At 46.6% G+C, this 56,940-nt stretch carries 62 protein-coding genes (1 of these 62 only partly in view); 41 read left to right on the top strand and 21 right to left on the bottom strand.

What is annotated here, in order from left to right; translation table 11 throughout:
* The 3 genes from AC1DYT_RS23120 to AC1DYT_RS23110 form a co-directional block, all read left to right on the top strand.
* Positions 1 to 241 carry the 3' portion of a Txe/YoeB family addiction module toxin gene (locus tag AC1DYT_RS23120; RefSeq protein ID WP_477471871.1) on the top strand. The gene continues 17 nt to the left of window position 1, outside the view, so only the last 241 of its 258 coding nucleotides appear in the window; its start codon lies beyond the left edge, outside the window; the stop codon is at positions 239 to 241.
* An 83-nt stretch (positions 242 to 324) separates the two neighbouring features.
* Complete coding sequence (locus tag AC1DYT_RS23115; RefSeq protein ID WP_477471870.1) at positions 325 to 447, top strand: hypothetical protein; 123 nt, start codon at positions 325 to 327, stop codon at positions 445 to 447.
* 109 nt (positions 448 to 556) lie between these two features.
* A complete protein-coding gene (locus AC1DYT_RS23110; RefSeq protein ID WP_477471869.1) occupies positions 557 to 1,513 on the top strand; it encodes a phosphotransferase in 957 nt (318 codons plus the stop codon).
* Here AC1DYT_RS23110 and AC1DYT_RS23105 read toward each other — a convergent pair.
* Entirely contained in the window at positions 1,499 to 2,320 is an 822-nt protein-coding gene (locus AC1DYT_RS23105) for a hypothetical protein (protein WP_477471868.1), read from the bottom strand. The two genes, AC1DYT_RS23110 and AC1DYT_RS23105, sit on opposite strands and share 15 nt — an antisense overlap.
* Positions 2,321 to 2,356: 36 nt before the next feature.
* Between AC1DYT_RS23105 and AC1DYT_RS23100 the strand changes: the two genes are divergently transcribed.
* From AC1DYT_RS23100 to AC1DYT_RS23090, 3 genes are all read left to right on the top strand, one after another.
* Positions 2,357 to 2,956 carry a Crp/Fnr family transcriptional regulator gene (locus tag AC1DYT_RS23100; RefSeq protein ID WP_477471867.1) on the top strand — a complete coding sequence of 200 codons (600 nt, stop codon included), beginning with the start codon at positions 2,357 to 2,359 and terminating at the stop codon, positions 2,954 to 2,956.
* 21 nt (positions 2,957 to 2,977) lie between these two features.
* Positions 2,978 to 3,892, top strand: a complete 915-nt coding sequence (locus tag AC1DYT_RS23095; RefSeq protein ID WP_477471866.1) for an NAD(P)-dependent oxidoreductase — start codon at positions 2,978 to 2,980, stop codon at positions 3,890 to 3,892.
* Between the two features lie 86 nt (positions 3,893 to 3,978).
* Entirely contained in the window at positions 3,979 to 4,713 is a 735-nt protein-coding gene (locus AC1DYT_RS23090; protein ID WP_477471865.1) for an SDR family oxidoreductase, read from the top strand.
* A 33-nt stretch (positions 4,714 to 4,746) separates the two neighbouring features.
* Here AC1DYT_RS23090 and AC1DYT_RS23085 read toward each other — a convergent pair whose 3' ends face one another.
* The 4 genes from AC1DYT_RS23085 to AC1DYT_RS23070 form a co-directional block, all read right to left on the bottom strand.
* Positions 4,747 to 5,379, bottom strand: a complete 633-nt coding sequence (locus AC1DYT_RS23085; protein WP_477471864.1) for a zeta toxin family protein — start codon at positions 5,377 to 5,379, stop codon at positions 4,747 to 4,749.
* Position 5,380: 1 nt separating this feature from the next.
* Complete coding sequence (locus tag AC1DYT_RS23080; RefSeq protein WP_477471863.1) at positions 5,381 to 5,632, bottom strand: hypothetical protein; 252 nt, start codon at positions 5,630 to 5,632, stop codon at positions 5,381 to 5,383.
* Positions 5,633 to 5,688: 56 nt separating this feature from the next.
* The gene (locus tag AC1DYT_RS23075) at positions 5,689 to 6,558 is read right to left on the bottom strand and encodes a hypothetical protein (protein WP_477471862.1); all 870 of its coding nucleotides are present in this window, start codon (positions 6,556 to 6,558) and stop codon (positions 5,689 to 5,691) included.
* Between the two features lie 76 nt (positions 6,559 to 6,634).
* The gene (locus AC1DYT_RS23070) at positions 6,635 to 7,414 is read right to left on the bottom strand and encodes an NUDIX hydrolase (protein ID WP_477457224.1); all 780 of its coding nucleotides are present in this window, start codon (positions 7,412 to 7,414) and stop codon (positions 6,635 to 6,637) included.
* Between the two features lie 173 nt (positions 7,415 to 7,587).
* Here AC1DYT_RS23070 and AC1DYT_RS23065 point away from each other — a divergent pair, with 173 nt between their 5' ends.
* From AC1DYT_RS23065 to AC1DYT_RS23040, 6 genes are all read left to right on the top strand, one after another.
* A complete protein-coding gene (locus AC1DYT_RS23065) occupies positions 7,588 to 8,445 on the top strand; it encodes a ThuA domain-containing protein (protein WP_477471861.1) in 858 nt (285 codons plus the stop codon).
* Positions 8,446 to 8,482: 37 nt separating this feature from the next.
* The gene (locus AC1DYT_RS23060) at positions 8,483 to 8,860 is read left to right on the top strand and encodes a hypothetical protein (RefSeq protein ID WP_477471860.1); all 378 of its coding nucleotides are present in this window, start codon (positions 8,483 to 8,485) and stop codon (positions 8,858 to 8,860) included.
* A 148-nt stretch (positions 8,861 to 9,008) separates the two neighbouring features.
* Positions 9,009 to 9,569: an elongation factor P gene (efp, locus tag AC1DYT_RS23055; RefSeq protein WP_133229083.1), complete on the top strand. Its 561-nt coding sequence runs from the start codon at positions 9,009 to 9,011 to the stop codon at positions 9,567 to 9,569.
* Positions 9,570 to 9,809: 240 nt separating this feature from the next.
* Complete coding sequence (locus AC1DYT_RS23050) at positions 9,810 to 10,292, top strand: hypothetical protein (protein WP_477457227.1); 483 nt, start codon at positions 9,810 to 9,812, stop codon at positions 10,290 to 10,292.
* 222 nt (positions 10,293 to 10,514) lie between these two features.
* Entirely contained in the window at positions 10,515 to 10,997 is a 483-nt protein-coding gene (locus tag AC1DYT_RS23045; protein WP_477471859.1) for a hypothetical protein, read from the top strand.
* Between the two features lie 427 nt (positions 10,998 to 11,424).
* Positions 11,425 to 12,639, top strand: coding sequence for a sensor histidine kinase (locus AC1DYT_RS23040; RefSeq protein WP_477471858.1), 1,215 nt, complete (start codon positions 11,425 to 11,427; stop codon positions 12,637 to 12,639).
* A gap of 147 nt (positions 12,640 to 12,786) precedes the next feature.
* Here AC1DYT_RS23040 and AC1DYT_RS23035 read toward each other — a convergent pair whose 3' ends face one another.
* The 9 genes from AC1DYT_RS23035 to AC1DYT_RS22995 form a co-directional block, all read right to left on the bottom strand.
* Positions 12,787 to 13,926 carry a hypothetical protein gene (locus tag AC1DYT_RS23035; protein WP_477471857.1) on the bottom strand — a complete coding sequence of 380 codons (1,140 nt, stop codon included), beginning with the start codon at positions 13,924 to 13,926 and terminating at the stop codon, positions 12,787 to 12,789.
* Between the two features lie 272 nt (positions 13,927 to 14,198).
* Complete coding sequence (locus AC1DYT_RS23030) at positions 14,199 to 15,014, bottom strand: SMP-30/gluconolactonase/LRE family protein (protein WP_477471856.1); 816 nt, start codon at positions 15,012 to 15,014, stop codon at positions 14,199 to 14,201.
* An 81-nt stretch (positions 15,015 to 15,095) separates the two neighbouring features.
* On the bottom strand, positions 15,096 to 15,974 hold the full coding sequence (locus tag AC1DYT_RS23025) for an alpha/beta hydrolase (protein ID WP_477471855.1): 879 nt from the start codon (positions 15,972 to 15,974) through the stop codon (positions 15,096 to 15,098).
* Positions 15,975 to 16,206: 232 nt separating this feature from the next.
* Entirely contained in the window at positions 16,207 to 17,202 is a 996-nt protein-coding gene (locus AC1DYT_RS23020; protein ID WP_477471854.1) for an MBL fold metallo-hydrolase, read from the bottom strand.
* A 60-nt stretch (positions 17,203 to 17,262) separates the two neighbouring features.
* A complete protein-coding gene (locus AC1DYT_RS23015; RefSeq protein ID WP_477471853.1) occupies positions 17,263 to 18,093 on the bottom strand; it encodes an alpha/beta hydrolase in 831 nt (276 codons plus the stop codon).
* Between the two features lie 9 nt (positions 18,094 to 18,102).
* Positions 18,103 to 18,360 (bottom strand): Txe/YoeB family addiction module toxin, encoded by a 258-nt coding sequence (locus tag AC1DYT_RS23010; protein ID WP_477457236.1) that lies wholly within the window; start codon positions 18,358 to 18,360, stop codon positions 18,103 to 18,105.
* The gene (locus AC1DYT_RS23005; RefSeq protein WP_477457237.1) at positions 18,351 to 18,569 is read right to left on the bottom strand and encodes a hypothetical protein; all 219 of its coding nucleotides are present in this window, start codon (positions 18,567 to 18,569) and stop codon (positions 18,351 to 18,353) included. Before AC1DYT_RS23005 ends, AC1DYT_RS23010 begins: the two co-directional genes overlap by 10 nt.
* A 170-nt stretch (positions 18,570 to 18,739) precedes the next feature.
* Entirely contained in the window at positions 18,740 to 20,266 is a 1,527-nt protein-coding gene (locus tag AC1DYT_RS23000) for a GNAT family N-acetyltransferase (RefSeq protein ID WP_477457238.1), read from the bottom strand.
* Positions 20,267 to 20,469: 203 nt separating this feature from the next.
* On the bottom strand, positions 20,470 to 20,850 hold the full coding sequence (locus AC1DYT_RS22995; RefSeq protein WP_477471852.1) for a DoxX family protein: 381 nt from the start codon (positions 20,848 to 20,850) through the stop codon (positions 20,470 to 20,472).
* A gap of 160 nt (positions 20,851 to 21,010) precedes the next feature.
* Between AC1DYT_RS22995 and hemA the strand changes: the two genes are divergently transcribed.
* Positions 21,011 to 22,237 (top strand): glutamyl-tRNA reductase, encoded by a 1,227-nt coding sequence (gene hemA, locus AC1DYT_RS22990; RefSeq protein WP_477471851.1) that lies wholly within the window; start codon positions 21,011 to 21,013, stop codon positions 22,235 to 22,237.
* A 119-nt stretch (positions 22,238 to 22,356) separates the two neighbouring features.
* Here the strand turns inward: hemA and AC1DYT_RS22985 are convergent, their stop codons facing one another.
* Positions 22,357 to 22,905, bottom strand: coding sequence for an REP-associated tyrosine transposase (locus AC1DYT_RS22985; RefSeq protein WP_477471850.1), 549 nt, complete (start codon positions 22,903 to 22,905; stop codon positions 22,357 to 22,359).
* A gap of 318 nt (positions 22,906 to 23,223) precedes the next feature.
* On the opposite strand from AC1DYT_RS22985, the gene AC1DYT_RS22980 reads away from it, so the two are divergent.
* The 11 genes from AC1DYT_RS22980 (at position 23,224) to AC1DYT_RS22930 (ending at position 33,216) form a co-directional block, all read left to right on the top strand.
* Entirely contained in the window at positions 23,224 to 24,054 is an 831-nt protein-coding gene (locus AC1DYT_RS22980) for a hypothetical protein (protein ID WP_477471849.1), read from the top strand.
* 156 nt (positions 24,055 to 24,210) lie between these two features.
* Positions 24,211 to 25,785: a hydroxymethylbilane synthase gene (hemC, locus tag AC1DYT_RS22975; protein WP_477471848.1), complete on the top strand. Its 1,575-nt coding sequence runs from the start codon at positions 24,211 to 24,213 to the stop codon at positions 25,783 to 25,785.
* A gap of 88 nt (positions 25,786 to 25,873) precedes the next feature.
* The gene (gene hemB, locus AC1DYT_RS22970) at positions 25,874 to 26,845 is read left to right on the top strand and encodes a porphobilinogen synthase (protein WP_477471847.1); all 972 of its coding nucleotides are present in this window, start codon (positions 25,874 to 25,876) and stop codon (positions 26,843 to 26,845) included.
* Between the two features lie 143 nt (positions 26,846 to 26,988).
* Positions 26,989 to 28,299, top strand: coding sequence for a glutamate-1-semialdehyde 2,1-aminomutase (hemL, locus tag AC1DYT_RS22965; RefSeq protein WP_477471846.1), 1,311 nt, complete (start codon positions 26,989 to 26,991; stop codon positions 28,297 to 28,299).
* Positions 28,300 to 28,368: 69 nt separating this feature from the next.
* Positions 28,369 to 29,238 (top strand): sensor histidine kinase, encoded by an 870-nt coding sequence (locus AC1DYT_RS22960; protein ID WP_477457247.1) that lies wholly within the window; start codon positions 28,369 to 28,371, stop codon positions 29,236 to 29,238.
* Positions 29,239 to 29,256: 18 nt separating this feature from the next.
* Positions 29,257 to 29,961 (top strand): response regulator transcription factor, encoded by a 705-nt coding sequence (locus AC1DYT_RS22955; protein WP_477457628.1) that lies wholly within the window; start codon positions 29,257 to 29,259, stop codon positions 29,959 to 29,961.
* A 3-nt stretch (positions 29,962 to 29,964) separates the two neighbouring features.
* On the top strand, positions 29,965 to 30,486 hold the full coding sequence (locus tag AC1DYT_RS22950) for a tetratricopeptide repeat protein (RefSeq protein WP_477471845.1): 522 nt from the start codon (positions 29,965 to 29,967) through the stop codon (positions 30,484 to 30,486).
* Positions 30,487 to 30,570: 84 nt separating this feature from the next.
* Positions 30,571 to 31,596, top strand: coding sequence for a uroporphyrinogen decarboxylase (hemE, locus tag AC1DYT_RS22945; RefSeq protein ID WP_477471844.1), 1,026 nt, complete (start codon positions 30,571 to 30,573; stop codon positions 31,594 to 31,596).
* Positions 31,597 to 31,672: 76 nt separating this feature from the next.
* Entirely contained in the window at positions 31,673 to 32,206 is a 534-nt protein-coding gene (hemJ, locus tag AC1DYT_RS22940) for a protoporphyrinogen oxidase HemJ (RefSeq protein ID WP_477471843.1), read from the top strand.
* Between the two features lie 91 nt (positions 32,207 to 32,297).
* Positions 32,298 to 32,609: an antibiotic biosynthesis monooxygenase family protein gene (locus tag AC1DYT_RS22935; protein ID WP_477471842.1), complete on the top strand. Its 312-nt coding sequence runs from the start codon at positions 32,298 to 32,300 to the stop codon at positions 32,607 to 32,609.
* A 184-nt stretch (positions 32,610 to 32,793) separates the two neighbouring features.
* Positions 32,794 to 33,216, top strand: a complete 423-nt coding sequence (locus AC1DYT_RS22930; RefSeq protein ID WP_477457252.1) for a response regulator — start codon at positions 32,794 to 32,796, stop codon at positions 33,214 to 33,216.
* Here AC1DYT_RS22930 and AC1DYT_RS22925 read toward each other — a convergent pair.
* Positions 33,200 to 33,973 carry an MBL fold metallo-hydrolase gene (locus AC1DYT_RS22925; protein WP_477471841.1) on the bottom strand — a complete coding sequence of 258 codons (774 nt, stop codon included), beginning with the start codon at positions 33,971 to 33,973 and terminating at the stop codon, positions 33,200 to 33,202. The two genes, AC1DYT_RS22930 and AC1DYT_RS22925, sit on opposite strands and share 17 nt — an antisense overlap.
* A gap of 304 nt (positions 33,974 to 34,277) precedes the next feature.
* On the opposite strand from AC1DYT_RS22925, the gene AC1DYT_RS22920 reads away from it, so the two are divergent.
* The 5 genes from AC1DYT_RS22920 to AC1DYT_RS22900 all read left to right on the top strand — a co-directional run bounded on the left by AC1DYT_RS22920 (position 34,278) and on the right by AC1DYT_RS22900 (position 39,788).
* A complete protein-coding gene (locus AC1DYT_RS22920) occupies positions 34,278 to 34,652 on the top strand; it encodes a BlaI/MecI/CopY family transcriptional regulator (RefSeq protein ID WP_477471840.1) in 375 nt (124 codons plus the stop codon).
* A 123-nt stretch (positions 34,653 to 34,775) separates the two neighbouring features.
* Entirely contained in the window at positions 34,776 to 36,809 is a 2,034-nt protein-coding gene (locus AC1DYT_RS22915; protein ID WP_477471839.1) for a M56 family metallopeptidase, read from the top strand.
* 629 nt (positions 36,810 to 37,438) lie between these two features.
* Complete coding sequence (locus AC1DYT_RS22910; protein ID WP_477471838.1) at positions 37,439 to 37,792, top strand: YciI family protein; 354 nt, start codon at positions 37,439 to 37,441, stop codon at positions 37,790 to 37,792.
* A gap of 123 nt (positions 37,793 to 37,915) precedes the next feature.
* The gene (locus AC1DYT_RS22905; protein ID WP_477471837.1) at positions 37,916 to 39,142 is read left to right on the top strand and encodes an RNA polymerase sigma factor; all 1,227 of its coding nucleotides are present in this window, start codon (positions 37,916 to 37,918) and stop codon (positions 39,140 to 39,142) included.
* Between the two features lie 205 nt (positions 39,143 to 39,347).
* The gene (locus AC1DYT_RS22900) at positions 39,348 to 39,788 is read left to right on the top strand and encodes a hypothetical protein (protein ID WP_477471836.1); all 441 of its coding nucleotides are present in this window, start codon (positions 39,348 to 39,350) and stop codon (positions 39,786 to 39,788) included.
* Positions 39,789 to 39,987: 199 nt separating this feature from the next.
* On the opposite strand, the gene AC1DYT_RS22895 is transcribed toward AC1DYT_RS22900, so the two are convergent.
* Positions 39,988 to 40,296 carry a MoaF-related domain-containing protein gene (locus AC1DYT_RS22895; RefSeq protein ID WP_477471835.1) on the bottom strand — a complete coding sequence of 103 codons (309 nt, stop codon included), beginning with the start codon at positions 40,294 to 40,296 and terminating at the stop codon, positions 39,988 to 39,990.
* Positions 40,297 to 40,624: 328 nt separating this feature from the next.
* Between AC1DYT_RS22895 and AC1DYT_RS22890 the strand changes: the two genes are divergently transcribed.
* Complete coding sequence (locus AC1DYT_RS22890) at positions 40,625 to 41,341, top strand: hypothetical protein (protein WP_477471834.1); 717 nt, start codon at positions 40,625 to 40,627, stop codon at positions 41,339 to 41,341.
* Between the two features lie 155 nt (positions 41,342 to 41,496).
* Here AC1DYT_RS22890 and AC1DYT_RS22885 read toward each other — a convergent pair whose 3' ends face one another.
* Positions 41,497 to 41,907 (bottom strand): DUF6691 family protein, encoded by a 411-nt coding sequence (locus AC1DYT_RS22885; protein WP_477471833.1) that lies wholly within the window; start codon positions 41,905 to 41,907, stop codon positions 41,497 to 41,499.
* Positions 41,904 to 42,464, bottom strand: coding sequence for a YeeE/YedE family protein (locus tag AC1DYT_RS22880; protein WP_477471832.1), 561 nt, complete (start codon positions 42,462 to 42,464; stop codon positions 41,904 to 41,906). Before AC1DYT_RS22880 ends, AC1DYT_RS22885 begins: the two co-directional genes overlap by 4 nt.
* Positions 42,465 to 42,696: 232 nt before the next feature.
* Here AC1DYT_RS22880 and AC1DYT_RS22875 point away from each other — a divergent pair, with 232 nt between their 5' ends.
* The 7 genes from AC1DYT_RS22875 to AC1DYT_RS22845 all read left to right on the top strand — a co-directional run bounded on the left by AC1DYT_RS22875 (position 42,697) and on the right by AC1DYT_RS22845 (position 51,869).
* Positions 42,697 to 43,491, top strand: a complete 795-nt coding sequence (locus AC1DYT_RS22875) for a HipA family kinase (RefSeq protein WP_477471831.1) — start codon at positions 42,697 to 42,699, stop codon at positions 43,489 to 43,491.
* On the top strand, positions 43,469 to 43,852 hold the full coding sequence (locus AC1DYT_RS22870; RefSeq protein ID WP_477471830.1) for a DUF3037 domain-containing protein: 384 nt from the start codon (positions 43,469 to 43,471) through the stop codon (positions 43,850 to 43,852). Before AC1DYT_RS22875 ends, AC1DYT_RS22870 begins: the two co-directional genes overlap by 23 nt.
* Positions 43,853 to 44,029: 177 nt before the next feature.
* On the top strand, positions 44,030 to 44,497 hold the full coding sequence (locus AC1DYT_RS22865; protein WP_477471829.1) for a lipocalin-like domain-containing protein: 468 nt from the start codon (positions 44,030 to 44,032) through the stop codon (positions 44,495 to 44,497).
* 169 nt (positions 44,498 to 44,666) lie between these two features.
* Positions 44,667 to 45,515, top strand: coding sequence for a ThuA domain-containing protein (locus AC1DYT_RS22860; RefSeq protein ID WP_477471828.1), 849 nt, complete (start codon positions 44,667 to 44,669; stop codon positions 45,513 to 45,515).
* A gap of 230 nt (positions 45,516 to 45,745) precedes the next feature.
* Entirely contained in the window at positions 45,746 to 47,206 is a 1,461-nt protein-coding gene (locus tag AC1DYT_RS22855) for a glycoside hydrolase family 30 protein (protein ID WP_477471827.1), read from the top strand.
* A 226-nt stretch (positions 47,207 to 47,432) separates the two neighbouring features.
* Positions 47,433 to 49,190, top strand: coding sequence for a family 43 glycosylhydrolase (locus AC1DYT_RS22850; RefSeq protein WP_477471826.1), 1,758 nt, complete (start codon positions 47,433 to 47,435; stop codon positions 49,188 to 49,190).
* A gap of 318 nt (positions 49,191 to 49,508) precedes the next feature.
* Positions 49,509 to 51,869, top strand: a complete 2,361-nt coding sequence (locus AC1DYT_RS22845; protein WP_477471825.1) for an ABC transporter permease — start codon at positions 49,509 to 49,511, stop codon at positions 51,867 to 51,869.
* Positions 51,870 to 52,179: 310 nt separating this feature from the next.
* Here the strand turns inward: AC1DYT_RS22845 and AC1DYT_RS22840 are convergent, their stop codons facing one another.
* Complete coding sequence (locus AC1DYT_RS22840; protein ID WP_477471824.1) at positions 52,180 to 53,382, bottom strand: DUF3179 domain-containing (seleno)protein; 1,203 nt, start codon at positions 53,380 to 53,382, stop codon at positions 52,180 to 52,182.
* A gap of 189 nt (positions 53,383 to 53,571) precedes the next feature.
* Between AC1DYT_RS22840 and AC1DYT_RS22835 the strand changes: the two genes are divergently transcribed.
* The 3 genes from AC1DYT_RS22835 to AC1DYT_RS22825 all read left to right on the top strand — a co-directional run bounded on the left by AC1DYT_RS22835 (position 53,572) and on the right by AC1DYT_RS22825 (position 56,146).
* Positions 53,572 to 54,276: a DsbA family oxidoreductase gene (locus tag AC1DYT_RS22835; protein ID WP_477471823.1), complete on the top strand. Its 705-nt coding sequence runs from the start codon at positions 53,572 to 53,574 to the stop codon at positions 54,274 to 54,276.
* 102 nt (positions 54,277 to 54,378) lie between these two features.
* On the top strand, positions 54,379 to 54,846 hold the full coding sequence (locus tag AC1DYT_RS22830) for a hypothetical protein (RefSeq protein WP_477471822.1): 468 nt from the start codon (positions 54,379 to 54,381) through the stop codon (positions 54,844 to 54,846).
* 151 nt (positions 54,847 to 54,997) lie between these two features.
* Positions 54,998 to 56,146 (top strand): MFS transporter, encoded by a 1,149-nt coding sequence (locus tag AC1DYT_RS22825; protein WP_477471821.1) that lies wholly within the window; start codon positions 54,998 to 55,000, stop codon positions 56,144 to 56,146.
* Here AC1DYT_RS22825 and AC1DYT_RS22820 read toward each other — a convergent pair.
* Entirely contained in the window at positions 56,143 to 56,418 is a 276-nt protein-coding gene (locus AC1DYT_RS22820; RefSeq protein ID WP_477471820.1) for a hypothetical protein, read from the bottom strand. The genes AC1DYT_RS22825 and AC1DYT_RS22820 overlap by 4 nt on opposite strands.
* A gap of 298 nt (positions 56,419 to 56,716) precedes the next feature.
* On the opposite strand from AC1DYT_RS22820, the gene AC1DYT_RS22815 reads away from it, so the two are divergent.
* Positions 56,717 to 56,940, top strand: a 224-nt coding sequence (locus AC1DYT_RS22815; RefSeq protein WP_477471819.1) for a hypothetical protein, incomplete at its 3' end; no start/stop codon positions are given.

Here is a 56,940-nt window from a genome sequence, read left to right as displayed (position 1 = left end):
TTCTGCCGCTTTAAGCCATCTTGATGAATGGCGAAAAAGTGGCAACAAAGTTATCCAAAACAAAATCAAAGAACTGATAGACTCTATTAGAGAGACACCTTTTGAAGGAATAGGAAAACCGGAACCTTTGAAACACAAATTGTCCGGTAAATGGTCGAGACGTATAAATTTAGAGCATAGGATTGTGTACAGTATCGATGGCGATTCGATTAATATTTATTCTCTAAAAGGACACTATTAAACACCAATAATACTCTACATCCCCGAAAGGGGATGTTTTGTTTTAAGGCTTTGCGTGCCTATTTTTAGGCTAAATTATTACCCATGAGAACTCCAAGGCAAAATGCTAACCGCAATGCAACACCACCAATAGGTACTGGTCCGATAGAGGTATTCAGCAGAAAGGACTGGAAGGATTACGCCCGCGAATCGGCCATGATATTATAAAAACCCGAGTCTTGACGCAAAGCATCGGCGTTTTTTGTTTCTTTGCAGCCCCAAATTTTATTTTATGCGTCCTTTCCCGTCAATCAGCTCTATACTTTCGGCAAGCCATTTGGCAATATTTTTAAAGGACAAGTACAGCCTGTCGGCAAGTGCAAGCTGCAAGTTGTTAAAAACAGGTATCAACCATAGTTACCTTGTAACAGACGGTGCTGGCAAATTTGTTTTTAGAGTTTATAGCCTGAATTGGCGCAGTGAAAAAGAGATCAACGAAGAAATACGCTTGCTAACCCTGCTGAAGGAGGGCGGTATTTCGGTTTCTTATCCTTTGACAGATGCCTCGGGCGAGTTCCTGCAACAGCTGGATGCGCCGGAAGGCATGCGTTTTGGGCTGATGTTTTCTTTTGCCGAAGGCGAAAAGCTGCTGAACTTATCCGAAGAGCAGCATTACAAAATTGGGGAAACCATGGCCTGTATCCACCGCTTAACGGAGGGCCTGCAATTGCAAAGGGTTGATTATACGCCCCAAACTATCCTTCAGGACCCGTTCATATACCTCGATAATTTCCTGCCTGCTCAATCTGATGAAATGGCGTGGATGCTATCGGCACAAAAATACTTGCTGCGCGAACTAGCCAATGCCGATGATACGCAGATGCGCAAAGGCGTGGTGCACCTGGATATATGGTTCGATAATATGAATATCACTAAGGATGGCGTGGTGACCATCTTCGATTTTGATTTCTGTGGCAACGGCTGGCTGGCTTATGATATTGCCTATAACATACTGCAGATACACAGCACCGAAAAAGACCCTGCAGAGCGAGAACTGAAAAAGAAGAGTTTTTTAGATGGTTATGAATCGGTTGTAAAAATAAGCCACGAAGAAAAACGATTGCTGCCCGCTTTGGGCGTAAGCCTTTACTTTTTTTATCTGGGCATACAGTGCCAGCGTTTTGATAACTGGAGCAACGTGTTCCTGAACGAGACCTACTTGAAACGCTTCATCAAAATGTTGGTAAGAACCTTTTTCGAAGAAAATGTATCAGCTGCGTTATTGGCGGATTAGCATATACTTCAGCTTCCCCAAAACCATCAGGCTTGCCTTTGCATTGGGCTTCGCTTCGTAAAGTTTCAGCGTATTGTCTTCAAATTCGTAATGATAAACAACCCTCTTATTGCTGAATTCATCGAAAGTAATGAGGTCCATGTTATTAAGCGGGCCGGGTTTAAGGTCGTTCTCGATAAAATATTTCCTGAAGCCCGCCAGGCCGGTCACCGTGCCGTCGGGCGTGAAGGTAACTTTGCCCGTTTTCCCTGTCGCGCCCTTAAACGAATAGCTGCCCGCTAAAAGGGCTTTGTTGATGGCGTAGTTGATGCCGTCGCTAACGTTCTTGTTGGGGTCTACGTTAGCAATTTTGTGGTATCTGGTGGTGAATAGTTGCTTGTTGTAAACCTGGTATCGAATTAAAGCCGTATCGCCAATGGCAACCGAATAGCCCAGTTCATCCTCGCCGAATTGGAAAGTGCCGGGCCTTTTGCCGGGCTTTAGCCTAAGGGCTACGCTGCCGGGGTTTTGGTTATCCCAACCTACGGGTACCATAAGGCTATCGCCCGTCATTGCTGCGGTATCTATCTGCATGCCGGTTATGCCAACCACCAAATCTACCGATGCCAAAACCGATTTAGTCTGCCGTATCTTTTCTATATAATCGCTTTTTACCCAAACGCCCTGATAAAGGGGTAACTGTGTCTTAAAGGATGGCGCCGGTTTGGCCTTTACAGTAACAAGGGTATCGGGCTTAGTTTTTGGGGCGTTGCTTTTGCATGATAAGAGGACCATGACAGGGGCAAACAAAAAAAATAGCTTCTTCATTTCGGGGTTTTTCTCGTTACTAAAATACATAATAATATGGGCCGATTGACAGATATTTGCTTTATGGAAACTACGCTGATAGGCCTCCTGTCGCAATTGAAACTGATGCCTTTGGAGCATCAGCAGCTTATAGCGGATGCTTGTGAATTAAAGCATTTCAAAGAGGGCGAGTACCTATTCCGATCGGGGCAGGTGTGCCGGCAAATGTTTTTTATAGAGGATGGCGTGCTGCGCATTATGGCGCAAAACGAGAAGGGGAACGAGATAACCTATTTCTTTTTGAAAGCAGGCCAGTTGTGCACCATCCTGAAAAGCTTTAACGAGAGCGTCATTGCCGATGAAAGCATACAAGCCGCCTGCGATACGCAGGTCATGACGATCAGTAAAAGCAAGCTGGAGCAATTGTATGCGGTGATACCGTACCTGCGCGAACTCATGGTGCAGGCTACGCAAAGCACCCTGCTGGCCAAGATAAGCACCCGAAACGCCTACCGCGGGCTCGATTCGGCGGAGCGGTATAAATTATTCATGGAGCAGCAAAGGTATATAGCGCAGCGCGTATCCTTAACGGATATCGCGTCATACCTGGGCATTACGCCGCAATCGCTCAGCCGCATCCGCAGGAATATCAAGTAGCTTTTTTACCAATTGATAAGCGTGTGCCCGCATTTACCGGGCATATTTGTTGAAATAAAATACCGACATCTACATATGGAAACTACTAAAATTGGCTGGATAGGCCTGGGGCTGATGGGTACGCCCATGGCGCAGCAATTGATCAAAGCGGGTTACCCCGTAACGGTTTATAACCGCAATAAAGATAAAGAAGCCGCGCTGAAAGAGCTTGGTGCAGGCACCGCGATCACGCCTGCTGAATTGATTGAACAATCAGATGTAATCATCATGATGGTGACGGATGATAATGCCATCAACGATGTTTTCCACGGCGATGATGGCGTGCTGAGTGCTGGCGCCAGCGGTAAGGTAATTATCAATATGAGCACCGTATCGCCGGCCATTAGCAAGGAAATTGCGGAACTTTGCGCGGCACAGGGCAATGCCTGTTTAGATGCGCCCGTTTCCGGTAGTGTAAAACAGGCCGAAACCGCTCAACTGGTTATTATGGCCGGCGGCGATGCCGTAGCCTTTGAACGAGTAAAGCCGGTACTGGAGGCAATAGGCAAAAGCGCTACGCTTATTGGCGATGTGGGCGCAGGCAACGTAGCTAAACTGGCTATCAACACGCTGCTGGCCATACATGCGCAGGGTTTGGCTGAAGCCGTAATACTAGCCAGGCAAAACGGCATAGTCCCCGAAACTTTATTGAATCTGCTCAACAACGGAGCACTGGCCAACCCTTTCATGAAAATAAAGGGCGATGCTATCATGAACGATAACTACAAGGCTGCATTCTCGCTCGACAATATCGTTAAAGATCTTAAGCTGGCGCAAGATATTGGTTTAGCGTCTCCGCTGGGCGAGGCCGCTCTAAAAACCTACGAAGCTGCGCAGCGGCAATTTGGCGGGGAGGATTTGATAGCAGTTATCAAACATATCGAAGCAGATCAATAAAAAGCTTTAATTCGATTCGATTTTACCATTTGTTAAGTAGATGCCATTTCGCACTGCCGAAATTTGCATCAACAAATAAAAACACAATGGAATATCAATTGAAAGGCCTGCAAGGCAAAAGGGTCATTTTATTAGGCGCAAGCAGCGGGCTTGGATTGGCAACAGCTAAAGCCGCTGCGGCAGAGGGCGCCAATGTGGTCATCGTATCCAGCAATCACCAGCGCATAGATAAGGCTTTGGCGGGCTTGCCGGATGGCAGCGAAGGCCACGCCGTAGATCTGGGCAAAGAAGAGAACATTAAAGACTTTTTCGCAGGTATAGGAGCGTTCGACCATTTGGTTTATACGGCGGGCGAGAATCTGAACCTGAAAACTATCGACCAGACGGACATAGAAGATGCGCGTTCGTTTTTCAACGTTCGTTTTTGGGCACCGTTCGCAGCAGTGAAATACGCTGCGCCAAACATCAATGCGGGTGGTTCTATTTGCCTTATAAGCGGTACGGCCAATGCAAGGCCGGGTGTGGGCTGGTCGGTTGCTTCGGCCATATGCGGTGCTATGGAGGGCTTGGTGCGGGCCATGGCGGTAGAATTGGCACCCATCCGTGTTAATGCGGTAGTTCCCGGCGTGATCAGGACCAGTATGTGGGATAGCATGCCCCCTGAGCAACGCGAGGGCTTATACCAGGCCATGGCAGATAGCCTGCTTTTAAAACGCGTAGGCGAAGCAGAAGACGTTGCGCAGGCATTCGTTTACCTGATGAAGCAACGCTTCGGTACCGGGCAAAATATTGTGGTGGATGGGGGGACGGTGTTAGTGTAGGAAATAGTATGCGGAGTACCTTGTTTCGAACTTTTATTTTGAGAGCAAGTTAACAATGGAAGGCAGGTAATTGATAAACCAGGCCGGTAATTCCCGTCGGTCTGCATGAAATTCAATCTCTTGCAAAACAGTTTTAAATAAAATCCTGTGATTAATCTCAGAGGTATCAACGATGGTTAAATCATCAATGAGCGGGTAGTAAATGTTTAGCTTTTCAAGATTGCCAAAAAAGTTATTCATAAGCGTTTGTGGGTCAACATAATGCCCGCCTTCGGTTACCCTTTCTGTTACACGGAATTGCGAGAGTTCGGTGTTTTCTAACCCAAAAAAAATAAGATGAACCCGATACCCGGCATCTTTAAAGGCCTTTGGTTTGTCCCAGGTAGCATCGTTGGTAAAATGCCCTTCGTAAACATAGTGGTCGTTATTGGCGAGTGCGTTAGCGGTTTGCTCCTCAAACAGACTGATTACGTATTCAAGCGCTTCTTGCCTTGCATATTTTGCGGACCTCGTAACAGCCGGGAATAGTTCGCTTAGTTTCCGGGTGTAAAGCAGGTCCCCATCAAAAACAGCATAATGTTGATGGATATCATCCGGGAGGTATTCGGGGCCGACGGTAGATTTACCGGCGCCGTTTGAACCCGTAATAATATACAAGCTGGGCATCTTAAAACAAGTTTAGCTCCTGGCGGATAGCTTGCGCCTGGCCATTAGTAAGTTCTTCTATTACAGTGAAGGATCTTAGGTTAGATGAAACAGTGACAATTTTAATCGAGTTGTCGGGATATTCCAGATAACTCTGGTTTTTGGGGAGTGTGTTGGACCAAATCAAAAAGGGCTTGCCATTGTCGAGTTTTTTTCTCCTCAAACGTCTGACAACCGTTCCGCTTATTGCTTTTAGTTCTTCAATTGTGCCCATAGCCCTCTCTTTTGGTACTCAAATATAACGATAAATAGGCATTAAACGTAGAGGTTTTACTTCTGTCTTACCATTTTATACTTCAATTTATCAATTAAAAGTTGTACCGAGTCCTTATCGAACTTCGGCACATACAAGTTCAAGGTGTCTTTATTGAACCGGTAGATATACGAGTCGGAGTTTTTCTCGCCCACTTTAAAATACACAACGTCAGCTTCATTCGGCGGGGTCATGAAATCGATGCCGAGGGAATATGAGTCGAAAGGCGGCAGCCCGGTTATGGTACCGTTGCTCTTGAATTCAACTTTTATGTGGTTGTTCAGCGAGTCTGTCAACTGATAACTACCCGCCATTACCAGCTGGTTTATCCGGTAATAGCTCGCTTCGGTGGTTTGGTTGTTGGTAGTTTCGGGGTTGGCTATCAACCGGGTAAAACGGTCGCGGCTTTCCAGCTTGCCCTTGCTGTTGTAGGTGTAAACTATCAATGCAGTGTCGCCGTTAGCTATTTGATAACCTAGTTCGAAGGTGCGGTTGTCGATATCGCCGAGGTTAGAATAGAACGGCACAGCGTTTGGCGCACGCCCCTTGCGGAATTTCAATGTTAGACTATTCCCCTCGTGGTAAGTATAATTGATGCCTATACTTACGCTATCGCCTTTTATCGAATCAACATCGATACCTATGCCGGTAATGCTGAATGCCTTTGGCCAGGCTTTAAGCGGCGAGCGGGTCTTAGCTATCTCATCCATATAATCGCTTTTTATCCATTCGCCGTTGATGATGCCCTTAAATGTTGCCGTCAGCGATTTTGGAGTATCGGTTTTGGCAACGGCTGGCAGGGAATCTTTTACGGGTTGTTTAGTATTGCTTTTACAGGCGTATAGCAACACCGACAGCAACAGTAGGTACATTGATTTCTTCATCATAATGCGGATAAGGCTATGCTAAAGTAAAGAAACAACCCTGAAATCCGCAAGCTGCGCGTAAAAATAATCTCACCCTCTACACCAAAACCAGCCCCTCTTCCAACGCCTTCTCATAAGTATCCTCGTTGAATTTATAATAGGTGGGCGATCGGTGCCCGCCTATGCTGCGCTTTTCATCCAGCTTGGTGAGCAGGCCCAGTGATAATAGTTTATTGGGGAAATTGGTTGGGTTAAGCGTTTTGCCCGAGAGTACTTCGTAAAGGGTCTTGATTTCTTTGAGCGTGAATTTGGGCTGCAGCAGGTTTTTCCCTATCGGGAAGTGGTAAAGGTCTATCCGCATGCGCGCCAAGGCCTCAGCCACGATTTCGGCGTGGTCGAAACCCAGCTCCGGCAGGGCATCTATCGGGAACCATCGGCAAGCCTCCGAAAAAAAGTCGGCTTTTGGACTGGCGTTTACAATATCGGTAATAGCGTAAAAACCCAAAGTAACTGTTTCGCCGGCAAGCCAGCTGCTATCGTCTATCCTGAAGCCTATCATCTCCTCAAAGGCGTCCTCATCAAAAACGTCCAGCGCAGAGTTGCGGCCCACATCGCCAAAGGCTTTTACCTGTTTCAGGAACAATTTTTCCAGCCCGGTGCGTTCGGCTGTTATGCGCGACGCCGCATCGTCAAGGCTTTCGGTTTTCTTGATGAAGCCACCCGGCAGGTACCATTTGCGTATCAGCTTGTTTTTTACCAGTAACACTTTCAGGTCGCCATCGCGGTAGCCGAAGATGGCACAGTCGATGGTGATATTAGGTCGATACTCCAGGTACCCTATCTTAAAAAAATCGCGTGCTTCCTGCAGGTTTTCCATTTGTACAAAAATGGCGAAAAAATTATTTATTAAATTTTAATAAATGTAAATAAAATTTCCATACCTTCATTTATTCATTTTTAATAAATGAAGGGCTTTTACTAACCAATTGTAAACCATAAGATACACAAGCCAGCCCTGGCAGGTAGCTGCTGATAGCTGATATGCAACATATGAAAAAAGCATTGAAGATTATCCTATGGTCGGTTTTGGCCATCATATTATTGGCGGTAGGCGCCATGATGTTGTTTGCCTACAAGGTTACCCATGGTTTCCCGGTGTCGTATGAAACGGAGGTGCCGGCTATTGCTTTCCCCGCACATCAAAAGGCGGTGCTCCTGTTTTCCAAATCAACCGGTTTCCGCCACGGCGAATCTATAGAGGCCGGCAAAAAGGCCTTTGCCGATCTGGCCAAAAAGAACGATTGGTTTTTGTACAGTACCGAAGATGGCGGGGTGTTCAACGCCGCGCAACTGGCTAAAATTGATATTGTAATCTTCAATAACTGCACCGGGCGGCTACTGAACGATGAGCAGCAAAAAGCCTTGCAAGCTTACGTTAGCGGCGGCGGCAACTGGTTGGGCATACACGGCGCGGGCGATAACTCTCACCAATGGCCCTGGTATGCCGAAAACCTGATAGGGGCTAGCTTCTCGCACCACCCGATAGAGAAACACCTGCAGCAAGCAACGGTTTCGCTAAACACGGTAACCGATAGTTTAGTAGTAAAGGGTTTGCCGCAAACCTGGGCGCATACCGACGAGTGGTACGTATTCTTCGATAACCCCCGCAGCCATGGCGCGCATGTTATTTATGCTATAGATGGCGATAAGATCAATCCCAACGGTAACATTCTGTTCGTGAAAGATAAAAACTTCGGTATGGGTAAAGACCATCCGGTGGCCGGGTACCGCGAGGTGGGCAAAGGCCGGGCCTATTATACATCCATAGGGCACGATGCAAGCGCCTGGGCGCAGCCGGCATTCATAAACCTGCTGGAGAATGAGGTAAAGCGCAGCGGCGCCAAATAAGCACCAATTTTAAAACCATAAATACAAAACAACAAACATGAAAAAGTTCAATTTACTGCTGGCAGGCTTGCTGGCTTTCTTATTCATCTCGGTAAAAGCGCAGGCACAAACTACGCCACCGGCTTATTTTGCGGGCAAATGGGATATTTTGATAAAAGGCACGCCCAATGGCGATGTGCATATGTTTTTCACCATAACCGAAAAAGATGGCGCCTTTACCGGCACGATGGAAAACCCCGAAACTAAGAAAGACGAGCCCGTAACCAAGGTTGATAAGAACGAGAAAGGCATCGCCATTTTCTTTACCACACAGGGGTACGACGTAAACATCACCATGGAGAAAAAAGACGACGACCACGTTACCGGCAGCCTGCTGGGTATGTTTGAGTGCACCGGCGAGCGGGTGAAACAATAAACTAAAAGCTTTTTACTTTAACTGATCTGATAACCGCGCCCGGCATTTGCCGCGTGCGGTTTTTTTTTAATGCGCCGCCAACAGTTTTTATGATAGCGTTTTACATAATTAATTTATCTTCGCGCACAAAATTTACGATAGTATTTACATGGCAAAGGCATCTGAAGTTAAAGTAGGGAATATATTACGCTACAACGGCGAACTGGTAATTGTTACCGAGGTTTTACACCGCACCCCCGGCAAAGGCGGCGCGTTTTATCTGGATAAGTTCCGCAACATAAAAACCGGCAGGGCGGTAGAAGCACGCCTGGGTACCGATGAGCAGGTAGAGATATGCCGCGTGGAAACCAACGATTTTCAATACCTGTACGAGGAAGGCGACTATATGGTAGTAATGGATAACACCACTTACGATCAGCATAGCATCCCCAAAACGCTGTTCGGCCCGGCGGTTAAATTCCTTAAAGAAGGTATGAACGTTATCGTGTCCTTCGAGAGCGAGGAACCCATTATGGCAACCGCCCCTAACCACGTTGAGCTGGAAATTACTTACACCGAGCCTGCTGTTAAAGGCGATACTTCATCTGGTGCCATGAAAAACGCCACCACCGAAAACGGCGTGGAGATAAAAGTGCCCCTGTTTGTAAACCAGGGCGATAAAATAAAAGTAGATACCCGCACCGGCGAATACGTTGAGCGCGTAAAATAGCAAACTGTTGCAAATTATTTAAAACGGGTAGCCCGGCCATTGCGCCAGGCTACCCGTTTTTGCTTTTATACAAAACCTAAACGCGCTACCGGCCGCCCTGCGGTATCAAAAAATACCTACTATACGGTATTGCAAAATAAATAATAAATTTTGCCCTAAATATCCTGACGTTTTTGATAATGAACCTATTGTACTTATAAAAATATAGTCTGATATTTAACATACTAAAACTTTGTAACGATGAAAAAAGCCCTGTTATTACTATTTTTTGTAGCGGCATTTTCGTATTCCGCTTTTTCGCAAACCGGCACTATAAGCTGTATTGCTTATAAAGAAAACTTCAGAACATCGGGTACCTGGGGCACATGGCCCGACAAATGGAAGAGCTACTCAGACGAGGGGCGCAGCAATCCCAAAATACGTATCACCAATAATGGCAAAAACGACGATGGCGTTACCACTTACCGCGTTGAGATAATCGTGGATGGGACAGTAAGCGCAGACTTTTCAGTGACCTACGATGCCGATAAAACCACGCAGGTACGAAAAGACTGGAACGACGAGTATGCAAATTGCTACGTGGATAAGGTAGGCGATTACATATACACCCAAAAGGTATCATTAAAATCCCTCTCAGACGACCCTAACGATTGGAAAGACAATAAAGACTCGCAGATGTATTTTTTCCTGTTCTCTGCCGATAAGGCGATAGTAGTGAAATAACCTACATTTTACAGTGAAAAATCGGTTTCGTCCTTTCAGTAAGTACCCGGATGGGCATCTCGCCGGGATGTACAGACTGTTCGCACTTTATTTTAGCATATGTTTTATGCACCGAATTTTTTATAAATATATTTCAAATAATTAGTGACATCTTTGATAATCAGCCTATATACTTATAAAAACCATTAATTAATATTTTAACACAACTAAATTATTATCACAATGAAAAAGGCACTTTTGTTATTGTTTTTTGTAGCGGCATTTTCATATTCCGCATTTTCGCAAACAGGTACCATAAGCTGTATTGCTTATAAAGAGAACGTTAGGACCAGTGGTACCTGGGGTACGTGGCCCGATGAATGGAAAAGTTATAAAGACGAAGGGCGCAGCAACCCCAAGGTACGTATTACCAATAACGGCAAAAATACCGACGGCGTTACAACTTACCGGGTAGAATTGCTGGTAGACGGTAATGTATCGGCCGATTTTAACGTAACCTACGATGCAGATAAAACCACACAGGTACGCAAAGATTGGGGCGACGAATACGCAAACTGCTACATAGATAGCGTAGGCGACTACGTGTACACCCAAAAGGTATCCTTAAAATCGCTATCCGATGACCCAAAGGATTGGGCCGACAACAAAGAAGCGAAGATGTACTTTTTCCTGTTCTCGGCAAATAAAGCCATTGTTGTTAAATAACCAGAATTAGCAGGCGGCTGGCACAGCTGCTTTGCCCCGGGGGTATTAGTACAGATGCGTCCCCTTTGCATTGCCAATGGAAAGCCGGTTTTAAGGTAAGCACACCTTTAGCCGGCTTTTGTGTTTTCTTCAGCATATTTGCGTGGCGGCGCCTTAGCGCCTATATGTCTAATCAAACCTAATCTGCAATTTGTTTTTTATGGTTTGACTGCACAAAAAAGCATTGTTTTATCCACTTTTTCATAGTTTTAACGATTGATTGATTTTGCCGGTACTCATTCGATTCGATCTGCAACAAATATTGTTCGCCACATTATAAGGATGTCTACATCCGGTTTCTATTGACCTGTACATTCATTCGGGGAGTATATATACAACAAGATACTTTTAAGCTTAAGTAATGGAAAGTAGCCAGAGTTTGACGCACATGCCTGCAAAATGCGGTACTTTATGCGGTCCCAAAAACGTTTCGTCGCACCCGGTAAACCAAAGCCTGTTAAGCCAGGTGAAAAACTTTTTTTCGAAGTTGTTCGATACAGCCGATTGGCCTGCCCGGTGGCACTGTGGAAATTGGGAACAATTTCATGGGTGGTTGTACATCATTTCTGATGTGGCAATCTGGGTTGCCTATTTCGCTATTCCCATCTTGTTATTCCGCATCATCAGCAAACGAAAAGATATTCCTTTTCCAAAAATCCTTTGGCTTTTTATCGCCTTTATACTGCTGTGCGGTTCTACACATTTATTGGATGCCCTGATTTTTTGGTGGCCGGCCTACCGGCTAAGCGCATTGATAAGATTTTTCACCGCTATCGTGTCGTTGTTTACCGTGTACGCACTTTATAAACTTTTGCCGATGATTTATCGTTTACGAACGCTCGACGAATTGGAAGCGGAGATAATCGAACGAAAAAAAGCGGAGGAGGAGGTAAGGCTGCAGCAGGTATCGATAAGAGCAACCGAGGAATTGATGGCCAAAAAGGATGAATTTATGAGTATAGCCAGCCACGAGCTAAAAACACCCATAACTACCGTTAAAGCATCTTTGCAGGTTTTGGAAAGAATGGTTTCCCAAAACGATGACTTAAACGGTATTGCACCATTTGTGCAGCGTTCATCCAAACAGATAAATAAATTAACAAGCCTGATAGATGAATTATTAGATGTGACAAGGATACAGGCCGGAAAGCTTGAACTTAAAAGGAGCGAATTTAACCTGATGGAAATGGTGGTTGAATGCGTTGACCAATGCAGATTGGCAGATGGGAAACACAGCGTAGACATCCGCGGAGATGAATCGCTGATGCTTTTTGCAGATCATGACCGGATTGAACAGGTTTTAAGCAATTTTTTAACGAATGCTTTTAAATACTCCCCGGCAGGCAGCCCGGTTGAACTTCATTTTGAGCGGTTGGATGATGGCCGGATCAGTTTGAGTGTTACCGACCAGGGCATAGGGATACCTGAAGATAACATAAGCCACGTATTCGACCGGTTCTTTAGGGCAGAGAACACCTCACATAATTACTCTGGAATAGGGCTTGGCCTGTACATATCTTCGCAGATAATAAAAGGGCATAATGGTGAAATTGGTGTGCGAAATAACCCTTTAAAAGGGGTGACTTTTTGGTTTGCTATTTGATATTAGCCGCATTATAGTGGCGCGTATCAATCTGGCTTCCTTGATTATTTTGATACGCCATTAAAGCAAGGGGCAATCCGGCCTTTACGGCGGCATTATCGGACTTGAAATTTTTATAAACAGACGTGGGTGCCTTTATAGAGGGGTTTAATCAGATAATACGTAGCCAAAAGCTTTTAACTCCTTAGCGGTAGTTTGCCTACCCTTTCGGTCATAGTATTTCCATACATTGCCAACTTCTTCCGTCCAATATGAAGTTTCGTACGTCTTTATAATTTTTCCTTTGCTGTTCCTTTTCAGAATAATTTCTTTCTTATGAAATTCTTTTTTATCCACGTAGTGGGTGGCCATAAGTTTACCATCTTCGTAATAGTATTTATAGGCTATATCGCCAGCCGGAAACCAAAATTCTTTTTTTAATACACCGTTTGGATAATAATCCTGATGTATATTACGACCAGTTACTTTTTTAATATGGCCATCGCTATAAAAAAGTTTTTCTTCATTAAAAACGGGATTATCGATATAAACTCTTTCGATTACGCCGGTAGGATAAAATTTCGTGGAGATAACGCTAAGTTTGCCGTTTTGTAAGATATCTAATTGAGGTACACCATTCTCATAGTATTTGCGCAACTTATAAGTATCGTAATCCGACTGGTCCATTTCATACTGCAGCTTACCAGAAACATAATATTCTTTCGTTTCGGCAGATTTAAGTTTATCATTGGTATAGTAGCCCGTAAAATACCCCTTGTTTGCTTTCTGTTCATGCCAATATCCTTGCTTGAGGCCATATCTATCAACCCGGTTTATAGTATCACCGTTTTGGATAATAAATTTAATAGGATAGACTTTGTATTTATCGGCATAATATCGAATTGACGAATCGTTCACAGTAACCACTCCGGGGAGTTTTGAGATGCCTTTTATTTTAAACGCATAGTCAAACGCACAATCGCAGGTGTATTCTATTACCTGTAGTGTGATTTTACCGTTTAGCGCAGTGTCGGGAAATAATCCGCCCTCCTCGTAAGACAGTTTTAGTGTATCCGATTTTAGTTTTAGTTTGATGTTATGGATGCCGGCACAATTGGTTATTAATCCAATGGATAGTTTATAAACACCACTATCTATGCGCTGGCTGATAATCCTTTGCTGTATTCGGAACAAATCTGCGTTAGTATCGCACGAGGATTTTTGGAAACTAACGAGTTTTAAATTAGGCGATTGGCCGTACGATAAACAAGCCACCGACATCAATAAAGCAAGCCATAAAAATTTCATGAAGCGATTAGGTGTTAGGTGATCAAACGAGTTTTGTACTATCTTTTCAGGTTCGGATTAAATTGTGAAGATTATCCCTGCAACCTATTTATTTGCTGCAGTTCTTGTAAACAACTCCTCCTAATGCGTCACCTTCTTCAAATCCTTTTCCAGCTGTAAAATATGGCTGTCTTCCAGCCAGTCGGCAAGGCGGTCGGGCAAGTGATTAATGGATTTAAGTACCTCACTCACCCATGTGTCTCCATCAGCCCGGCAAGAAGGCTAAATTCCAATCATTTCACCTTAAACGCAATCACCGAGTTTTTTGTAAACGTAGGCACGTAGATGATTTTTTCTGCGGCGTTATAAGCAAGGTCTGCGGTGCTCATTTTCTTGTCGCGGGTATCTGATAGCACTTGTGTGGATCCGTCGGCGTTTACGTAATAAATAGTGCCTGCCCATCCGGTCACAATAAACTCCTGCGGGCCTACCTTAACAACGCCGTCGGTACCACCTTCCATGCCTTTTGCAAGTGTTGTGGCATTTTTTTTGGCATCTACTTTTTGTAAAACGCCGGCGGTAAGTACGTAAAGGTCGGTGCCTACGGATAACACGCCGTTTATGCCTTTCATATTCTCTAAATAAACGCTGGCCTTGCCATCAATTATTTGGTGTACGCTGCCGGTTTGCGAATCGCTTACGTAAATTATGCCCTTTTCATTGATGGTTATGTCGTTCAAAAACTTAGCGCCTTCAACCGTTATACGTTTAATAACTGTAGCCGTATTAACATCTATTACGACTACAGTTGTCAATTCGGCAGCGTATAGCAAATTCTTATACAGGCCCATACCTTTTGCTGCGGTAAGCCCGGTAACCCAGTCTGTTTTGATGATCTTGCCATCTAACCCAATCTTACTGATACCGCCCGTTCCCGGCTTTTTAGAATCGCCCATATTGGCTACATAAAGGGTTTTACCCTTTGCGTCATACAACACCGATTCGGGCGTATTAAGCGTAGAGTCGCTTTGCCAGATTTTTTCTAGTGAATGCTGGGCATAAATAGTACCCGTTAATAAAACAAGTAAGGCGGTTAACAAATGTTTCATATTTATATTTTTTAGTTTATAATCTTAAAAATTAGCGCCTTTACAAGAAGCACCCTAAAACCTTCCAACTTTCCAACCCCATCAATGCGTCACCTTCTTCAAATCCTTCGCCGGTTGCAATATGTGGCTGTCTTCCAACCAGTCGGCTAGGCGGTCGGGCCAGTGGTTGATGGATTTGAGTTTGCGATTGGTGCCCATGTTGAAGGCGTGGTCGCCCTGGGCGTACATATGCAGTTCTACGGGTACTTTGGCTTCGCGGTAGCGTTGTAGCAACTGGATAAGCGGCAGCGAGCAGCAGGCATCGTCGTTAGCGGCCACTAAGAAAGCGGGAGGCGCATCAGGTGCGATGGTTGCCGGCACATAAGACGGACCGGGGTACACCTGCACAATGAAGTTAGGTTTGGCGTTCGCGCGGTCTATCAGGTCGGGGGCGTTGGGGTCGCCGTCGTAACCGCCGAAGGCTATCATGTCTACCACTTCGCCGCCGGCCGAGAAACCCATGAGGCCGATGCGATTAGGATCGATACCGAATTCGGCAGCGCGGCTGCGTACCAGGCGCATGGCGCGATAACCATCCTGTTTGGCGTGTACCTCTATTTTATAGGGCGATAGCGTATCGCGGCCCAGGCGGTATTTTAAAATAAAAACGGTGATGCCCAGGCTGTTGTAGAATTTGGCAGGCGCCACGCCTTCGGAGTTGTAAACCAGCAGGCGGTGGCCGCCACCGGGGCATATCACTACAGCAGCACCGTTGGCCGTGCCGGCGGGCGGGGCGTAAACGGTGAGCGAGGGGTTATGGATGTTCTTCACCCAATAATCCTTAGCTTGCTCTGGCTCGTTGCGACGGCTCTCGAAACCGGGCGCGCCTTTTCCCCAAAGGGGGATAACGGTTTGTGCAGATACTATCATACAGCCGAATTGCAGCGCGATGATGAGCGCAGCGTACATCATTTTTCTCATATAAATTAGGCTTTTTTCTGAAAAAAATGCGGGTTTTTCTTCCAGGTTTTATGGCAATCAATTACGCATGCCTCATGGCCATTGGTTTTGCGTAAATATCTGTATTATAATACGATAATACAAAGCCGATAATTTAGTTTTGTCCAATTTTTTCCAGGTTTTTGCACATGTTTATACAGGGCATTTCCAGGTTTTTCTAACGATAATCCCAGGCACGTGGGCATCCGCAGTACTAACTCATGAACTTTTTCCACCAGTTGCTTACCAGTGGTGCATCAGCCTCCGTAGGTTTTCCCGGTTCGGGGAGGAGTAGCTTGATGTTCTTTTCCTTCGCTAATTGCACCAGCCGTTCGGCGGGTTCGTACCAGGCATGCGGCGCCAGGTTAAAGGTGCCCCAATGGATGCCCATCATGATATCGCCCTTCAGATCGAGGTGCGCGTTGGAGGCGTTATCGGGCCCCATGTGTATATCTGCCCAGTGTTGCCCGTAGGCACCAATCTCCAGCATGGTCAAGTCGAATGGGCCGAAGGTTTCGCCGATGGCCTTGAAATCGGGCGAGTAGCCCGAGTCGGCCCCGAAATAGATATTATGCATAGGGCCCTTGATGACGAATGACGACCACAGTGTTTCGTCGCGGTGGGTGATGCCCCTGCCCGAGAAATGCCTTGCCGGGGCGGCGGTTATGCTGCAGTCGCCAATCATTACGCTATCTCCCCAATCCACTTCGTGGATGAGTCCCTTATCTATACCCCAGCTTTCGAGGTAATCGCATACGCCGAGGGAGCATATGAAAGGTACGTTTTTGCCTGCAAAAAACTTGATGGTGGCTTTATCCAGGTGGTCGTAATGGTCGTGCGAAGAGATGATGACATCTATCTTAGGCAAATCGGCCAGGGCTATCGGCGGTTGGTAAAATCTTTTTGGCCCGAAGGATTGCGAGAACGATACGCGTTGGCTCCAAACCGGGTCGGTAAGGATGCGTATGCCGTCTATTTCGATGATGAGGCTGGAGTGCCCAACCCAGGTTATGCGCAGGCCGCTTTTGGGCGGGGTATCATATATCGATACATCGGTGCTGAATGGGCCTAAGGTTTTCTTCGGCGTATTCTCCGCCGTGTTGTTCATATACTCCCGCAGGATGGGTATCATTTTGCCGAACCCGGCCGAATCGGTAGGTATGGTGTTGATGAACTTGCTTCCTTTTTTTCGGGATCCGGATATACTCATAGGTACAGGTATTTAAATGCAATAACGCAAAAAACTACCTTATTGATTGTAACAACTGACCTATTGTTTCAAAAATTCAATACAAATGTTACAAAATTGCAATAGCATGGCAGGCAGTTCCGGTTGCAGGTAAGGATGGCTGGCGTTGAATACATGGTCGGCGCCTTTTATAACCGCCAGTTGCGCTGCAGGCTGGGCCGCATGCAGTTCTTCGGCATGGCTGAGGGGTACGCTGGTATCCTCATCGCCATGTACGATGAGCCAGGGCTGTTTTATTTCGGCTGCCTTTAGCTGTATATCGAGCCTTTCGGGGTTCTTCTCCAGATCGTTCAGCAAGCTTACCTTGTAGGGCATGTTTTGTTTAGTGCGCGAATTGACGATATACATTACGCCCTGCAGCTTCCATTGCGCCTCGGCCTGTTTGGGCCAAAGGTTGTAGAAGCTGGAAATTGCCGCCATGGTTACCAGCTTGGTGATGCGCTTATCCTCGGCGGTTTTTACGATACTGATGCCACCGCCCAGGCTGTGGCCAATAAGGTAAACCTCGCGCACGGCGGGCACATACGAGCCGCCGCAGGCAAAATCGATGACTGAGTTAAGGTCGTCCAGCTCTATGCTGAAGGTGTTATCGCTAAAGGCGATAAGGTCGGCAAAATCGGTAGGCCTATCCAGTGTGGTGCCGTTATGCGAAAAGTTGAACTTGAGGTAACGGAAGCCGTTTTGGGCAAAATGCTGCGCTACCAGGTTGTGCGCGCCCCAATCTTTAAATCCGCGTATGCCGTGGGCAAATATCACCAGTGGCGCTTTGGGGTTGGCATCATCAAAAGTAATATCGGCCAGCATACCCCTGCCTTTGGCACCGGGGATAGTGTAATGGTTTTTGCGGATCATGGGTGCAATTTAGTAATGATGCCGCAATGAAATGATGGTTGCCGTATTATTTGTAATAATATAAACCATGCGGTGTTCGCGGGTTATCCGGCGCGACCACGTACCGGATAAATGGTGCTTTAGCGGTTCGGGTTTTCCTATCCCTTTAAAAGGATTTTCGCCGATGGATTGTATCAGTTGGGAAATGCGGGATTGGATGGATAAGTTATTTGATTCTTTCCAGTATTTTAAATCGGCTTTTGCTTTATCGGTGTAAACTATTTCCACAAGTCATCCAGTGGAATTGCAGATACCTTGCCCTCTTTTGCTTGCTGTATGCTTTCGTCGAGGTGGTTTTTCATAGCAACGGAGGATAGGAGGTATTCCGTTGTATCCATGTCGTCGGTTTCCTCATATTCGTAATGAAGGCTATCCAAAAAAGCAATCAGCGCCTTCTCTTCCTGTTCGTTATGGATTTTTACCGTTAAACTTGTCATATAACAAATTTAAATAATTTATGGTCAATATAAAAATAGCTTGCGGTTGTTTAGGGGTGCTTGATCATCCGTTCCATGAATGGAACGGCAATGAAGGTGGATTGGCGCCATATGTTGAATAAAAATCAGAATCCCACCTTCATTGCCGTCGGTTTCCAACCGAGGGAAGCTTACACCTTCTTCCCGTTAAACATAATGCTGTACAAATCCGTCCTGCGGTCTTTTAAATTCTGTACGCTGCCGTACTCGTGCAGTTCGTTCAACACGGAAAGGTCTACATCGGCTATTACGATCATTTCGGTATTGGGCGTAGCTTCTGATTGGATGCCATTGGTAGGGAACCCAAAATCCGACGGTGTAAACACGGCCGACTGTGCATAGGATATCCCCATATTATTTACATTGGGCAGGTTGCCCACGCAGCCAGCGATAGCCACATAGCATTCGTTTTCTACCGCGCGGGCCTGGGCGCAAAACTTTACCCGGTTATAGCCATTTTGCGTATCGGTAAGGAAGGGCACAAAGAGTATCTGCATATCCTGGCTTGCCAAAATACGCGATAGCTCGGGGAACTCCACATCATAGCAGATGAGGATGCCAATTTTGCCTGCATCGGTATCAAAAGCGATCACCTCGTCGCCGCCTCGCATGCCCCAACTGCTGATCTCAGACGGGGTGGGGTGTATCTTGGTGGTCTCTTCCATACTGCCGTTGCGGCGGAACAGGTACGATACGTTGTAAAGCGAATCTTCCTCTATCTTAGGCATGCTGCCCGCAATAATGTTTACGTTGTAAGATACCGCCAGTTTGCTGAAGGCTTCTACTATTGGCTGTGTGTATTGCGCCAGCTCGCGCATGGCGCGGGCAGAGTCGAGGTGATTGTACTCGGCCATCAAGGGCGTGTTGAACAACTCGGGGAACAAGATGAAATCACTTTGGTAGTCGCTTACGGCATCTACAAAGTATTCGGCGTGCTTTAACAATTCGCTAATGTTGTTGTAAGGGCGCATCTGCCATTGCACCAAACCAATGCGCACAACGGTTTTATTGTTAATGGCGGTGGTTGGTTCTTCAAAATAAACGTTGTTCCACTCTATCAGCGTAGCAAAACCTTTGGATCGGCTATCCTCGGGCAGGTAATTGCGCAATATCTTCCTTACGTGGAAATCATTTGCCAGCTGAAAAGACAGGGTGGGATCATATATCTCTTTGTACTTAACCTTATCAATGTATTGCTTGGGGGTAAGGTCGTTCTGGAATTTCTGGTAATTGGGTATGCGCCCTCCGGCAATGATGCTTTTGAGATTGAGGTTTTCGCAAAGCTGCTTGCGGGCATCATATAAACGCCGGGCCAGGCGCAAGCCTCGGTATTTGGGGTGCACGAAGATGTCGATACCGTAAAGCACGTCGCCTTTATCGGTATGGGTTTTAAAGGTGCTGTCGCCGGTTATTTGCTTGTAAGTGTGGGTGTCGCCAAATTTGCTGTAATCAACCATAATAGATAGCGCACAGCCTACTACTTCGTTGTTTACGGTTACGCAAATTTGCCCTTCGGGGAAAAGCTTTATCAGCTTTTTTATCGATGCGGCATCCCAGTAGTCCTCGTCCATATCCATGTACGCCGATTTCATCGATTTCTTCAGTTCCTGGTAATCCTGTACATCCAGGTTACGTAGTTCAATACTTTGCAGATCCATATGTTTTGGGTAACGGTGTTTGTTTGTAATTGTTTGGTTATGTAGTCCATAGTCGATGGTCCATAGTCCATAATAGCTGCGTGAGAGTAGTTCATAGTCGATGGTTTGCCGCTTTGTAGATTTTTTGCTTCCTCTCTTACTATGGACTCTCGACTATGGTCTATGGACGTCCTTTCTCAAATCTCAAATCTAACATCTCAAATCTATTCCTTATGCCCCCACGCCCACCATATCAGCAAAGGCTGCAAAACTACCAGCCTTATCCAGGCAACCAAAGGGGATACGGTTAACGTACCTAATAAAAAGGGCGCATCAATAACCATCTGGATATGTACAGGCAAAAAGGCAAGCAGCATCAAAATGATACCATAGACCGCAAACCGCTTTGTTTTTGGTGATATGAGCAGCAGGGCGAATAAAATTTCAAAAAAGCCCGACAGAATATTCAATACTACGGGGTAGGGGAGATAGCGCGGAATTATATGATAATACGATTGTGGGTTGTAAAAGTGGTTGGCCCCGGCCACAAAATAAAATATGACCAAAATCACTAAGCTTATTTTTTTGATATTTGTAATTTTCATAGGCTGGTGATTGATAAAAAAGAAACATTGTTAAAATAATATTCCATTTTTTGTAATATTCATTTTATTTATAAGCATTCTAAATACCTCTGTTTGACAAAGCCTTGACATTGCATCCTGTACAGTATGCTATTTTTGTTGGGTCAAATTTAAAACTGCTTTGAAGTATCTAAAGGTAATAGCTTTTACGCATAAACAAATCGAGCTGAAGGAATTGGGGAAGTTGGTAATATGCCAGGAAGACCTTACCGGTAAGCTCCAGGAGGTGAAAGCCAATTTTGGTATTGATGAAATATTTTACCTGGCTACTTGTAACCGTGTGGAGTTTGTATTATCGACCCCACAGAAGGTGGATAGAGAATTTGCCCATGAGTTTATCGATGCACTGGGCATTGGCCTTTGTACCCACTCGATGGGGACCTTTTTAGATGCTGCTTCTATATACGAAGACCATGCCGCTATGGAGCATCTGCTGCGCACTTCGTGTTCGCTGGAGAGTTTGGTGGTGGGCGAGAAAGAGATACTTGCCCAATTGCGCAAGGCTTATGATAGCGGCCGCGAAGCAGGCCTCACCGGCGATAAGCTGCGCGTGATAATGGATTGCGTAGTAAAAACTGCGAAGGAGGTTTATACCCACACCAATATCTCTAAAAACCCTATTTCGGTAGTATCTCTGGCTTACCGTAAGCTTAAGGATTTGAAGCTTTGCTCAAATGCCCGCGTGCTCATCATCGGTGCAGGCGAAACCAACAAAAATATTTCTAAATACCTGCAGAAACATAAGTTCAGTAATTTCTCGGTTTTTAATCGCACGCTATCCAAAGCGCAGCAACTGGCCGATGACCTGGGCGGCGACGCTTACGAACTGGAAGACCTGAAGACCTATAAAAAAGGCTTCGATGCCATTATTACCTGCACCTCTGCAGTAGAGCCCATTATTACTACAGAAATATACGCTTCGTTGCTTAATGGCGATACCGACAAGAAGACCATCGTAGATCTGGCCATCCCGAACGATACCGCACCCGAAGTGCTGGAGCAATTCGACGTGAATTTTATAGAGGTACACTCCCTTAACGAGGTTGCCAAAAAGAACCTGCAGGAGCGCTACCACGAACTATCGCACGCTGAAACCATCATAGAGCAAAACATCAACGAGTTTTTGGTGATGCTTAAACAGCGCCGCATAGAACTCGCCATGCGCCAGGTGCCCGAGAAGATAAAAGAAATACGCCACAACGCCGTAAACACCGTATTTGCCGAGGAAGTGCAAAGCCTTGATAAAGAATCGCGCGAGATACTGGAAAAGGTGATGAACTATATGGAGAAGAAATATATCAGTGTGCCTATGATTATGGCGAAGGATATATTGATCAACAGTAATTAAGCTACCGCGAGTTTAGCGAAGCATAACTCGGGGTGCCGATGGCGTAAGCTTCCAGCTTACGTCTAAAAACCATTCATTTTTTTTATCTCTAAGGCAGAAGCTAGTTACAGCAGTCACCATTATATTAAGATTAATCCCGGAATTAATCCTTTGCCCCCTGCATAATCTCTCGCACTGCTATATAAATAGTGCTCCGGTTCGTCAACCCATCCAGCCACTACCGGATTGTAGTGCAAATAATCAATTTTTTGATTAATAACCTCGTTGCTCCATAACTCTATCGGGTGATTGCCTTGTTGCCAAAATTGAACATATTCGTTATTAGGGTTCAGTTTGCCTTCCCGCTCAAAAAACCACATCATCCATTCGCGGCGGCTTTCCTGGCCGTTCTCACTAATTGCCGCGGTCAATTTTTTGGATGTATGCCGTTTGATGTCTCTTAAAATATGCTCCATTGGCTTATCGTGCGTGCCGATAATTAAATGGACATGGTTACTCATGATAACCCACGCATACAGCTCCAGCCCTTTTTGTTCGATACAATGATTTAAACTGTCAACTAAAATGTCTTTGTATTCTCTCCTGGTAAATACATCTATCCACCTAATTACAGAAAATGTGACAAAGTAAAGGCGGTTCTGGTTGTGGAATTTATAATTGCTGCTCATAGTTGCAATATAGTGATCATCTAATATAATAATTATAAGCTATCACGAGTTAGGCATTGCTAAAGCTGGAAGCTTTAGCAATGCGAGTCACGAGTTACACTTCGTTAAACTCGCGACAGCGTTTTTTTTAAAGCTATCGCGAGTTTAGCGAAGCGTAACTCGTGGTGGGCATGTAAGCTTCCAGCTTACAGTATTGTTGTTGCTAAAGCTGGAAGCTTTAGCAATGCGAGTCGCGAGTTACGCTTCGCTAAACTCGCGACAGCTTAGCAGAGTTTCCCAAACATCCCTATATTTAAGGTCATCAAAATCCTTATCCCCATGTACGAAACCGTAACCGTTGATGAAGCCTTAGCCCGCGGAAAGCGAACGATAACTTATCCATCTGTTTTCATTTTTTTTGCCACCACAGGTCTGACGATTTTTTTGATCCTGCAGATGAACTTGCCCGGTTGGATAGTCGTCTTCAGCTTTGTGATAGGGCTTGCATCGTCGTGGTTGTACTGGTCGGTTATGGCGGCGCGTTGGCGCATATGGGCATTTGATAACGTACGGAACGTACACGAGCTAAAAAAACGGGCCATAAAAGCCAACCTGATATGGGCCGATGGTGCCTTCTGGGAGAAGACCGAGCTGCGCTCTGCTACCCAGAAAGAAAAATGGGCAGCCTTGCAGGAAAAATTCAAGCAGCCGGACATTTTTCATGATGATTACAGCATCCCCACCGAAACACGCATCTATTATTCCAAAATTATGGCAACGGGTACCTTGCTATTCGGCATAGGGATGGCTGGTGGCAGCGCATACTTTTTTACAGGGGGCGATTCTCCGATACTTGCATGCGTGTTCGTGCTCGGCGGCCTCGTATTCATCTTTATGGGCTACCGCCATTTAACAAACCACAACCCGCAGATAATACTGAGCAACAATGGCGTTGCCCTGACAGACAATGTTTTTTACAGTTGGGCCGATATATCGAATGAAGATACCCGCATTGTGCGCCATGGTAAAAGCAGCACAACTTATTTTGTTTTTACTTTGGCAGGCAACGAGACAAAGATTGATATCGGTGCCCTTGGTATTGCCACCCATCAGTTCGAAAAACTGCTAAGGACATACCGCGGTCGTCACAATAACCGTATGGCGCATTAATCTGCCATGCCTGCGGTCGCCGGATTTTGCATTCGTGTAATTCGCCTCAATTTTGCAAATTAGTGTTCATTAGGTCATATTGTTGCAATTCATGCAATTGGCATTCCTTATCATCCCCATAAAAAATTAAATTTGCAGCTAAAATAATTCACCCCTTTGGACAGAAAAATAATTATAGGAACGCGTGGCAGCGAATTAGCTTTATGGCAGGCCAATTTTGTGAAAGATAGCCTGGAAGCGATACACATATCCGCCGAACTTAAAATTATCAAAACACAGGGCGACCGCATCCTCAACCTCAGCTTCGATAAGCTGGAGGGTAAAGGCTTCTTTACCAAGGAGCTGGAAGAGGAATTGCTGGCCGGCACTATTGATATTGCCGTGCATTCGCATAAAGACCTGCCTACCGAAAACCCTCCGGGCCTCATCATAGCCGCAGTATCCGAACGGGAAGACCCCGCCGAATTGCTGCTGGTGTTAAAAGACTGTACAGATGTGCGCCAAAAGCTATCTGTTAAATTTGGCGGCTTAGTAGGTACATCATCTAACCGCCGTAAGGCGCAATTGCTAGCCGTTCGGCCGGACCTGGAGATAAAAGATTTACGGGGCAACGTGCCCACCCGCATAGGCAAACTACGCGACGAGAAATATGACGCCATTATGCTGGCCAAAGCAGGCGTAAGCCGTTTAGGTATCAACCTGGACGAATTTCATGTAGAAGAAATCGGCGCTACAGAATTTATACCGGCGCCTGCGCAAGGCGTTTTAGCCATACAAATACGCGAGCGCGACCATATATTATACGAAGCATTACAGGACCTTAACCACCCTGATGTGGCCGCAGAACTGGCCGTAGAGCGCAATGTGCTCAAACTATTCGGCGGTGGCTGCCACTTGCCACTGGGCGTTTATTGCCGCAAGGAGAACGATAAGTTCCAGGTGTTTACCAGCAAGGCCGAGGATGGCGAAGGCTTCCCCGACAGGCTTTTTATAGAGACCGATACGCTGGAAGGCCTGCCCGAAAAAATCGTAGCCAAATTTGCCAAAGACCGCAAATTTCCATCGAAGGTATTCATCTCACGCGATATTTCTGCGGGGAGCTATTTCCGCAGGGCGTTGGAGAAAAATAAGATAGAGATAGAGGCCCGGTCGCTCATACGCACGGTGCGCACCATCAACAAGTTCGATAGCTACATCCTTAAAAATATCGATTGGGTTTTCTTTAGCAGCAAAAATGCCGTGGAATACTTTTTCCAGCTGAACCCAACCTTCCCGAAAGGGGTGAAGTTTGGGGTGATGGGTACCGGCTCTGAAGATATGCTGCGCAAGAACGGCCACTTTGCCGATTTTGTGGGCGAAAGCACCGATACAGCCGATGTGGCTGCCGATTTTGCGGCCATAGCCAACGGCTCGGCTATACTGTTCCCCGGCGCGGATAACCCCATGAGGAGCATACAGCAGGGCTTATCGGCAGAAACAAAAATAATAGACCTGCCGGTTTACGAAACCGTTTTAGAAGAACACGTAGAACCGACAGGTGCCGATATACTGGTATTTACCAGCCCAAGCAACGTGGAAGCCTACTTTGTAGATAATCTGCTGCAGCCGCAACAAAAAGTAATAGCCATAGGCAAATCAACAGGCAAAAAATTCGAAGAAATGGGTGTAAGCTATAAGCTGCCTTTCTCGCCCGATGAAATAGGCCTGGCAGAAGCGGTGTTTGGCATTTAAGCCCCCTAACCCCCTGAAGGGGGAACTATGGAGGCAGTAATTTAAATAAGAAATTCAAAAACTCCCCCTTTAGGGGGTTGGGGGGCTCATGTTACAACGACCAAGAAGAAACCGGAAGAGTGAAGTTATCCGCCAGATGGTGCAGGAAACGCATGTTAGCGCGGCTAACCTGATATTTCCGCTGTTTATTGTGGATGGAGGGAACGAGAAGAGTGAGGTGAAATCGATGCCGGGGATCTTCCGTTATTCTATAGATAATTTGCTGCGCGAGGTGGAGAGCTGCCTCAATCTGGGCTTGAAATCTTTCGACCTGTTCCCAAATATCCACGACGACTTTAAGGATAAATATGCCACCGAGAGCTACCGCGAGGAGAGCCTTTACCTGCGGGCTATACGTGCAGTAAAAAAGGAATTCCCGGAGGCTTGCGTAATAACCGACGTAGCGATGGACCCCTATAGCAGCGACGGGCACGATGGCATTGTGGAGAACGGCGAGATACTGAACGACGAAACGCTGGAGGTGTTAGGCAAAATGGCCCTGGCGCACGCCCGCAGCGGCGCAGATATTATTGCCCCAAGCGACATGATGGACGGCCGCGTAGGCTATATCCGCAAAACGCTGGATAATGCCGGTTTTAGTAATGTGTCCATCATGTCGTACTCGGCAAAATACGCCAGTGCTTTTTATGGTCCCTTTAGGGATGCCCTAAATTCGGCACCAAAATTCGGCGATAAGAAAACCTACCAGATGAACCCAGCCAACCAGCGTGAAGCTTTGATAGAAGCCAACCTGGATGAGCTGGAAGGTGCCGATTTCCTGATGGTGAAACCCGCCCTGGCCTACCTGGACGTAATAAAACTGATAAAAGACAATACCGAATTGCCCGTTGCCGCATACAATGTAAGCGGCGAATACGCCATGATAAAAGCCGCAGTACAAAACGGCTGGCTTAACGAACAACGCGCCACCATGGAGGTGCTCACCAGCATCCGCCGGGCGGGTGCTACTGCGATACTGACGTATCATGCAAAAGAGGTGTTATTAAATAAGTGGCTGTAGGTTAGAGACCAGAAGATAAAGAATAGAGGTTAGGACACCTTCACCACCATGTCATTGCGAGGAACGAAGCAACCTCATAGGACGAGCGGGCATGCTGAGATTGCCACGCTATCGCTCGCAATGACGGAACCAAAAATATGCAAATGCAAGTTAAAGATATCAGCAGAGCAAAGTCTGCAGAACTGTACGAGAAAGCAAAAACCTATTTCCCCGGTGGGGTAAACTCGCCTGTGCGGGCATTTAAATCTGTTTACGGCACGCCGCTTTTTATCGAAAAAGGCGATGGCAGCCATATTTGGGATGCCGATGGCAATGAGTTTATTGATTTTTGCTGCTCATGGGGGCCGCTTATTTTGGGGCATAACCATGCTTCAGTTCGCAACAAAGTGATGGAAGTGATGCAGAATGGCATGTCCTTTGGTGCACCAACGGCATTGGAGAACGAACTGGCGGAGCTTATCCTCAGCAATAATAAATACATCAAAAAAATACGTTTCGTAAGCTCGGGGACGGAAGCTGTTATGTCGGCCATCAGGCTTGCAAGAGGTTATACCAAACGCGATAAGATACTGAAGTTTGAAGGCTGCTACCACGGCCACACCGATGCTCTGCTGGTAAAAGCTGGTTCGGGCCTGGTAACTTTTGGCGAAACTTCATCTGCAGGCGTACCAAAAGCCTTTGCCGATGAAACTATTGTGGTGGCGTTGAATGATAAAGACGCGGTGCTAAAAGCCTTCGAAGATTTTAAAGACCAGATTGCGGTAGTTATTATCGAACCTATCCCGGCTAACAATGGCTTGCTGTTACAAACCAAAGAGTATTTACAATTCCTGCGCGATACCTGTACCCAAAACGGCACGATGCTATTGTTCGATGAAGTAATCTCCGGTTTCCGCGTTGGTTTCGAGGGCGCAGCGGCCTACTACGATATCCAGCCGGATATACTTACCTATGGTAAAATTATTGGCGGTGGCTTGCCGGTTGGCGCTTACGGCGCATCGGCAGAAGTAATGGATCATATATCGCCTGTGGGTTCGGTTTACCAGGCAGGTACGCTATCCGGCAATCCGGTTGCTATGGCTGCGGGTATCGCCCAACTAAGCGAATTATTGCAGCCAGGCTTTTACGAAGAGCTGCATGCAAAGACCGCCGATTTCGTAAAGTCGATAGAAGACTTTGTTGCCGAACGGGGTTACGAATTGAAGATATTCACTATTGGCTCCATATTCTGGTTCGCGTTTACGGATAAGGAAAGCATCCGCACTGCAGACGATATCAACCCGGCGAGTATGCTGAAATTCAAGGTCATGCATCGCGAACTCATCAATCGCGGCGTATATTTAGGCCCATCGGGCTACGAAGTGGGCTTTATATCATTGGCACATACAATAGCCGATTTGGAAACAACAAAAACCGCTATCTTTGATAGCCTTGATATAGTATTTAACCAATAATTTTGCGGTTGGCGGTAGGCAGTTTGCAATTCAAAACTATTCACCACTCTCCGCTCACCACTCACTAGTATGAAAAGATCGCTTGTTATATTTTATGCCATTATCATTTACGCCCTTGCGGAACTGATGTGGTGGGGGTACATGCTGGTGAGCTTGCAGCCCCGTCGTTTCGCCATGATCATGGGCGAGGGTTCGATGTTCATCATCGTGTTTTTATTGGGCGCTTACCACATGCACACTTCTGTAAGAAAAGAACGTAAGCTGATGGAGCAAAAGAGGAATTTTTTACTCTCGGTAACGCACGAACTGAAATCGCCGCTTGCATCTATCAAAATATTGCTCCAAACCATCCAAAAGCGCGATTTGAGCAAGGCCCAGATACTTGATTTTATTGATAAATCATTGCTCGATGTAGAACGGTTGGACGATATGGTAGAGAACATGCTGCTGGCCGCAAAAATTGAAAACAGTTCATACACTTTTCCAAAAGCACAATTTAACCTTTCGGTATTGGTGGATAGCATCGTAAACCGGCTGCAGATAACTAAATGCGATTGCAACCAGCAGATTATCAACGCCGAAATAGAACCCAAAATTGAGATAACCGGCGATAAATTCGCGCTGACATCGGTGGTAACCAACCTGGTAGAGAACGCCGTAAAGTATTCCAAACCTTGCATGGCGGTTGATGTGAAGCTGTTTCAGAAGGATGGCAAAGTATTCTTCCAGGTGGCCGATCATGGCATCGGAATATCTGACAGTGAAAAAACACGCATTTTTGACAAATTTTACCGTGTTGGCAGTGAAGATACCCGAAATACCAAGGGAACCGGCCTTGGCTTGTATATTGTAAAGGAAGTGCTAGACAAACACCAGGCCAGCATCAGGGTGAAAGATAACCGCCCCGCCGGCAGTGTGTTTGAAGTTGTATTTGCATAAACGTAAATTAATAGTATGATACCTGCTAAAAAGAGAATATTATTGGCCGAAGACGAAGAGCATTTGTTGGAAGCCATCAAGCTGAACCTGGAGCTGGAAGGTTATAAAGTTTCTACAGCAAATAATGGTAAAAAAGCCCTCCAGATTTTTAAAGAGGAGCGGTTTAACCTGGTAATACTGGATGTGATGATGCCCGAGATTGACGGCTTTGTGGTTGCAGAAACCATCAGGCTCGAGAACTCGGAGGTGCCCATCATGTTCCTCACGGCAAAAAACACCAACGAGGATAAGATATCGGGACTTAAAAAAGGTGCGGATGATTACCTTACCAAACCGTTCAACCTGGAAGAGCTTATCCTGCGGGTAAACAACCTGGTAAAACGCAGTCTCAAAGGCGACGACCTGAAAGAGTTCAACAGCTACAAGATTGGCGATAAAACCATCCACTTCAACTCTTTCGAGTTGGTGAACGGCGATGAGAGCATCACCCCGCTTACCAAAAAGGAAACCATGCTGCTGAAGCTATTGATAGAGCGCCGCAACGAGGCCGTATCGCGCGAGCAGATACTGGAAACCGTTTGGAATTATGATGTTTACCCATCAACCCGCACCATCGATAACTTTATCCTCACCTTCCGTAAGTATTTCGAGCCGGATCCCAAAAACCCGGTTTACTTTCACTCAATACGCGGCGTAGGTTATAAGTTTACAGATCAGCATTAATACATGTTCACGGTACGGGCACGCATATTAGTCACCGGTCTTTTTGTGGTACTGCTTACGGCGGTATTATATATGCACATCTACCCCTTGGCGGCGGTGTGCGTAATGTTCATCGTGTTGCTGGCATGGGGCTATTTTAAACAAGGCCCGATAGTGCTGGCGGCAAAGCATTTCCACAACAAAGATTACCGCGGTGCTGAGCGTCTGTTGAATGAGGTGAGCAGGCCAGAATGGCTAAGCAAGCGCAGGCGTGGCTTCTACGAGTTTATATATGGCGGCATATGCCTGCAAAAAAAGGACTATGAAGGGGCAGAGCAGCATTACGAGATTGCGGCTCAATACCCCCTGCGCAGCGCTAACGACCACGTAGCTGCCCTGGTACACGTAGCCAACATCAACGTACGCAACGGTAACTATGAGAAGGCACGAGCCTACCTGCAGTTAACTGAGAAACATAAAGATAATATTACTGCCAAAATGAAAGACGTGATAGACCGCGTGGAGCAGGAATTGAGAAAACACTAAAGAAAAGACGCAAGAGGTCAAGACATAAGAAGCAAGAAAAAAATCTTGTCTCTTGATTCTTGACTTCTTGTTTCTAAAAAAAACATGAGAGATTCGTTATTTATAAAAGCCGCATTTTCACAGGAAACAGAACGCCCGCCAGTGTGGATGATGCGCCAGGCAGGCCGTTTTATGCCAGAGTATTGGGAAATCAAAAACAAGTACTCTTTTCTGGAGATGTGCAAAACACCAGAGCTGGCCGCTGATGTTACCATGCTGCCGGTAGATTTGCTGGGTATAGATGCAGCTATCCTTTTCTCGGATATATTGGTAACCGGCGAAGCCATGGGCGGTGACCTGAGCTTTACCCAAGGCGTCGGCCCCAAATTTGCCAACCCGGTGCGCACCCAAAAGGATGTCGATGCTTTGCAAACCAACGTAGGCGATAAGCTTCAATATGTGGCCGATGCCATTAAAGTGATACAACAACGCCTTAATGGTAAAATACCGCTTATTGGTTTTGCCGGGGCACCATTTACCGTGATGAGCTATCTGGTGGAAGGCGGATCTTCAAAAGATTTTAAATTGACCAAGCTGATGCTGCATAACGAACCGGAGATGGCCCATCAGCTTTTATCAAAAATAGCTACAGTTACGGCGGATTACCTTAACCTGCAAATTGCTGCCGGGGTAAACGCCGTGCAGATTTTCGATAGCTGGGCACAGGCCTTATCGTGGGACGATTATACCGAGTTTTCGCACAGCTACATCGTAGAGATCATCAGCAAGCTTAACCGTAAGGATATCCCGGTTATATCGTTCTGTAAAGGCAGTTCGGTTTTTGCGCCGCTGATGGCAGAGGCAAAGCCGGATGTGATTTCTATCGATTGGAATGTTGACCTGCTGGATATCAAGAACCGATTGCCCAAAGGCATCGCCGTGCAAGGCAACTTGGATCCGCATATTTTGTACGCCGATAAAAAGGTAATCAAAGAACGCATCCACCGCCTGTTCGAGCGTATGAAAGGCGAGAATGGCTTCATCTTCAACCTGGGCCACGGCATTATGCCCGATATCCCTTTTGATAATGTGAAGTACGCGGTAGAGGTGATAAAGGAATGGGCCCCCTAACCCCCTGAAGGGGGAACTATTAGGCGAGGTCAATATAATTATTTAAAAACTCCCCCTTCAGGGGGCTGGGGGGCTCATGTACCAATACATATTAGCCATACATATCATTTTTGTAGTCTGCTGGATGGCGGGGCTGTTTTACATTGTGCGCTTATTTATTTACCATCGCGAAGCACAGGATAAACCCGAACCTGCGCGAACCATACTGTCTGATCAGTTTGAGATCATCGAGAAAAAGCTGTGGTGGATAATCGCTACGCCGAGTATGTATTTCGTGATATTGGCAGGGGCGACCATGCTGCACCTAAATCCGGGGCTTTGGAAAATGCCCTGGCTGCACGTAAAACTTACTTTTGTATTGGGTTTGATAATCTACCACTTCACCTGCCAGAAAATAATGAAGCAGATGGCCAAAGACGTTTACAGATGGACCTCTATCCAACTACGCCTCTGGAACGAATTGGCCACTATCATGCTATTCGCCATTGTGTTTTTAGTGGTGCTAAAAAGTGCCGTAAACTGGATTTATGGCGTTGTCGGCATCATCCTGTTCAGCCTCATTATCATGTCGGCTGTGAAGATTTATAAATATTTCAGGGAAAAAAAATAAAGGCCGCGAGCAAGTATTGATGTAGTCTTCCATACTTGCATTTGTGTTCATTTTGCCTAAATTTGGATATCCACCTGGGAAAACCCGTCTTATGATAGCCCAAACCCCGCAAGTACCTTACTACGCCGTAATTTTTACCTCCATCCGTACACCCGGCGACGACGGTTATGGAGACATGGCCGCAGAAATGGGCAAGCTGGCAGCAGAGCAGGAGGGGTACCTCGGCGTAGAATCGGCCCGTAACGAAACCGGCATTACGGTGTCTTATTGGGCAAGTCTGGAAGCCATAAAAAACTGGAAAGCCGTGAGCCGCCATAAGCTGGCGCAGCAGCACGGCAGGGAGAAGTGGTACCAAAGCTACAAAGTAAGGATATGTTTAGTTGAGCGCGATTACGAGTTTTAACGCCCGTTTGCCATATTGAATGCTGCGTATTTTTATAACAAGTTTGTTACATTGCGAGCAAAACAAAATGTGGCGTTCGGGCAAGTTTTACTTACTTTGCAGCCATAAAATCGATTGCATTTTTTAAATTTACAACGTTTAGGAGTATAACCTTTTCTATTTTGTTTCCGTATAAAGATTATATATGAGCCCTAATAACACCAAAACCGTTAGCGTTTTATTAGTTGATGATGATGAAATCAATAATTTCATCTCTATTAAACTGATAAAGAAAGCTTTGACTAATACAGACATCATGGCATGCCTGAACGGAAGGTTTGCGATCGATCAGCTCGTAGAGATACAGCGGAAAGACCCAAGCCAGTTGCCTGATTATATCCTGCTGGATATCAACATGCCGATCATGAACGGCTGGGAGTTTTTAGACGAATACAAGCGCATCAACCTGGATCCGCTGGGCAAAAGCAAGATTTTTATTATTTCTTCATCCGTTTTCAGCAACGATATCAACAAGGCGCGTTCCTACCCACTGGTGAAAGATTTTATCTCCAAGCCGCTCAACGTAGATAAAATAAAAGAGCTTTTCGGCGTTACAGAAGAGGCGTAACCATAAACTGCTCGTCCTGGTAACTTACCGTACCAACGGCATTGGCCCTTGCATGGTAAAATAAACAGGTATAACCTTCTGCTGCTGCTTTCTTGCCGTATTGTATACGCAACTCTGCCGAGCGTTGCCCGTCGTAATCATATTTCGCTACGAATTTCCTGATCAGCTGTTCCGGTTCGGGTAGTTCATCTCCTCCAAAAAATACCTTGCTGCCCTCTATATCAAACCAAAGCACCTGGTGATATTTACTGTGCCCGGCACTCAGCTCGTAGGTTATGCCGGGCCTAAACTCGCCTTCGCCCTCTACCAGCGTCATTTTTACCTTACCGGCAAGCGCCTCGAAAATTTCTTTGTGATAGGAGGAGGAGGCACCCGTTAAGGCATATTCCCATTCCTGTTTGTTGATCATGTGCTCAGCATCCGGGAAGCTCGGCTCCAGCCTGCCGTTGCGTTCTACCACCAGGCCGCCCGAGTGGTCGTAGTGCAGGTGGCTCATCAGCACCAGTGTCACCTCCTCCGGGTCGAAACCGGCGTTGCGGATGTGCTGGTGCAGCAAAAGCTCGTCGCGTGTGTCTTTGTACCCCAGGCCGGCATCCAGCAAAATCAGATCCGTTTGGGTTTTGATGAGGAAAGGGTTCACGTGGATAAACAGCGAACCGGGGCGATCGCGCCGGTTATCAGTCTCCGGGTTAAAAGGGATGAACTTTTTAGTACTATCAACCGAATATGAGCCCTCGCCCAATGCAAAAATTTCCATGTGCAAATATAAATGGATAATTGTAACGGTTTAGTCATAACGCGTGTCTATTGGATTGGGGCGGATTGCGTGTGGGGTGATTTAACCACAAAGGGCACTAAGATTTGTAAACCCATTGGCACAAAAAGCACAAAGCCTGGCGCCTGATTAAAAGATTCTTTGTGGTCTTTGTGCTTTTCTCTTTGTGTTCTTTGTGGTTAAAAGATATCCCAATCGTTAAAATTTGTTAAATAATTAAATTATAATTTGCATATACGAAAACTATCGTACATCTTTGTACGAAGGAATTCGTAATAAGGATAAAATGGAACTGAAACCAACAGAAAGCGAGCTGGAAATTTTACAGGTGATTTGGAAAAAAGGCCAGTGCACAGTACGCGACGTGCACGAGGAACTTGCCAAGAATAAAGAATCGGGCTACACAACTACCCTCAAGCTGATGCAGATAATGCACGAGAAAGGTTTGGTGGAGCGCGATACCAATGCTAAAACTCACCTGTACAAGGCGCTGATAACCCGCGGGCAGGCGCAACAGGGCGCGCTGGATAAGATCATATCCACCGTGTTCAAAGGCTCTACCAGCGATTTGGTTATACAAGCCTTAGGACAGCACCGCGCCTCTAAGGACGAGATTGACGCGATTAAGAACTTTTTAGACAAGTTTGAGGACGGAAAGTAGAACCAGGAATCAAGAGGTAAGAATCAAGAAGAAGGAGGATGCTTTCTCAGCTTTTAGGATTTCGTTTTTAGCATTTAGAATTTACTATTTAGGCCTTAGATTTTAGAATTTAAATAACATAGTATGCAAAGCTTGTTTTATAACATCAGCCAGGTTTTAGGTATCGCCATTTTGCATTCGCTGTGGCAGGGTTTGTTGATATGGTTCCTGCTGCGCGTGGTATTCAGTGCCTCGCCATCCTTATCAGCCGTAAAAAAATACAACATGGCTGCTGTGGCCATGCTGGGCATAGCGGCCTGGTTTATGGTAACCCTATTCAACGAGGCGGGCAACTTTAACTGGCATCACGTAACGCCAACTCCAGCGGCCTTTACGCCGCAGGCAGGCCTTGTAAACCAGCTATCACCCTTTACGGCACCTGCAGACATGTATTATTATGTTATTGAAGGTTATTTGCCCTATGTTACTATCCTGTACCTGGCGGGCCTGGCCGTAAACCTGTTTAAGCTTAGCTATTGCAGGGTAAAACTGCTGCGCATCAAAAAAGCATTGTTGCCGGCGGGCGACATGCAATGGCTGGTTGACGAATTTTCTGAAAGGCTGGATATCCATCGCTATGTAAGGGTGAATTTCAGCTCGCTGGTTGATGTCCCTTGTATGATCGGTTACCTAAAGCCTGTTATCCTGTTGCCCATCTCCTTATCTGCCAATCTCTCCGTTGCCGAAACAGAGGCCATACTACTGCACGAACTCGCCCACATCAAACGGAATGATTATTTGGTAAACCTGCTGCAGCAGGTCATCAATTCCTTATTGTTCTTTAATCCTTTTGCCCAGATGATTAGCCGTTTGATAAGCGCCGAGCGCGAAAACTGCTGCGACGACCTGGTGGTGCAAACTACCAACAGCCCGCTGGTGTACGCCCGTGCCTTACTGAAGCTTGAAGAAAGCAGGCATACCAACCTGCAGCTGGCGCTGGCCGCCAGCACCAACAAACACTTTTTATTAACCCGAATTGAACGCATCATGAAAACCCAACAAAAAATAGGCAACATACGCCATTTGGTGCTTGCCATATTACTTTTAGCCGGCAGCTTAAGCAGCATTGCCTGGCTTAACCCCGAAATTAAAGACGGGAAAATTACCGTTAAACCGGTAGCGCCCCGCGAAATTATCAACACCCTATTTGCCGATACTACCCGTAAAAAAGCCGTAAAGGCCAAACCCGCAAAACAAAAAGTAACCAAACTTTATAAAGACAAAGTGCGCCTGGACCAGGACAACTTTGCTTTCAATAACGGTTTCGACGACCCCGAACTGCGCCGACTGGGCACCGAACTGGATAAGCAAAGCCAGGCCTTCAGCAAGTATTACGATAGCCCGGAATTTAAGGCCCTTACCCAGGAGCTGGAGAAACGCGGCCACGAGATAGACGCTTTTTATAATAGCGACCAGATGAAGGCCCTTAGCGCCGACCAGCAGAAGCTTGGTGCCGATTTCGATCGCAAATACGGCCACAACAAAGATGTAGAACAGTATGGCAAGCAAATGGAAGCACTGGGCAAAAATATCGAAACGTACTTTAACTCGGCCGGGTTTAAGGATATGAACACCAGGCTGAAAAAGAAGTACAACATTACCAGCGATTACAACGACGACCACGATCTGAATTACAAAAAATACCAGGAAGAACTGCAGGCCAACCTGCCCGCCCAGATAAAAAAGGATACCGAAGAAATGAAAATGCTGGGCGAAAAGATGCGCGGCTTTTACCAATCGGCAGATTTTGTAGCCTCAAGAGACAGGATGCGCCAGATGGGCGATAGCATGCGCAGGGCATTTGATAACCCCCAAATGAAACTTCAGCAGGAGCAGATGCGCAAGCTAAGCGAACAGATGCGTGCTTATAGCAATAACCCCGAGTTTTTGCGTATGAAGAAACAGATGCAGGATGCCGCGGCAAGGATGAGGGCCTACACCCAATCGCCGGCTTTTAAAAAGAAGATGGAGGAATTCCGCAAGCAGATGAAAGCTTTCCAATGGAATTACAAAAACAATAATAACAACGACAATAATAACAACAACGACAACAAATACCACATAGATAGGGACAGCGTGTCAAACCCTAACCAGCCGCAAGAGCCCATTAAGCCTTAAGGAGCACGATGTTTTAGTGTATCAGGATTTTTTATGCCCGGTTACCAGGAGTGGTGGCCGGGTTTTTTTGTGGGGAAGCAGCCCTCCTCCTATACTTTAAGTCGATGTAATTAGCTGAGAGAACCCCATCGGGGTTCAATGTCGGTAGCATATCCATAATCCAGATAAATCGTGCCGTCAGGTACGAAACTAACGATGTTGCATACCTACGGCATGCCACATATTTGCTATTTGTTTTCTACCGACATTTTGCACCCATGGCGCAACCTTTCTAATCCTTAATTTATGATAGATAAATACGCGTTAGGGGTAGAAGCGGATACCGGCCTGAGCGTAATGCCTGCAGGCGTATGAGCGGATAACCCGGCCTGCCTGACGGTAGGCAGGGCCGGAGGCAACGCCATTATTGGTGAATAGAGAATAGTACCTAATAGAGGCAGAAGTTAGTGCAGCCTTGCAAATCAAAATCGGAATAATCTGTAAAATCGGGTAAACGGCGAAGCCCTCTTGAGTACCTTTGAAAAAAGTTAAACTACGAAAAATCCCGGTTCCTCCTCTGTCCAATTATTAAATGCCTGCTTGTTATTGGGGTATAAACAATTATCCAAATAACTATTAAATTTAACATCATGAATGAGTACATTTTGATTTTCAGGCACGAGGACGGTTCTAAGATTGCATCGCCCGAGCAGATGCAGGCCTGGATGAAACAAACCATGGATTGGATAGGCACCATTGCCGCGCAAAACAAATTTGTGAGCGGTACGGGCATCCCCTTTGCCGATGCGCGGGTGGTGGGCCATAACGGCGTGGTGACCAACGGCCCTTTTGGCGATATCAAAGAAACGATAGGCGGTTTTATTACCGTTAAAGCCGAAAGTGTTGAGGAAGCGGTAGAGTTTGCCAAGGGCTGCCCCGTATTGCAGGGCGAAGGCAATACCGTTGAGGTGCGGCAGGTTGCTAAGAATGACGGGGTACATTAAAAGGGGGAGGGAGAATATCGAACACCGAATATCCAATGATGAATAATAAAGGAAAAAAACTTCATCATTGGATATTCGAAATTCGGTGTTCGATATTTTTCTAAAAGCCTATAAAAGTTAGCCATGCAGGAGCCCGAAATCATCCCACATCTGTTCCGTACCGAACACCGCAAGATAACGGCGGTGCTTTGCAAGCTTTTCGGGATAGAGAACGTGAGCGTTGCGGAAGACATTGCCGGCGAAACCTTTTTGGCCGCGATGGAAACGTGGCCCTATAAGGGCCTGCCCGAAAACCCTACTGCTTGGCTTTACACCGTGGCCAAGAACAAGGCCCGTAATATGCTGGCGCGGAGCGATGTTTTCAGTAATAAGATTAGTCCGGCTATACAGGCTGGTACCCCCGAGGGTTACGAACAGGAGATTGATTTATCGCCGCAAAACATAGCCGATAGCCAGCTGCAGATGCTTTTTGCCGTTTGCCACCCCGCAATACCTCCCGAGGCGCAAATTGGCCTGGCCCTTCGCATCCTCTGCGGCTTCGGGATAGATGAAATTGCCACGGCCTTCTTAAGCAATAAGGAAACCATCAATAAACGCCTGTACCGCGCGAAGGAAAAGCTGCGCGCCGAGAAAGTGCCTATTGCCTTCCCGCCCGAAAGCCAACTGCACGGCAGACTGCAGCCGGTGCTTGCTACCCTTTATCTGTTGTTCAACGAGGGCTATTACTCCGAAAGCCAGAATGTGGTGCTGCGCAACGACCTTTGCCTGGAGGCCATGCGCTTAACCTATATGCTGATAACCTATGCGCCAACCAACCTGCCCGAGGTGAATGCACTGTTTGCGCTGATGTGTTTCCATGCCTCCCGCTTTGAGGCCCGCACGGGCGATAACGGACAAATGGTGCTTTACCAGGATCAGGACGAATCACTTTGGAACCGCGAACTGATAGGCAAGGGGGCATTCCACCTCAAGCTATCCGCCACAGGGAGTAGCCTTTCCCGCTACCACCTGGAGGCAAATATTGCTTACTGGCACACCATCAAGGAAGATACCACGGAGAAATGGGAAAGCATTTTACAGTTGTTCAACCACCTGCTGGTGCTGGAATATTCGCCCATTGCGGCGCTTAACCGCACCTACGCCCTTGCTAAGGTAAAAGGCAATGCTGCCGCCATCATCGAAGCGGAAAAACTACAACTCATCACCAACCCCTATTATTTTACCCTCCTTGGCGAATTGTACTCAACTATCGACAGAGAGAAAGCCCTCGAAAATTTAAATAAAGCCTTGAAGCTCGCCAAAACGCAGGTGGATAAACAGGTGATAATTAGTAAGATTGAAAAACTTTGAGGTGATTTTTAACACAGAGGGCACAAAATGAAAAACACAGAGAGGTACAGAGCCTTTTAAATCTATTAGCAGGAATTTCTGGGGTCAAATCACTCGGCCTCCGTGAACTCTGCGAAATCTTTGCGCCCTCTGTGTTTAAATAATCAGGCGGACTGCGCAATGTTGTCGAGGTGTTTAGTACTTTTGATGCTTATCTATTTATATCATGAACATCCCAGCCATCCGCTCAATAAGCATTTTTATAACCTTAAGCTTTTTTGTTTTTTCTTGCGATAACGCTGCCAAAACTACTTCCCCAAAAACAGATAGTCCAGCCACCCTGGCCAAACCCGCAGCACCGGCTACCGGCACGCTGATAGGCGCCTGGCACGATGCCGCCATCCACTCTGATAAAGGCGAGCAGATAGCTTACGAACTAATTACCAGCGGCGATAAAACTTACATACAGGCCATCACCTTCGTGGGTACTAAACTCAAACTGAACGATACCCCGCCCATCAGCCCCTCGGCATCCGAACTGAAGAAGGACGGCGATAAATACACCAGCGTAGAACGCCCCGGCGAAAGCTACGAGATAGCCAAAGACGGCGACCTGCTCATCTATGACGGCACAGAGCTGATTACTAAGTGCAAGAAACTATTATAAATCAACACGAATTGAGTTAACACGAATTTCACGGATTGGAACTAATTTACACAAACCCTTACCTTGATTTTATTAATGGATAGGACGAAGCTAAAAATTCGTGAAATTAGTCCTTGTTCGTGAAATTCGTGTTCACTCAATTCGTTCGCATCTAAACAAAACCCGCTTACGCTTAATGTGCGGGCAATATGCAAGAGAGCTAATCCATAGATTTTATACTTCCCTTAATATTCGTAAACTCCCCGTCGCGGGACGTCCAGTTCGAGTAAATTATTTCATTCTCGTAATCGTGCACCTGCGTTACGGTGGTGCCGCTGGCTTCCTGCCAGGTAAGCATGTATAGCTGCGGGCGCAACTCAGTCATTTTAGTTTGTACGGTTTCTACAATATCTACTGCTTCGCCGCCTTTCTCGGTGATGGCAAAAGTAAGTTGCGTTTCGCTCTCGATATGCAGTACAGCCTCTGCCATGCCGAAGCTTACCCGAAATTTGTTGCCGATGATTTCCATAATCTGGTTTTTGATATACAAATATGAGCAGGAATATCCGGTATGGCAGGGTGTAAAAGCGGCTATTTATCGGGGCAAATGCGGCAAGCTGGGTAAAAACACAACTCGCCGGTAACCCTCCTCACATTCGTGAAATTCGTCTTAATCCGCGCAATTAGTGTCAATCAATTCGTGAAATTCGTTTTAATCTGTTCAATTCATGTTCACTCATTTCTTTCTCCCTTTGTAACATCCTTGTGGGTTTACGCTGTAGGCGGCTTATCGTCTACTGTACTGTTAAACTATCCTTCGCCGCCCCCGTCTATCCTTACAAATAACAATTAAAAACATGAAAAAGATATTATTGATGATAACCATGGTGCTGGGCATAAGCGTTTTAGCCCAGGCGCAAAACAAAGGCAGGCAACACCACAACCCCCAGCAAAGGGCACAGCATGTAACCGATATGCTGCAGAAGAAATTGAACCTGAGTGCAGACCAAACCGCCAAAGTAAAAGACATCCTTTTGGTGCAGGCTACGCAAATGGACAGCCTGAAGGCCAACAAAGCCGGCGACAAAAAGGCCAACCATGAGGCATTTAAAGCACAGCTGCAAAAGACCGATGGCCAGCTTGCCGCCGTTTTCACTGCCGATCAGAACAAAACTTACAGCGAGTTTAAAGCGCAGATGAAAGAGAAATTCAAAGGCGGTCGCCGTGGATTTATGGCACACAACCGCAGGGGTGATATGAAGAACCCCGCCAAACGTGCCGAGCGCATGACCGGTATGCTGCAAAAGAAACTGAACCTGGATGAAGGCCAATCGGCTAAGGTGAAGGCGATATTCGTGGCACGTGCAGCACAGCTCGACAGCCTGAGGGCTAAAAACCCCGGCGACCGCAAAGCCAACCACGCTGCCTTTAAGGCTTTAAGACAAGATACCGACAAGCAATTGCAGGCTATTTTAACAGCCGACCAGCAGAAAGTATATGCCGACCTGAAAGCTAAAATGAAAGAACATCACAAAGCCAGAAGGGATAGCGTAGCCACACCAAAACAAGGCTAAGCTAAATTTATTGGGTTGATTTATGTGTAGCGGGCGGTCCGATTGGGGCCGTCCGCTTTTTTTTGTGGATGAGTTTCTCTCCCACTTTAGGATTTAGACTTTCGGTTTTAGGATTTCTTTTCCTTAGCGTTTAGGCTTTCTTTTTTAGAATTTATTTAGTGAGGTAGTTTATCGCGCAATAAGCCATATACCCAAGTACCTGCAATAGCACTAAACAAGGTAACCAATACCACTGCGAAGCCGCCGCCTAGCTGCGCAAAGAGCGGGCCGGGACATGCGCCGGTAATAGCCCAGCCAAAGCCGAATATCAATCCGCCGTACACATTACCCCAATGAAAAGTTTTTTGAGGGATGATAACCGGCTCGCCGCTGATGGTTTTAATATTGAAGCGTTTGATAATCAGGATAGAAATCATAGCCACTACGATGGCACTGCCGATGATGCCGTACATATGGAAAGCCTGCATATGGAACATCTCTTGTATGCGGAACCACGATACCACTTCGGATTTAATCAGTACGATGCCGAACAGCATGCCGAGGGCCAGGAATTTGAGGTTTTTCATAAGGCTAACAGATGAGGGAGTATAAACCATGCCATGATGAAACCGCCGGCCATAAAGCAACAGGTGGCCACCAGAGACGGCCATTGCAGCGATGATATCCCCATAATGGCATGCCCCGAAGTGCAGCCCCCGGCGTACCGCGTACCGAAGCCCACCAAAAAGCCGCCCAATACCATAAACACCAATCCGCGCAGCGTAAGCAGTTGGCTAAAGCTGAAAATATCCTGCGGCAGCAAGCCGCTAAAATCTTTTATGCCTTGTTTTTGCAATAATGCAGTGGTTGCAGGGTTGATGGCAACAGGGGCAGAGTTAGATAAGTAATGCACCGTTACAAAGCCGCCCAGCACAATGCCCGCCACAAAAAACAGGTTCCAGCTTTCCTTTTTCCAATCATATTTAAAAAAAGGGATGCCCGCGGGGAGGCAAGCCGCGCAGATATGCCGAAGCGACGAGGATATACCGAAAGCCTTATTGCCGAGCAATAGCAGCGCGGGGACGATTAAGCCAATAAGCGGCCCGGCCACGTACCAGGGCCAGGGTTGTTTTATAAAGTCCATAAGGGGGTGAAATCCTAAAGTGGGAAAATCCTAAAATCTAATCTCTAAATTCTAAAGAAAAATTACATTGCTAATGTAAACAAAGCATGGGCTTTATTTTAGGATTTAGAGTTTCCTCTCCGCTTTAGAATTTAGATTTTAGGATTTAGGGTTTAGAGTTTCCCCTCCGCTTTAGAATTTAGAGATTAGATTTTAGAATTTCTTAACTTATCTTAGTCCCTCCAAATCACCTATGAATATTACCCCACCGCAATTGCGCACCGTTAATGTTACCCGCTACGTTACCCCGTTGCGCGAGGGTGGCTCGCTGCCTGCCATAGCCGAAGCCGACGACGGCTTCTTATACGTGCTTAAATTCCGCGGGGCAGGGCAGGGACCAAAAGCGCTTATTGCTGAATTGATAGGCGGCGAAATTGCCCGCACGCTAGGTTTCAGAATGCCCGAACTTGTTTTCGTGAACCTCGACGAAGCCTTCGGCCGCACCGAAGCCGACGAGGAAATACAAGATTTGCTGAAATTCAGCGTGGGGCTTAATTTGGCTCTGCATTACCTGCAGGGTGCAATTACATTCGATCCGGCGGTTACGGTAGTAGAACCCAAGTTGGCCTCGCAAATCGTGTGGCTGGATGCCCTGCTAAGCAATGTAGACCGCACCGCCCGCAATACCAATATGCTGATGTGGCATAAAGAGCTTTGGCTGATAGACCATGGCGCCGCGCTGTACTTTCACCATAATATGGATAACTGGCAGGAGCAGGCCCTGCGACCCTTCGTACAGGTGAAAGACCACGTGCTGCTGCGCAAAGCCGAACTACTGGAAGAGGTGGATGCCGAATTCAAAGCCATCCTTACCTCCGAGGTAATCGATGCCATCGTATCTATCGTGCCCGACGCCTGGTTGGTGGACAGGTCTTTCGAAACTGAAGACGACCAGCGGCAGGTGTACGCGCAGTTTTTGAACGCCCGGCTGGCAAACTCCAACATATTCTTAAAAGAAGCACAGCATGCAAGATCGCAACTTATTTGAGTATGCCGTTATCCGCGTGGTGCCCAGGGTAGAGCGCGAGGAATTCATGAACGTGGGGGTGATATTGTATTGCGTCAAACGCAAATACCTACGGATGATGTACCAGGTAGATAAGGAACGCCTGCTGGCCCTTTACCCGGATATCGATTTGGAAGGGGTGGAAGCGAACCTGCGCTCGTTCCAACAGATATGCATGGGCGGTAAAGATGCCGGACCGATAGGCTTGCTGGATGCACCATCGCGATTTCGTTGGCTTACCGCTACGCGCAGCACAGTAGTGCAAACCTCTAAAGTACACCCCGGGTTTTGCATCGATGGGGATGAAACGGTGGAAAGACTTTTTAAGCAATTGGTGCTATAATTTATAAGAATACGTCATTGCGAGGAACGAAGCAATCTCTAAGTTGGACAGACGACTTGCAAAGGGGCTCTGCTTCCCGGGAGATTGCTTCGTTCCCCGCAATGACGACGTGGTTTTTATCTATATACAGACTCAAACAGAATATTAATATACTCAACTAAATAAATCTCACAACAAATGAAAATCAAATTCTTATTCATTCCGCTGCTGGCCCTTGCCGCCTGCAAGCAGCCCGCTGCCGACACAAAAACCGAAGAGCCTGCCGCGCCCATACAGGGCACCTGGAAGTTGGTATCGGCCCTGCAGATAACCAAGGGTGATACCGTGGTTACCTATCCCGAAAAAGGGCAGGAGCAGGAAATGATCAAAGTGATCAACGACGACCACTTCGCATTCTTCAAGCACGACCTGAAAATGGCAGGCACCAAGCCGATATTCGATTCGGGCGCGGGTACCTACACCCTATCGGGGGCCGACTATACCGAAAACCTGCTATACTGCAACTACCGCGAATGGGAGGGACATTCCTTCAATTTTAAAGTTAGCTTCAAGGGCGATACCCTTGTGCAAAAAGGCATCGAGAAGATAGACAGCCTGAAGATTGATCATGAGATAGTGGAAACTTACATAAAGGTTAAGAAGTAAGGTCGAAACTTAACCGTTCACGTCATGCCGAATTTATTTCGGTACCCCACACGGCAGGTTGCCTTCATGCAAGGTCGTTAGCACAGTGGCCACTTTTATGATGGGGTCCTGAAACAAGTTCAGGATGACGGTTTTTTGTTTTGATTTTTTCACCATTAAATCCTTTGCCATGCGTCAATCAATCAGCATAAAATTATTCGCCATCGCGCTGCTATGCCTATGTATAGCAGGTAGCCTGCATGCCCAAAAGAAGCCCCGTTTCAATGTAATAGCCTTTTACACCGCTAAAAACGACCAGGCACATATCAGCTTCGTGCACGAAGCCAACAAATGGTTCCCGCAGATGGCGGTCAAATACAACTTCGGGTACGATTCTACCAGCAACTGGAGCAATCTCAACGAGGCCTTCCTGGCCAAATATAAAGTAGTGCTGTTTTTAGATACCCGCCCCGAGGACCCCGCCCAGCGTGCGGCCTTCGAAAAATACATGCGCAACGGCGGCGGCTGGATGGGCTTCCATTTTTCAGCCTTCGCGCTTACCCCTTCGGACTTCAACGCCGATTGGGATTGGTACCACAACGAGTTCCTGGGCTCTGGGCAATATGGCAGCAACACCTGGCGGCCTACATCGGCTATTCTGAGGGTGGAAGACCGCAAACACCCCGCCACCAAACACATGCCCGAAACCTTTAAGGCCTCGCCTAACGAATGGTACCGTTGGGAGAAGGACCTCCGCAAAAACCCCGACATCCGGATACTGATGTCGATAGATTCTTCCAGCTTCCCGCTGGGCACGGGGCCGAAGCCGCATGAGATATGGCACAGCGGCTATTATCCTGTAGTATGGACCAATCGCAACTACAAAATGATTTACCTCAATATGGGCCACAACGACATCGATTACGAGGGCAAAACCAATAAGGACCTCTCGCACACCCTCGGCAACCCTATAGAAGATAAGCTAATCCTTAATGCCATCGAATGGATGGGTACCGGCAAGCGTATTGTTGATAAATAATGCCCTTGCGATTAAGGCGTATAATTATTCAAATCACTTTTCCGTCCCGAGGATAGAAAGGGTTGATTACTAGCCCCTTTACATTTTAATTGCTTGGTATCAAAGCGTATCAAAAATTACATAAATAACTAAATATCAGTTATTTATGTAATTTTTCCTTGTTTAATTCCGCGAAACTTTAATAGATTTGGCTCCGTAAACAAATACCATTAACCTTTCCCGGCTCAATAATGAAGAAAACACTTTTATCAACAGGTTTTATATGCATAGCGGCGGCGGCATTTTGCCAGTCGACAGTGAAGCCAAAAAAGCTTTATTCTGCAGCCAATAAAACGGTAAAAGTATTCGTAACCGAGAAGGAAGGCAACAAAAGGCTTGCACCTGCCGGCACATTAACCTTTACAGATAGTCCCCAGCCGCCCGAAACCGAAACGCTGGTATTTGTTGATCCTACCAAAACATTCCAAACCATGCTGGGCATTGGCGGCGCGCTAACAGACGCCAGTGCCGAAACCTTTTATAAGCTGCCGAAAGATAAGCAACAGGAGTTTTTAGCCGCCTACTTTGATAAGAACATAGGCATTGGCTACACCCTGGCGCGTACCAATATACAAAGCTGCGATTTTAGCAGCGGCAGCTACAGCTATGTAGCTGATAGCGATAAGGGCCTGCGCACCTTCGATATCAGCCACGACAAGACCTACCGCATACCATTTATTAAAGAGGCTACCAAAGCCGCCGGCGGGAAACTGACGCTATTCGTTTCGCCCTGGAGCCCGCCGGCTTTCATGAAAGATAATAACGATGTATTGCACGGGGGCAAGCTTAAAAAGGAATTTGCGCAGAGCTGGGCCAACTTCTATGTAAAATTCATTAATGCTTACGAAAAATTGGGCATCCCGGTGTGGGGTCTGTCGGTACAGAACGAGCCGATGGCCACTCAGACTTGGGAAAGCTGCAAATACACTGCGGAGGAAGAGCGCGATTTCGTAAAGAATTTCCTCGGTCCAACGCTTGTTAAAGGAGGCCTGGCAGCCAAAAAATTGATCGTTTGGGATCATAACCGCGATTTGCTTTACCAGCGCGCCAGTACCATATTAGAAGACCCTGCCGCGGCAAAATATATCTGGGGCATCGGTTTCCACTGGTACGAAACCTGGACAGGCGCGGGCCAAAACTTCGAAAACACGCGTTTAACGCATGCCGCATTCCCTGATAAGAATTTGATTTTCACTGAAGGCTGCGTAGAGAAATTCGATTTTAACCGCCTTGGCGATTGGGCCCTTGGCGAGCGCTACGGCCTATCCATGATAAACGATTTCAATGCCGGCACCGTAGGGTGGACAGACTGGAACGTACTGCTCGACGAAAAAGGCGGCCCGAACCATGTGGGCAACTTCTGCTTCGCACCCATACACTCCGATACGCGCACCGGGGAGTTGATTTACACCAACTCGTACTATTACATGGGGCATTTCTCCAAATTCATACATCCCGGCGCAAAACGCGTAGCCGCGGCTGCCAGCAGGGATAAACTACTGACCACCGCGTACATGAACCCGGATGGTAAACTGGCCGTTGTGGTAATGAACCGCACGGACGAAAGAATCGAATACAGTTTGTGGATAAAAGGCAAAGCCGCCAAAACCACTGCCGAACCGCATTCCATAGCAACGCTTATCGTACAATAATTCATAATCAACTAAATCTCTGAGAAAGGGGCCCGATTAATCTCGGTGCTCCTTTTTTAATTTTAAAGAGAATGGGCGGCGGTTTTTTTGTTACCCGTAGAGACGCAATATTTTGCGTCTCTCGTTTGATGATAACGGATTTGCATGCGGAGACGCAAAATATTGCGTCTCTACCGAAGGAATCTCAACAATCCCTATATTTGGCCTAACCAATTACATCCCGCCTATGAAAATCGCACATCGTTTATGGTTGGCAGCACTATTTTGTTTTATCGCGTTCACTGCATCGGCACAAACAAAACGCCTCACTTATTGCAATCCCCTCAATCTCGATTACGGCTATACGCCCTTTGAGAGTTTTGCGGCCTGGGGCAAGCACCGCGCCACTGCCGACCCAACCATGACTATCTTCAAAGGCAATTACTACCTCTTCAGCACCAACCAGTTCGGTTACTGGTGGGGGCCGGATATGCTGCACTGGACCTTCGTGCCCCGCAGATTCGTGCGGCCATACAACCAGGTAAAAGGCGATGAGCTTTGCGCGCCCGCCACGTTGGTGTTGGGCGATACCCTGCTGGTTATTGGTTCTACCTATAATAAAGATTTTACCCTGTGGATGAGTACCGACCCTACCCACGATACCTGGAAAGCTGCGAAAGACTACTTCCAGGTGGGTGCCTGGGACCCCGGGATGTTTGCAGATGATGACGGTCGCGTTTACATTTACCACGGCAGCAGCAACACTTTGCCGTTGTACGGGCAGGAGATAGACCGTAAAACCTTCGAGCCCATCGGCCCCAAAAGGGAGATGATAAAACTCAACTGGGAGCAGCACGGCTGGGAGCGCTTCGGCGAGAACAACGATAATGTTTTCCTCACGGGTTTTATGGAGGGCAGCTGGATGAACAAGCATAACGGCAAATATTACCTGCAATACGGTGCGCCCGGCACCGAGGGCAAAGGCTATGGCGACGGCGTTTACGTAGGCGATAAACCGCTTGGCCCCTTCAAATACCAAAGCCACAATCCTTTCAGCTACAAACCGGGCGGCTTTGCCAAAGGCGCGGGCCATGGCGCAACCTGGGCCGATAAATGGGGCAATTACTGGCACATCAGTACCATGGTGATAGATGTGAAGAACAACTTCGAACGGCGCATAGGCTTTTGGCCCGCCGGCTTCGATAACGACGGCACGCTGTACGCCAATACCGCCTATGGCGATTACCCGCACTATCTATCCGCCGGCAAGGAAGACCACCTCAAAAGCAACTTTACAGGCTGGATGCTGCTGAACTATAACAAGCCCGTGCAGGTATCGTCAACCCTTGGCGCGTATGTGCCCAACCTGGCGGTTGATGAGGATATCAAAACCTACTGGAGCGCTAAAACCGTCAACAAAGGCGAGTGGATGCAAACTGATCTGGGCGAGGTAAGCACCGTAAAAGCTATCCAAATTAATTACGCCGACCAGGATGCCACCTTCATGGGCAAATCGCTCGGCGTGTACCATCAGTACCTGATATCATCCTCCATCGATGGCAAAATCTGGAAGCCATTGGTTGACAAACGCCAGAATAAAACCGATGTGCCGCACGATTACGTGGAACTGAAGACGCCTGCCAAAGCGCGATACCTCAAAATAACCAATTACCATATGCCCACCGGCAAGTTTGCTTTATCGGGATTTCGTGTGTTCGGCAAAGGGGCGGGCATGGTGCCCGATACCGTTAGCAACCTCATCGTATTGCGCGGCAAAGAAGAGAACCGCAATTCATGGCTGCGCTGGCGCCAAACCGACGGTGCGGTAGGCTACACCATTTACATGGGCATAGCACCCGATAAGCTGTACAATAACATTATGGTGTACAACGTAAATGAGTATTACTTTAACGGCATGGAGAAAGGCGTGCCTTACTATTTCCAGATAGAAGCCTTTAATGAGAATGGGATAAGCAAGCGGACAAAGGTGATAAAGGTGGAGTGAGCGGCGAATGTGCAAATATGCAGATTTCAGATTTCGGATGGAAAAACGGGGCTCAAGAACTTTTCATCTGCACACCTGCACATCTGAAATCTGCACATCTAACCTTCCGTCTCGTGAAGTGTCTGCACTTGATGAAAGAAAATGGTATGTGTGGACACTTGGCGCGGCCGGGTAACAGAAAATGTAATACAACCGCACGTAAACCGTCCGCTTACGAACGGGTAGGCCATTGGAGATAGGTGTAAGATCTTGCTAATCAATAAATTGCAAATTTGGCATAGTTTTGAAGAACAAAAAGTACAATAACATCCTGTTGCCATGCTTAGAAACTACTTTAAAACCGCCTGGCGGAATTTATTCCGCAATAAGTTTTATTCATTCATCAATATTGCCGGGCTTACTGCCGGGTTGGCTATTGGTATATTAATACTACTTTGGGTGCAGGACGAGTTAAGTTTCGATAGCTTCCACAAAAATGCCGACAATATTTATCGCGTAGAACTTTTTGGCGGTACAGGGGCCAGTAAACAGATATGGCAAAATACGGTAGCCCCTATAGGCCCGCTGGCTAAACAGGAGCTTACCGACGTGCAGGACCAGGTGCGCATTGCCCCCAACTGGTTTTTCTCGTTATACAAATACCAGGATAAAGTTTTTGGCGAGCAATCCGTAGCCTTTGCCGACCCTTCGATGTTCAGGATATTTGATTTCCCACTGGTACAGGGGAATACCGCAGCGCCATTTGCCGGCGATAACTCTGTGGTTATTACCAAAAAAACCGCACAAAAATATTTCGGTACCGATAATCCAATTGGTAAAGTGATTACTGCCGATGGCCAGGAAAACTTTACGGTGAGTGGCGTTATCAACGATTTCCCGCAAAACTCCAGTATCAATTTTGATATGATAATGCCCATGAGCTACCATGTTAAATTCATACTGTTACGCAATAAGACAGATGTAAATACCAATTTTAACAACTACACTTATCAAACCTACGTTAAGTTAAACCCGGGCGCATCGTTAAAAAAACTCTCGGCCGATTTAAATAAAATACATCTTAAGCACCGCGCCGAAAATACCGATGCCGATTACCTGCTATTACCTATCAGTAAGCTGCACTTATACAACGCAGATGGTACCGACCATGGCATCCAAACGGTGCGTATTTTTAGTATTATATCCCTGGTAATACTGCTTATAGCCTGCATCAATTACGTAAACCTTTCTACAGCGCGCTCTTTACTACGCGCCAAAGAAATAAGCATGCGTAAAATTATAGGGGCGGGTAAAGTGCAGCTATTTATGCAGTTCCTGGTAGAAACCGCCTTGTTATTCCTCATTGCAACAGCATTTGCACTGTTCGCCATTTACCTGCTGATGCCGGTATTTAATGAGTTAGCGGGCAAGCAACTGGTGTTCAGCTTGCTCAATCCTCATATTTGGGCTATCATTGCCATTACGGTTGTAGCCACCCTGGCTTTATCAAGCATTTACCCTGCGTTACTGCTGTCATCCTTCGAACCGTTAAAGGCCCTGAAAGGCAAAATAAGCGCAAGCATTGGCGATGCGCTTTTCCGTAAAGCGCTGGTGGTAGTACAATTTACCTTTTCGGTAATACTTATTGCGAGCACATTGATTATTACCCGTCAGCTTAAATACATTCAATCGAAAAATTTGGGGTACGATAAAAGCCATACCTTCGGGATGTGGATGCGCGACGCCTCGGCGCACTATGATGCAGTAAGGGCCGAGCTGTTGAAACAACCAGGCGTAGAAGATGTAACGCGGGCAACCGGCAATATCGTTAACAGCAGCATGTTTTCGGGCGATAACTCCTGGGATGGTAAGGCTCCGGGCCAAACCTTTATCCTGCATCCAATGGGGATTGATAAAGATTTTATTTCCTTTTTTAAACTGAAGATGGCGCAGGGCAGCAGCTTTACAGGTGCCGTTGCCGATTCTACACACTTTATCCTTAACGAGGCCGCCATAAAAGAAATTGGGCTAAAAGATCCTATTGGCAAGCATTTCAGTTTTCAGAAAACAAACGGCACAATAATCGGCGTAATTAAAGACTTCCATTTTGCCAGCTTGCGCGAAAAAATTGCGCCTGCCATTTTCTTTTACCGCCCGGCTAATTATCAAACTTTATACGTAAAAACCAGCACTAAAAATGCGGCCGCAGCAATCGCTGCCGCGGAGACACAGTTTAAACAATACAACGGCGAGCACCCTTTTAGTTATACCTTCCTGGATGACATGTTTAACAACCTTTACAAAGGCGAACAGCGCGAAGGTACATTGTTCAATTATTTTGCCGGAATGGCTATACTCATCTCCTGCCTGGGCTTATTAGGGCTTGCAACCTACACTGCCCAGGTACGCACCCGCGAAATCGGCGTGCGCAAAGTATTGGGAGCATCGGTTACAGGCGTTGTAAGCCTGTTGGCTAAAGATTTCATTAAACTGGTACTTATTGCCATTGTTGTAGCTACCCCTTTAGCCTGGTACGTTATGGCCAACTGGTTAGATGCCTTTGCCTACCGCATACCTATCAGCTGGTCTGTTTTTGTATTGGCCGCATTTATAGCTATCGTTATTGCATTTGTTACCATCAGCTTCCAATCCATTAAAGCAGCACTAGCCAACCCGGTGAAAAGCTTGAGAAGCGAGTAGGGGGTTGTTAAGCGCGTTGGAAAGTTGGTACTTATCCTCCACCTGGTTAAGCATGCGCACTTAACGAAAGAAAATGGCAAGCGTCCACGCTTGGCATTTAGGGTACGTAAGTGTGGGCACTTAAAAAAGCTATTGCCCCAAGTGTGGGCACCTGGCGCGGCAGTGGAAAATCGAATAGGAATACCCCATCGTCATTGCGAGGAACGAAGCAATCTCCCGGCTTTAAGAGCAATCTGCATAGAGGATTTTCCTGCGTAGAGATTGCTTCGTGCCTCGCAATGACGCGGGGAGAGTTTCATCTGCACATCTATCATATCCCCTTCCACAATTCCGTAGCCGGGTGGAATTGTTTCCAGGAGCGCCAGTATTCCTGGTAAGATTGTATGGTGCTAAGTTGTTTGCCTTTGTGTGGTCCGGAGATGCAGGTGCCCGTCCAATCCCAGATGGAGGAGGTTTCCTGGTCGGCCAGGCAATTTTCTTTATCCATCAAAAAGTGCAGCTGCTTGCCGTCTACTATACTGCTCCAGGTATGGAAGCTTTGCTGGTCTTCCTCTACGGCTATTACCAGCGGCGTGCCGTTTAAGTTATCATTCAGTACCTGCTTTTTCACCAATTGCCGCCAATCGTAGGCTTTGGGCTTGCCGTTGGCTATAATGCCTACCATCCAGCTTTTGCGTACTAAGGAATCTTTATTTTTTAAGGTGCTGTCTTTATCTACGGCTTGTTTATGGTCGTAATCTTTCAGGTCGATATAATCATCGAGGTAGCCGCCGTCGGGTTGCATGATTAAGGATGCGGGGTACTTTGCCAGCCATGCGCCAAGCGTCATCTGCTCGTAGGGCAGTTCTTCCAGGTGCGCGCCTTTCATGGGGCCTACCGCTGCCACGCCGGTTGCCTGGTACCACCAGGTGCGTGTACTTTCGTCTTCGATAATTGCATTATAATGCCTTGCGCCCACTAGTCTAAAGGTTTGTTGGATGCCTTTAATAACAGGGTCGTACACGCGGCCTGTGCGGCACATGGTGCAATAAGTAACCAATACAGGCTTACCGGCGAGGCTATCCTGCACTTTATGGTGATAGCCCAGGTAAATAATAGGGTAGGCCTTGGCCACGCCGTTGCTCACCACGCCAATTACCAAATAGCTTTGCGGTACTTTATTCGTGAGCCCATTGGCAAACCGCGCTTTTTGGGTCTCTTTGAACATCACCTCGGCCTTGAACATGTAATCTGTAAAGTAAAAACTGCCCAGGCAGATGATGATGACCGCCACCTTGATGATTTTATGCTTGCGGGTGTTTTTGGCAAAGAAACGGATGAAGTACACGATAAGGATTATGGCACCCAGGATGCGCAACGGAAGTACTATTTTTTCGAGGTAATAGCAAATGGTAATGGCGTTGATATCCTGGCTGCCGGGGAAAGGCATCAGCAGGTAAGCATGCAGCAAACCGGGCAAAATAAGCAATACGATACCGGCCCAAAAAAGCAAAGGTTTAGTGTTATTGTTCATTTGTCAGTAAAATGGGCTTATTGATAGTATTGGTCAATCAGGTACAGAGAGACTAAATTATAAAAAATATACAAGCTGTCAATATCCCGCTGAAAATAAACGCTTAAACATATTTTATGCTTTTTTTTGACTTTGCGTCGACCCGCTCTTTGCCTGGCATCTTTACCTTTACAAAAAATATAAATCACCATGAAAGTAGAGATATGGAGCGATGTAATGTGCCCCTTTTGCTATATAGGCAAACGCCGGTTCGAGGATGCATTACAGCAATTCGAGAGCAAGGATAAGGTAGAGATAGAATGGAAAAGCTTCCAGCTTAACCCGCAGATGGTGACCGACCCATCGGTAAACATAAGCCAGTACCTGGCCGACGTAAAAGGCTGGACGCTGGAATACGCGCAGCAAATGAATGCCCACGTAACCAAAATGGCCGCCGAAGTTGGGCTTACCTACGATTTCGATAGGGCCGTTGTGGCCAATAGCTTAAAGGCTCACCGCTTTAGCCATTATGCCAAAAGCAAAGGGCTTGGCGATGCCGCAGAAGAAGCCCTATTTAAAGCTTATTTTACCCTCGGCAAAAATACCGACGATACAGAAACCCTTGCCGGTTTAGGTGAGGAGATTGGTCTGGACAAGGATGAAGTAACTGCAATTTTGAACAGCGATGCCTACACCGACGATGTAAAGCACGACATTGCAGAGGCCGAATACCTGGGCGTCCGCGGTGTGCCGTTTTTTGTAATGAACGGCAAATACGCGGTATCCGGCGCGCAGGCCGTGCCGGTATTTACCCAAACGCTGGAGAAAGCCTATGGCGAATGGAATGATGAGCAGGCGAAACCAAAATTTGATGTGATAGACGGCCCTGTTTGCGGGCCTGACGGCGATTGCTAAAGAGAATCACATCAGATGAGTTATAATTTTTTCCGACGTTTTAATTAGCGCGGAAAAAATTATACATTTATGGGCTTTGATGATCTAAACTACTGTCACATCATGAAAAAGATCTGTTACCACCTGCTTACTTTACTATTTGTTGTAACCCTTCTTTCGGGCTGTAAGTTAGATGCGCCCTTAAACGCCGACGGCACCGTACTTGGCGGCACCAGCGGTAATTTTATAAGCTACACCTTTCAGGGCAAAACCGTTAAGATAGCCGACCGTGTTTTTTTCCAGGTGATCGCCCCCGGCGTAGTGCCTGATGGCAGCACCCAGATCATCGGCGGTACCGACCCTACAAACGCCTTTGGTATTATATCCCCCACGGCCGTGGCCGGCACATTCCCGGCAGAGATTATCTCCATAGGCTCGGACTTTATAGGCGAAGGCACCGTGATATTTACCGAAATCAATTCGCCAAACGGCCTCAACGGTACTATAAAAGGTACATTTACCGGGCAAATGAATGACAAGGCCGGGGCACCCGCCGGCGACATCAGCGGATCATTCAGCCTTAAGAATTAAACAGCTGCTAAACAAGCCGTTAAACTCCTTCGTATTCCCTTTAAACAATTTGATATAATTAATCAAATTGTAATCTTTCGTTGCAAATTTTTATATTTGAAATACATTCCGCAACTTAGTGTAGTATTTACACTAAGCATCATTAATCAATTTGGACTCCACGATATCTACATATAATTATCCCCGTACCACTTTCCGCATCGCGGTTGCCGCCATGTTTTTCATGACAGGGCTGTGCTTTGCCAGCTGGACATCTCGCATTGCCACCATACAGCAAACGCTCGATCTGTCGGAAGCGCAACTGGGCGGTGTTTTGTTTGCGCTGCCTGTTGGGTTAATGTGTTCCCTCCCGTTTTCGGGCTGGGTTATTACCAAAATAGGCAGCCGCAACCTGCTTATAGCAGCACTTATTGTTTACAGCATTACGTTGGTTAGCCTCGGGCTTGCCCAAAACACCTTGCAGCTTGTTATTTGCCTGGTGGTGTTTGGTTTTAGCAGTAATTCGGTAAACATATCTGTAAACACCCAGGCAGTAGCAGCCGAAGAATTGTACCAGCGCCCCATTTTAGCCTCTTTCCATGGGTTGTGGAGCCTTGCCGGTTTCACAGGCGGGCTTATCGGCGTTTTCATGATGCATTTGCAAATGCCGCCGGTAAAGCACTTTGCCATCATACTCGCTGCCATTGTCATTGCTGTTATTGTTACGCTGCCTTATTTAAAAAACGATAAGGTAGTAAATACGGGGCCGGTGTTTGTAATGCCCGATAATTCGCTTATCAAATTAGGCGCAATAGCCTTTTGCTCGATGATATGCGAGGGGGCAATGTTCGACTGGAGCGTTATTTACTTTAAGAAAGTAGTATTGGCCCCTACCGACTGGATAGGTGCCGGCTTTACAGCCTTTATGGCCACTATGGCTTTGGGGCGCTTTGTGGCTGATGGTTTTGCTCATCGCTTTGGCTTAAAGCGTACCATGCAGCTCAGCGGGATACTTACCGCAACTGGCCTGCTTATTGCAGTTATTTTCCCTTATTTTTATACAGCATTAATTGGGTTCTTGTTTGTTGGTGCGGGTGTATCATCCGTTGTGCCTATGGTGTACAGCGCGGCTGGCAAATCAAAAACAATGGCACCGGGCGTTGCATTAGCGGCGGTATCTACCCTTGGTTTTATGGGTTTTTTAATTGGCCCGCCAATCATTGGCTTTATAGCGGGATTAGCCTCTTTACGGGCATCCTTTACACTGATAGCTATGATGGGGATTTGCGTTGCCGTTGTATCAACCAAAGCCAAAATTTAAGCGTTGTTCAAATCGGCTTCGCCGGGATTCAGCACGTATTCAAAATTTTCGTACCCGTTATGGAAACGGAATTTTAACCGCTCTTTAGGCAAAGTAATATCCAACGAAATCAAAGCGAGTGTTTCGGGTAGATTATCCCGTATCAGTTTCAAATCGGTTACGTGAGGCATCTCTATGTAGATATCTTCGCCCATCGGTTCAATCTTCCAGTCTTTTAAATTGGCCGCTGCCAATACATCTATCCATTTTTGCTGGTACGCGTTCATAAGCATGCTTGTTGGTACTTATAGGGAACAGGCGGGTGGGAAGAAAAGTTTTAAAGATGTCTGAACTCGAATTTTAAGGAATTAAGCGAATTGTCAAAATTTTCTTTGCAGTTTGGAAGGAATTCTGCCCATTATTAAAATTCGTTTAATTCGAGTTCAGACAAACCCGTTGCCGCAAGCTTAGCGCAGCGTATCTCGTGGTGAGCATTGGGCAAGCTTCCAGCTTGAGTCAGGTGAAAGCTGACCTTGTGCATAGTCTGAACTGTCTTGTCCTGATATAGGTTGACACAAAAATAGTGTGAACATGGAATATTCAGAGAAAAAAGCGTCAGCAATAAAGGAATACTTTGCAGGCGGGACGACTTCAGTTAAATTAGGRCTCAAATACGGTTTCGGTAATGCAAGCGTATCAAGATGGGTTGCTATGGAGAAGAAGAAAAAGAGAAAGCTTGAAGAGTATGCAGCGTCTATCCAGGCCGTTAAGGGGGATATGCCGACGGATGTCAAGGCATTGCAGGAAGAGTTGCG

Source organism: Mucilaginibacter sp. P1_D10, assembly GCF_056406215.1.
This window is presented reverse-complemented; position numbering and strand designations above follow the sequence as displayed.

Coding starts and splice junctions, on each gene's coding strand:
- AC1DYT_RS23050 (WP_477457227.1), top strand. CDS start 9,810: ATGAAAAAAGCCCTGTTATTACTATTTTTTGTAGCGGCATTTTCGTAT.
- AC1DYT_RS22900 (WP_477471836.1), top strand. CDS start 39,348: ATGAACATCCCAGCCATCCGCTCAATAAGCATTTTTATAACCTTAAGC.
- AC1DYT_RS23070 (WP_477457224.1), bottom strand. CDS start 7,414: ATGGAAAACCTGCAGGAAGCACGCGATTTTTTTAAGATAGGGTACCTG.
- AC1DYT_RS22820 (WP_477471820.1), bottom strand. CDS start 56,418: ATGCTTATGAACGCGTACCAGCAAAAATGGATAGATGTATTGGCAGCG.
- AC1DYT_RS22890 (WP_477471834.1), top strand. CDS start 40,625: ATGAAAAAGATATTATTGATGATAACCATGGTGCTGGGCATAAGCGTT.
- AC1DYT_RS23025 (WP_477471855.1), bottom strand. CDS start 15,974: ATGAGAAAAATGATGTACGCTGCGCTCATCATCGCGCTGCAATTCGGC.
- AC1DYT_RS23090 (WP_477471865.1), top strand. CDS start 3,979: ATGGAATATCAATTGAAAGGCCTGCAAGGCAAAAGGGTCATTTTATTA.
- AC1DYT_RS22910 (WP_477471838.1), top strand. CDS start 37,439: ATGAATGAGTACATTTTGATTTTCAGGCACGAGGACGGTTCTAAGATT.
- AC1DYT_RS22895 (WP_477471835.1), bottom strand. CDS start 40,296: ATGGAAATCATCGGCAACAAATTTCGGGTAAGCTTCGGCATGGCAGAG.
- AC1DYT_RS22920 (WP_477471840.1), top strand. CDS start 34,278: ATGGAACTGAAACCAACAGAAAGCGAGCTGGAAATTTTACAGGTGATT.
- AC1DYT_RS22905 (WP_477471837.1), top strand. CDS start 37,916: ATGCAGGAGCCCGAAATCATCCCACATCTGTTCCGTACCGAACACCGC.
- AC1DYT_RS23045 (WP_477471859.1), top strand. CDS start 10,515: ATGAAAAAGGCACTTTTGTTATTGTTTTTTGTAGCGGCATTTTCATAT.
- AC1DYT_RS22995 (WP_477471852.1), bottom strand. CDS start 20,850: ATGAAAATTACAAATATCAAAAAAATAAGCTTAGTGATTTTGGTCATA.
- AC1DYT_RS22985 (WP_477471850.1), bottom strand. CDS start 22,905: ATGAGCAGCAATTATAAATTCCACAACCAGAACCGCCTTTACTTTGTC.
- AC1DYT_RS23060 (WP_477471860.1), top strand. CDS start 8,483: ATGAAAAAGTTCAATTTACTGCTGGCAGGCTTGCTGGCTTTCTTATTC.
- AC1DYT_RS22880 (WP_477471832.1), bottom strand. CDS start 42,464: ATGGACTTTATAAAACAACCCTGGCCCTGGTACGTGGCCGGGCCGCTT.
- AC1DYT_RS22860 (WP_477471828.1), top strand. CDS start 44,667: ATGCGTCAATCAATCAGCATAAAATTATTCGCCATCGCGCTGCTATGC.
- AC1DYT_RS22930 (WP_477457252.1), top strand. CDS start 32,794: ATGAGCCCTAATAACACCAAAACCGTTAGCGTTTTATTAGTTGATGAT.
- AC1DYT_RS22840 (WP_477471824.1), bottom strand. CDS start 53,382: ATGAACAATAACACTAAACCTTTGCTTTTTTGGGCCGGTATCGTATTG.
- AC1DYT_RS22960 (WP_477457247.1), top strand. CDS start 28,369: ATGAAAAGATCGCTTGTTATATTTTATGCCATTATCATTTACGCCCTT.
- hemL (WP_477471846.1), top strand. CDS start 26,989: ATGCAAGTTAAAGATATCAGCAGAGCAAAGTCTGCAGAACTGTACGAG.
- AC1DYT_RS23115 (WP_477471870.1), top strand. CDS start 325: ATGAGAACTCCAAGGCAAAATGCTAACCGCAATGCAACACCACCAATA.
- AC1DYT_RS23080 (WP_477471863.1), bottom strand. CDS start 5,632: ATGGGCACAATTGAAGAACTAAAAGCAATAAGCGGAACGGTTGTCAGA.
- AC1DYT_RS23075 (WP_477471862.1), bottom strand. CDS start 6,558: ATGATGAAGAAATCAATGTACCTACTGTTGCTGTCGGTGTTGCTATAC.
- AC1DYT_RS22835 (WP_477471823.1), top strand. CDS start 53,572: ATGAAAGTAGAGATATGGAGCGATGTAATGTGCCCCTTTTGCTATATA.
- AC1DYT_RS22830 (WP_477471822.1), top strand. CDS start 54,379: ATGAAAAAGATCTGTTACCACCTGCTTACTTTACTATTTGTTGTAACC.
- AC1DYT_RS23100 (WP_477471867.1), top strand. CDS start 2,357: ATGGGCCGATTGACAGATATTTGCTTTATGGAAACTACGCTGATAGGC.
- AC1DYT_RS22885 (WP_477471833.1), bottom strand. CDS start 41,907: ATGAAAAACCTCAAATTCCTGGCCCTCGGCATGCTGTTCGGCATCGTA.
- AC1DYT_RS23065 (WP_477471861.1), top strand. CDS start 7,588: ATGAAAAAAGCATTGAAGATTATCCTATGGTCGGTTTTGGCCATCATA.
- AC1DYT_RS23030 (WP_477471856.1), bottom strand. CDS start 15,014: ATGAAACATTTGTTAACCGCCTTACTTGTTTTATTAACGGGTACTATT.
- AC1DYT_RS22865 (WP_477471829.1), top strand. CDS start 44,030: ATGAAAATCAAATTCTTATTCATTCCGCTGCTGGCCCTTGCCGCCTGC.
- AC1DYT_RS23015 (WP_477471853.1), bottom strand. CDS start 18,093: ATGATCCGCAAAAACCATTACACTATCCCCGGTGCCAAAGGCAGGGGT.
- AC1DYT_RS23020 (WP_477471854.1), bottom strand. CDS start 17,202: ATGAGTATATCCGGATCCCGAAAAAAAGGAAGCAAGTTCATCAACACC.
- AC1DYT_RS23085 (WP_477471864.1), bottom strand. CDS start 5,379: ATGCCCAGCTTGTATATTATTACGGGTTCAAACGGCGCCGGTAAATCT.
- AC1DYT_RS22870 (WP_477471830.1), top strand. CDS start 43,469: ATGCAAGATCGCAACTTATTTGAGTATGCCGTTATCCGCGTGGTGCCC.
- AC1DYT_RS22850 (WP_477471826.1), top strand. CDS start 47,433: ATGAAAATCGCACATCGTTTATGGTTGGCAGCACTATTTTGTTTTATC.
- hemB (WP_477471847.1), top strand. CDS start 25,874: ATGTTACAACGACCAAGAAGAAACCGGAAGAGTGAAGTTATCCGCCAG.
- AC1DYT_RS22935 (WP_477471842.1), top strand. CDS start 32,298: ATGATAGCCCAAACCCCGCAAGTACCTTACTACGCCGTAATTTTTACC.
- AC1DYT_RS22980 (WP_477471849.1), top strand. CDS start 23,224: ATGTACGAAACCGTAACCGTTGATGAAGCCTTAGCCCGCGGAAAGCGA.
- AC1DYT_RS23000 (WP_477457238.1), bottom strand. CDS start 20,266: ATGGATCTGCAAAGTATTGAACTACGTAACCTGGATGTACAGGATTAC.
- AC1DYT_RS22845 (WP_477471825.1), top strand. CDS start 49,509: ATGCTTAGAAACTACTTTAAAACCGCCTGGCGGAATTTATTCCGCAAT.
- AC1DYT_RS23005 (WP_477457237.1), bottom strand. CDS start 18,569: ATGACAAGTTTAACGGTAAAAATCCATAACGAACAGGAAGAGAAGGCG.
- hemE (WP_477471844.1), top strand. CDS start 30,571: ATGAGAGATTCGTTATTTATAAAAGCCGCATTTTCACAGGAAACAGAA.
- hemJ (WP_477471843.1), top strand. CDS start 31,673: ATGTACCAATACATATTAGCCATACATATCATTTTTGTAGTCTGCTGG.
- AC1DYT_RS22950 (WP_477471845.1), top strand. CDS start 29,965: ATGTTCACGGTACGGGCACGCATATTAGTCACCGGTCTTTTTGTGGTA.
- AC1DYT_RS23105 (WP_477471868.1), bottom strand. CDS start 2,320: ATGAAGAAGCTATTTTTTTTGTTTGCCCCTGTCATGGTCCTCTTATCA.
- AC1DYT_RS23035 (WP_477471857.1), bottom strand. CDS start 13,926: ATGAAATTTTTATGGCTTGCTTTATTGATGTCGGTGGCTTGTTTATCG.
- AC1DYT_RS22915 (WP_477471839.1), top strand. CDS start 34,776: ATGCAAAGCTTGTTTTATAACATCAGCCAGGTTTTAGGTATCGCCATT.
- AC1DYT_RS22855 (WP_477471827.1), top strand. CDS start 45,746: ATGAAGAAAACACTTTTATCAACAGGTTTTATATGCATAGCGGCGGCG.
- efp (WP_133229083.1), top strand. CDS start 9,009: ATGGCAAAGGCATCTGAAGTTAAAGTAGGGAATATATTACGCTACAAC.
- AC1DYT_RS23040 (WP_477471858.1), top strand. CDS start 11,425: ATGCCTGCAAAATGCGGTACTTTATGCGGTCCCAAAAACGTTTCGTCG.
- AC1DYT_RS22925 (WP_477471841.1), bottom strand. CDS start 33,973: ATGGAAATTTTTGCATTGGGCGAGGGCTCATATTCGGTTGATAGTACT.
- AC1DYT_RS22875 (WP_477471831.1), top strand. CDS start 42,697: ATGAATATTACCCCACCGCAATTGCGCACCGTTAATGTTACCCGCTAC.